The organism is Nocardioides pollutisoli (assembly GCF_040045055.1).
Taxonomy (GTDB): Bacteria; Actinomycetota; Actinomycetes; order Propionibacteriales; family Nocardioidaceae; genus Nocardioides; species Nocardioides tweenelious.
In genome coordinates, this window is record NZ_JBDZDU010000002.1 from 679890 (window position 1) to 734583 (window position 54694).

Here is a 54694-nt window from a genome sequence, read left to right on the forward strand (position 1 = left end):
ACGACGCTGCGCGGGAACTCGCCGAGCAGCCAGCCGATCGAGCGGATCGGGAAGGAGACGATGGTCAGGAGGTAGGCGACGGTGACGACGTCGCCGGGGTCGGTGTGGCCGTGGAGGACCCGCTCGACGCCGACGACCAGCACGACGAGGACGCCCAGGTTGGGCACGGCGGCCAGCGTGGGGTCGAACGCCGCGCGGATCCGGCCCGCGCGGATGTTGATGTCGCGCAGCTCGTGGGCCTTGGCCGAGAACCGGGCGGTCTCCTCGGTCTCGCGGCCGAGGGTCTTGACGACCATGGCGCCATCGAACGACTCGTGGGCGACCTCGCTGAGCTCGGCGCGCAGCTGCTGGGCTCGGGTCATCAGCGGGGACGCGAGGCGCTGGTAGGCGAGGTTGGCGACGATGACGGCCGGGAACACCAGCAGCCCGACGAGCGCCATCACGACGTCGGTCACGAACATCTGGACGATGGCGATCACCATCATCGCGAGCGTGCCCACCGCCATCGGCAGCGGCGCGATCGGACCCCAGGCGGCCTCGACGTCGGAGTTGGCGTTGGAGAGCAGCTGGCCGGTCGGGTGGCGCTGGTGCCACTCCATCGGGAGCGCGAGGTACTGCCGGGTGACGGCGCGGCGCGTGTGCGCCTGCATCCGGAACTGCATCACCCCGGCGCCGAGGCGGCGCGCGACGATGCCGACGGCGCGGAGCAGCGCGACGCCCAGGAAGAGTGCGAACACCGCGACGAGGAGGTGCGCGGGGATCTCGCCGTCGCGGAAGGCAGGGAGCACCACGTGGTCGGTCGCCCAGCCAAGGACCCAGGCGTCGGCGACCGTCAGCGCGCCGAAGAGCAGGCTGCCGACGGTCGAGAGCGTGAAGATCAGCGGCTCACGTCGGATCGCGACCCAGAGGACGGCAAATCCCTCACGCGTCGTGCTGCGCGTGCGCCGCTTGTCGACCACCTGTTGACTGCCTCTTCCGTCTCGTCCTGCTCGCGGGCAACCCGCTGCCCTGCGAGGGTATTCCCACCCACCGACATCCGGACTGTCCGCGTCCCGGTCGCCCTATGCTCGCGCCATGACGACCTCGCTCGCCCGTCGCGAACGCATCGCCCTCTGCGACCTCGCCCTCGTCCTCGGCGAGGATGCCCCGACCCTCTGCAGCGGCTGGGACGCCCGGGACCTCGTCGCGCACCTCCTCCTCCGGGAGCACCGGCCGCTCGCCGGCGCCGGCATCACGATCGGCGCCATGTCGCGCTTCACCGACCGGCAGATGGCTCGCTACCGCCAGCAGGACTTCGGGGTGCTCGTCGAGAAGCTCCGCACGCCGGGGTTCACGCCCTTCGCGATCCCCGCGGTCGAGAGGCTCGCCAACACGATGGAGTACGTCGTCCACCACGAGGACCTGCGCCGGGGTCAGCCCGACTGGCAGCCGCGCGACCTCGACCCGGCCGACGACCAGGAGCTCTGGGCGATGCTGCGCAAGGGCGCGTCGTTCGCCGGCCGCAAGCTGCCCGTGCCGACCGTCATCCGGCGCGCCGGGACCGATGAGGTGGCCACCGCCAAGAAGGGTGAGGGCACCGTGACGATCACGGGGGCACCGGTCGAGCTCGTGCTCTTCCTCTTCGGCCGCTCCTGCGCCTCGGACCTCGTCTTCGACGGGCCGGACGACGCCGTGGCCGCGGTCCGCAACGCCGACCTCGGCATCTGAGGTTCACGCGGCCCCGGCAGGGGTACCGTCAAGGGCACCTACTTCTCGGAGGTTCCCGTGGTCGTCGTCTGGATCGTGATCGGCGTCGTGGTGCTGGCCCTGGCCGCCTGGGCGTTCTTCCCACACCGGCGTGGTGTCGTCGACAGCGAGCTCAAGCTGTCGCAGAAGAAGATGCAGGGCCGCACCGGCATGTACGACAACAACCCGTACTAGGAGATCGAGATGTTCTGGCTGATCGCACTCGCCGTCGTCCTCGTGCTCGGCGCCCTCGCCTGGTGGACGAGTGGTCGCGCCCGCCGAGGCGTCGACTCGTCGAAGATGCACACCTCGATCGCGAAGTCGCAGAGCAACGTCGGCATGCGTTCCGGTCGCCCTGAGGGCGGGCCGGGTGGTCCGAGCATCGGCGGCCCCGGCGGCTTCTAGCGACGGCCACGTCGTCCCGACCGAGGAGGTCGTCATGGTGATCTGGATCGTCGTCGGCGTCGTCGTGCTCGCCCTGGCCGGGTGGGCGTTCTTCCCGCGCCGGCGCGGTGTGATGGACGGCGAGATCGAGCGCTCCCAGAGGACGCTCGAGGGTCGCGCAGGCATCTACGACAGGCCGGGCGACCTCTAGCGCACCGGGTGACCGGCGTCGGCGAGCGACTGCTTGACGTCGGCGATCCGCAGGGTGCCGAAGTGGAAGACGGTCGCGGCGAGCACCGCGTCGGCCCCGGCCTCGACGGCGGGCGGGAAGTGCTCGGTGGCGCCCGCGCCGCCGGAGGCGATCACCGGGATGCTGACCTCACGGCGTACGGCGCGGATCAGCTCGAGGTCGAAGCCGTCCTGGGTGCCGTCGGCGTCCATCGCGTTGAGCAGGATCTCCCCCGCGCCGAGCTCGGCCGCACGGACCGCCCACTCGATCGCGTCCAGACCGGCGGACTTCCGACCGCCGTGCGTCGTCACCTCGAAGCCGGACGCCGTGCCGGCGGCGCGACGCGCGTCGACCGAGAGCACGAGGACCTGGTTGCCGAACCGGTCGGCGATCTCCGCGACCAGCTCGGGACGGTGGATCGCGGCGGTGTTGACCGCGATCTTGTCGGCGCCTGCGCGCAGCAGTCGGTCGACGTCCTCGACCGAGGACACTCCCCCGCCGACGGTCAGCGGGATGAAGACCTGCTCGGCGGTCGCGGACACGATCTCCATGGTCGTCGCGCGACCCTCGTGCGAGGCCGAGATGTCGAGGAAGGTCAGCTCGTCGGCGCCCTCGGCGTCATAGACCTTGGCGAGCTCGACCGGGTCGCCGGCGTCGCGGAGCTCCTGGAAGTTGATGCCCTTGACCACCCGGCCGCCGTCGACGTCCAGGCACGGGATGACGCGTACGGCGAGGCTCACGATCCACCCTTGGTCAGCGCGAGGGCGTCCTCGAGCGTGAACCGACCCTCGTAGAGCGCGGTCCCGGCGATCGCGCCCTCGACCCCGACGGACACCAGACCCATCAGCGCCTCGATGTCGGCGAGCGTCGTGACGCCTCCCGAAGCGATGACGGGCCGGTCGGTGACGGCGCAGACGTCCTTCAGGAGCTGGAGGTTGGGGCCCTGGAGCATGCCGTCCTTGTTGACGTCGGTGACGACGTAGCGGGCACAGCCCTCGGCGTCGAGCCGGGCCAGCGTCTCGTAGAGGTCGCCGCCGTCCTTGGTCCAGCCCCGGGCCGCGAGGGTGGTGCCGCGTACGTCGAGGCCGATCGCGATCCGGTCGCCGTGCTCGGCGATGATCCGTGCGCACCACTCGGGCTGCTCGAGCGCGGCGGTGCCGATGTTGACCCGGCGGCAGCCGGTCGCCAGCGCCGCGTCGAGGGACTCGTCGTCGCGGATACCGCCGCTCATCTCGACCTGGATGTCGAGCGCTCCGACGATCTCGGCCTGCAGCTCACGGTTGTTGCCACGACCGAACGCCGCGTCGAGGTCGACCAGGTGCAACCACTCGGAGCCGGCGTCCTGCCACCGCAGGGCGGCGGCCACCGGGTCGCCGTACACACGCTCCGAGCCGGCGACGCCCTGGGCGAGCTGGACGGCGCGGCCCTCGGTGATGTCGACGGCGGGCAGCAGCTGGAGGTAGGTCATCGGGGCGGTCCTCAGGATCGACGGAAGAGCATGGTGTGCAGGACGGGGGCGGCGAGCAGGCTGACGATGACGGCGCAGAGGCGGATGGCCCAGTCGTCGAAGACGATCCAGACCAGGATGTTGAGGGCGAGCAGCATCGCGATCGTCGCGCCGGTCTGCCGGCGACGGCGCTGGGCGAGGATGCCCGCCTGACCGGGCCGGCGTTTGGGCAGTCGGGACGTGATGACCCGCTTGCGTGCCTCACGCCGCTCCTGGCGCTCGGCCTCGGCCGCACGGGCAGCAGCGACGACCGCGGCCTCGCGTTCCCGCTCCGCCCGGCGTTGGGCGCGCTCCTTGCTCACAACGACTCCACCCAGTTGCGCAGGAGGGCAGCACCGGCGTCACCCGACTTCTCCGGGTGGAACTGGGTCGCGGTCAGCGGGCCGTTCTCGACGGCGGCGACGAACCGGTCGCCACCGTGCTCCGCCCAGGTCACCAGGGGCGCGCGGGTGCGGTCGTTGGTCACGAGGGTCCAGTCGCGGACGGCGTACGAGTGCACGAAGTAGAAGCGCTCGTCCTCGATCCCGGCGAAGAGCGACGTGCCGTCGGGGACGTCGACGGTGTTCCACCCCATGTGAGGGACGACGGGGGCCTGGATGCGCTCGACGACGCCCGGCCACTCGTCGCAGCCGTCGGTCTCGACGCCGTGCTCGACCCCGCGCTCGAAGAGGATCTGCATGCCGACGCAGATGCCGAGCACCGGGCGACCGCCCGCGAGACGGCGCCCGATGATCCGCTCGCCCTTGATCGCACGCAGCCCGGCCATGCACGCGGCGTACGCCCCGACACCCGGCACCAGCAGACCGTCGGCGTTGAGCGCCGTGTCGAAGTCGCCGGTCAGCGTGACCTCGGCACCGGCGCGCTCGACCGCGCGCACGGCGGAGCGGAGGTTCCCCGACCCGTAGTCGAGAACCACCACGTGGGGAACGCTCACAGAGCGCCCTTGGTGCTGGGGATCCCCGTCTCCCGGGGGTCGAGCGCCACCGCGTCGCGGAAGGCGCGGGCGAAGGCCTTGAACTGCGTCTCCACGATGTGGTGCGGCTCGCGGCCGGCCAGCACCCGCACGTGCAGCGCGAAGTGGCCGTGGAAGGCGATCGACTCGAAGACGTGCTGCGTCAGCGAGCCGAGGTACGACGGGGTGGAGCCGCCCAGCTGGACGTACTGCTGCCCCTCGGGCTCACCGGTGTGCACGCAGTAGGGACGGCCGGACACGTCGACGACAGCCTGGACCAGCGCCTCGTCGAGCGGGACGGTGGCGTCGCCGAAGCGGCGGATGCCCTGCTTGTCGCCAAGGGCTTCGCGCAGCGCCTGGCCGAGGGCGATCGCGGTGTCCTCGGTCGTGTGGTGGGCGTCGATCCAGTGGTCGCCCTCGGACTGCACGGTGAGGTCCACGAGGCTGTGGCGCGCGAAGGCCGTGAGCATGTGGTCGTAGAAGCCGATGCCGGTCGAGATGTCGTGGCGGCCGGAGCCGTCGAGGTCGACCTCGACGAGCACCTTCGACTCGCTGGTCTGGCGCTCGATCCGTGCGGTGCGACTCATCCGACTACCTCCGTCAGTGCTTGCTTGAACGCCATCATCTCGTCTGCGGTGCCGATCGACACCCGCAACCAGCCGTCCGGCCCGGTCTCCCGGATCAGCACGCCGCGGTCGAGCAGCCCCTGCCAGACAGCATGACGGTCCCCGAAGGTGCCGAACAACGCGAAATTGGCGTCGCTGTCGGCGACCTGGAGCCCCTGCTCGCGCAGCCAGGCGACCGTGGCGTCGCGCTCGACGCGGAGCTCGTCGACCTTGCCGAGCAGCTCGGGCGCGTGCTCCAGCGCTGCCAGCGCGGTCGCCTGGGTGACGGCCGAGAGGTGGTAGGGCAGGCGCACGACCCGGATCGCGTCGCAGATCGCGGGGTCGGCGGCCAGGTAGCCCAGCCGGAGCCCGGCCGCGGCGAACGCCTTGCTCATGGTGCGCGTGACGACGAGGTTGCGGTGGTCGGGCAGCAGCTCGACCGCGCTCGGGACGCCCTCGCGGCGGAACTCGCCGTACGCCTCGTCGACGACGACGAGGCCGTCACCTGCTGCCGTGCAGAGCATGCCGACGGCCTCGGGCGGGAGCGCCGTGCCGGTCGGGTTGTTGGGGCTCGGCAGCAGCACCACGCTCGGCCGCTCGCGCTCGATCGCCTCGCGCGCGGCGTCGAGGTCGAGGCTGAAGTCGTCGGCCCGGCGGCCCTGCACCCACGTGGTCGAGGTGTCGCGGGCGTACTCCGGATACATGGAGTACGTCGGGGCGAAGCTCATCGCCGTCCGCCCCGGACCGCCGAAGGCCTGCAGCAGCTGCAGCATCACCTCGTTGGACCCGTTGGCCGCCCAGACCTGCTCGACGGCGATGCCGTGCGGGGTGTCCCGGGAGAGGTACGCCGCGAGCGCGGTGCGCAGAGCGACGTGCTCGCGGTCCGGGTAGCGGTTGAGCGTGAGCGCGGCCTCGCGCACGGCGGCCGCGATGTCGTCCGCGCACGCCTCGCTCGGGCCGTAGGGGTTCTCGTTGGTGTTGAGCTGCACGGGCACGTCGAGCTGGGGTGCGCCGTACGGCTCGATGCCACGCAGCTCCTCGCGGAGCGGAGGGAAGCCCATGTCGTCAGTCCTGGAAGCGGACGGAGACCGCCGCGCCGTGGCCGGGCAGGTCCTCGGCCTCGGCGAGCGTCACGACGTGACCGGCGACGGCCTCGAGCGCGTCGCGCGAGTAGTCGACGACGTGCATCGACTTGGTGAACGCGCGCACGGACAGCCCGCTGCTGTGGCAGGCGCAGCCACCGGTGGGCAGCACGTGGTTGGAGCCGGCGCAGTAGTCGCCGAGGCTCACCGGCGCGAACTGCCCGACGAAGACGGCGCCCGCGTTGCGGATCCGGGCGGCGTACGACGCGGCGTCGGCCGTGTGGATCTCGAGGTGCTCGGCGGCGTAGGCGTTGACCACGTCGAGGCCCTGCTCGAGGTCGTCGACCAGCACGACGCCCGACTGCGGGCCGGTCAGGCTGATCCGGATCCGCTCGGAGTGCTTGGTGATCGCCACCTGGGTCTCGAGCTCGACCTCGACCGCGGCGGCCAGCCGCTCGGAGGGCGTGACGAGGACGGCGGCCGCGAGCGGGTCGTGCTCGGCCTGGCTGACCAGGTCGGCGGCGACGTACGCCGCGTCGGCGGTGTCGTCGGCGAGGATCGCGATCTCCGTGGGGCCGGCCTCGGAGTCGATGCCGACCTGTCCCTTGAGCAACCGCTTGGCGGTGACGGTGTAGATGTTGCCGGGGCCGGTGACCAGGTCGACCTTGGCGCACGGGCCGACGCCGTACGCGAACATGGCGATCGCCTGGGCGCCGCCGACGGCGTAGACCTCGTCGATCCCGAGCAGCGCGCAGGCCGCGAGGATCGTGGGGTGCACCGAGCCGCCGAACTCCTTCTGCGGCGGGCTGGACAGCGCGATCGACTCGACGCCGGCGGTCTGGGCGGGCACGACGTTCATCAGCACGCTGGAGACGAGCGGGGCGAGCCCACCGGGCACGTAGAGCCCGACCCGACCGACCGGCACCTTGCGGTGGGTGACCCGCGCGCCGGGACCGAGGTCGGTCACGGCGTCGTGCTCGAGCTCCTGGGCGCAGGTCGCCCGCAGTCGGCGGATCGACTCGTCCAGAGCAGCCCGGATGTCGGGGTCGAGCTCGGCCAGCGCGGTCTGCAGCGCGGCAGCCGGGATGCGGATGTCGTCGACGCTCACGCCGTCGAACCTCTCGCCGTACTCCCGGATCGCGTCGAGTCCGCGGGTGCGGACCTCCTCGCAGATCGCATGCACCGCCGGGACCGCCGCCTCGACGTCGAAGTCGGCGCGCGGCACGGCTTCGCGGTAGTCGATGGAGCCGGCTGCGGCGCCACGGAGGTCGATACGGCGGATCATGGCTCGATTCTACGAGCCGCCACGCCTGGGCTGCCCCCGGGCGACAGGGGGTGGACGGGCTACGTTGGCAGGGTGAGTGACGGGGTGGACGAGACGCTGCCGATGTTCCCGCTCAACACGGTGCTGTTCCCGGGTGTGAGCGTGCCCTTGACCGTCTTCGAGGACCGCTACCGCGCGCTGGTGCACCACCTGCTGCGGATCGAGGACCCGATCGACCGGGTCTTCGGCTCGGTCGGCATCCGCGAGGGCTACGAGGTGGGCGACCACGGCGCCCAGTCGCTCTACCGGGTCGGCTGCCGGGTGCAGCTGACCGAGGTCGAGGCACACCCGGACGGCACGTTCGACGTGGTCGCGGTCGGGATCGAGCGGATCCAGCTCGACCGGCTCGACACGACCGGGACGTTCCCGGTCGGTCACATCACCGCCCGCCCCGACATCGAGTCGCCCGTCCCCGAGTCCGTCCTGGAGCGGGCCCGGATCGCCTTCACGGCCTACCGCGCCGCGCTCGCCGACATCCGGAGCGACCCCTACTCAGGCGCGCTCCCCCGCGACCCGACGTACCTCTCCTGGACGCTGGCCGCCGTCGCCCCGCTGCCCCTGCCCGAGCGCCAGGCGCTGCTCGAGGCGGAGGACGCGAGCGAGCGGCTGATCCTGGTCACCGACCTGCTCCGCTCCGAGCTGCGCGCGATGAACGTGATCCCGTCGCTGCCGGCCACCGAGGTCGCCCGCACGCGCTGGAGCCCCAACTAGCGATGGCCAAGAGGAAGTCCGCCGGCGGTACACCGGCCACCGTGGCGCTGACCGGCGCGGGCATCGACTTCGTGCTGCGTGAGTACACGCACGACCCCCGCGCGGAGTCCTACGGTCTGGAGGCCGCGGAGGCCCTCGGCGTCGACCCGGCCCGGGTCTTCAAGACCCTGATGGCCACCGTCGACGGCGCCCTGACGGTCGGCATCGTGCCGGTCTCCGGGCAGCTCGACCTCAAGGCACTGGCCCGCGCGGTCGGCGGCAGCAAGGCGGCGATGGCCGATGTCAGTGCCGCGGAGCGGGCGACGGGGTACGTCGCCGGAGGGATCTCCCCGATCGGCCAGAAGCGTGCGCACCCCACCGTGCTCGACGAGAGCGCGCTGGAGCACGCCACGATCTTCGTGTCCGGCGGTCGGCGTGGGCTGGACCTCGAGATCGCGCCGGCCGACCTGGTGTCGGTCAGCTCGGCGGTAGTGGCACCGATTGGTCGGCACTGACCTCGTGGCTCGTCCGGCGCACTGAGGTGCCGAGGAAGACCAGTGCGACGCCGATCAGGGCGCCGACGGGGATCGCGATGTAGGGACTCTTGCCGGGCACGGTCAGCTGCTCGGGGATCATCGCCCCGTCAGCAGCAGTCTTGGCGAGGACGGTCGGGTCGGCCGGACCGAGCGCGGTGCCGACGAGGTACATCAGCCAGGCGGCGAGCGCTGAGCCGACCAGGACCGCGGCCAGGGTCAGCAGCGGTGCGCGGTCGAGGAAGAGCGCGACCACGGCCCCGGTGACCAGACCGGCCACGGCGCCGACGACGACGTACCACCCGGTGCTGGAGAACTGCTCCGACAGCGCGATCGCATCGGCGGGCGCCCACTTGTGGTCGAGCACGCCGCCCATCGCGGGCGTCCACAGCCACTGCCACACGACACCGGCGAGCACGCCGACGACGCAGAAGACCGCTTCGATGATCGCGGCCTGCACGACCGCCCCGCGGTCGATCGTCATCCGGTCAGACATCCAGGTCCCAACAGCTGCTTGAGGTCGGCGAAGAGCGCGGGGCTCGGGCTCACGCGGTGCTTGTCCAGGCTCATCACGAGCGTGGACTCGCGGGTCAAGAGTCGCAGTCGCACCTCGGTCATGCCCGGGTGGGTGCGCAGGACGTCCTTGAGCTGGTCGACGACCGGCGGGGTGCAGCGGGTGGACGGCAGGCTGATCACGACCGGCCCGGACGGCCCGTCGGAGAGGTCGGGCAGCGTGACCTCCTGCCCCATGATCTCGGGCTGGTCCTTGCTCCGCGACAGCCGGCCCTTGACCGTGATGATGGCGTCCTCGGAGATCAGGTGACCGGCCAGCTGCCACGAGCTCGGGAAGAGCAGCACGTCGATCGCGCCGTCGAGGTCCTCGAGCGTGACCATCCCCCACGCGTCACCGCGCTTGGTGATCTTGCGCTGGATGCCGGTGACCAGGCCGGTGATCTGGATCGGGCTGCCGTCGGCGCGCTCCTCGTCGAGCATCAGCTGGCCGACGGTGCAGTCGGAGCTGTTGGCGAGCAGGTGCTCGAGGCCGAGCAGCGGGTGGTCGGAGACGTAGAGGCCGAGCATCTCGCGCTCGTGGCCGAGCAGCGTGGTCTTGTCCCACTCGTCGATCTCGGGGATCGCGACCGAGATGCCGAAGCCGGTGCTGCCGTCGTCGTCGAGGCCCCCGAAGAGGGAGTCCTGGCCGATCGCCTCGTTGCGCTTGATGTCGACGTACTGGTCGACCGCGGTCTCGTGGATCGCGACGAGCGCCCGCCGCTTGTGCTTCATGTCGTCGAAGGCGCCGGCCTTGACCAGCGACTCGATGACCCGCTTGTTGCAGACGAGGGCCGGGACCTTCTCCATGAAGTCGTTGAAGCTCTCGTAGCGGCCCTTCTCCTCGCGCCCGCTCACGATGCCGTCGACGACGTTGGCGCCGACGTTGCGGACCGCGGTGAGCCCGAAGCGGATGTCGTTGCCGACCGGGGTGAAGTTGGCGGCCGACTCGTTGACGTCGGGCGGGAGCACCTGGATCTTCATCCGGCGGCACTCGTTGAGGTAGATCGCCGACTTGTCCTTGTCGTCCTTGACCGAGGTCAGCAGGGCCGCCATGTACTCAGCCGGGTAGTTGGCCTTGAGGTAGGCGGTCCAGTAGGAGACCAGGCCGTACGCCGCGGAGTGGGCCTTGTTGAAGGCGTAGTCGGAGAAGGGCAGCAGGATGTCCCAGAGCGTCTTGACCGCCGCCATCGAGTAGCCGCGGTCCTGCATGCCCTGCGAGAAGCCGGCGAACTGCTTGTCCAGCTCCTCCTTCTTCTTCTTGCCCATCGCGCGACGCAGGATGTCGGCCTGGCCCAGGCTGTAGCCCGCGAGCTTCTGGGCGATCGCCATGACCTGCTCCTGGTAGACGATCAGACCGTAGGTCTCACCCAGGATGTCGGCGAGCGGCTCGGCCAGCTCGGGGTGGATCGCCTCGACCGGCTCGCGACCGGTCTTGCGACGGGCGTACTTGTTGTGGGAGTCGGCACCCATCGGGCCGGGCCGGTAGAGCGCACCGACGGCGGAGATGTCCTCGAAGAGGTCGGGCTTCATCGAGCGCAGCAGCGCCCGCATCGGGCCACCGTCGAGCTGGAAGACACCGAGGGTGTCGCCGCGCTGGAGCAGGGCATACGTCGCCGGGTCGGTCAGCTCGAGGTCCTCGAGGACGACGTCCTCGTCGCGGTTCATCTTGATGTTCTTGACCGCGTCGTCGAGCACGGTGAGGTTGCGCAGCCCGAGGAAGTCCATCTTGATGAGGCCGAGGGCCTCACAGGTGGGGTAGTCGAACTGGGTGATCATCGCGCCGTCGGCCGGCCGCTTGAGCATCGGGATGATGTCGAGCAGCGGCTCGCTGGACATGATCACGCCGGCGGCGTGCACGCCCCACTGGCGCTTGAGCCCCTCGATGCCGATCGCGGTGTCGACGACGCGCTTGACGTCGTTGTCGGCGTCGTACAGCGACCGGAACTCGCCGCCCTCACCGAAGCGCTTGTGCTCGGGGTTGAAGATCTCCTGGAGCGGGACGTCCTTGCCCATCACCGCGGCGGGCATCGCCTTGGTGATTCGGTCGCCCATCGCGAAGGGGTAGCCGAGGATCCGCGAGGAGTCCTTGACCGCCTGCTTGGCCTTGATGGTGCCGTAGGTGACGATCATCGAGACCCGGTCGTCGCCGTACTTCTCGGTGACGTAGCGGATCACCTCACCGCGCCGACGCTCGTCGAAGTCGATGTCGAAGTCGGGCATCGAGACGCGGTCGGGGTTGAGGAACCGCTCGAAGATGAGGCCGTGGACCAGGGGGTCGAGGTCGGTGATCCGCATCGCGTAGGCGACCATCGAGCCCGCACCGGAGCCTCGGCCGGGGCCGACGCGGATGCCGTTGTCCTTGGCCCAGTTGATGAAGTCGGCGACGACGAGGAAGTAGCCCGGGAAGCCCATCGAGGTGATGACCCCGACCTCGAACTCGGCCTGCTTGCGCACGTCGTCGGGGATGCCGTTGGGGTAGCGGAACCGCAGCCCCTTCTCAACCTCCTTGACCAGCCAGGAGTCCTCGTTCTCCCCCGGAGGGCAGGGGAAGCGCGGCATGAAGGTGCCGTTGCCCTCGGTGAACGAGACGTCGCAACGCTCCGCGATCAGCAGCGTGTTGTCGCAGGCCTCGGGGAAGTCACGCCAGAGGTCGCGCATCTCGGCGGCCGTCTTGATGTAGTAGCCGTCGCCGTTGAACGCGAACCGCTGCCCGGGTCCGTCACCGGCCGGGATGTCCATCGTCGACCCGGAGTTGATGCACAGCAGGTGCTCCTGGCTCTTCGCGTCCTCCCTGTTGACGTAGTGGGAGTCGTTGGTCGCCAGCAGCGGGATCTGCAGGTCCTTGGCCAGCCGGAGCAGGCCGTCGCGGACCCGCGTCTCGATGTCGAGCCCGTGGTCCATCAGCTCCAGGAAGTAGTTGTCCTTGCCGAGGATGTCCTGGAAGTCGGCGGCGGTCTGGCGGGCCGCCTCGTAGGCGCCGTGGCGCAGGTGGACCTGGACCTCGCCGGACGGGCAGCCGGTGGTGCCGATGATGCCCTTGCCGTGCTGCGAGAGCAGCTCGCGGTCCATGCGCGGGTGCTTGAAGAAGCCGTCGCGCCAGGCGCCGGTCGAGAGCCGGAAGAGGTTGTGCATGCCCTCGGTGGACTCCGAGAGCAGCGTCATGTGGGTGTAGGCACCACGGTTGGAGACGTCGTCGGGGCCGCCGCCGTAGAAGTTGACGCCCTTGCGCTCGAAGCGGGAGATGTTGGGGGCGAAGTAGGCCTCGATGCCGATGATCGGCTTGACCCCGGCGTTCTTCGCCTTCTTGTAGAACTCGTAGGCACCGAACACGTTGCCGTGGTCGGTCATCGCGATGGCGGGCATCCCCAGCTCGGCCGTGCGCTCGGCCAGGGCGCCCAGTCGGGCGGCGCCGTCCAGCATGGAGTACTCCGTGTGGACGTGGAGGTGGACGAAGGAGTCCTGAGAGCCTGAAGCCATCGTCGCGGGCCACTCCTCGGCGGTGTGCGGGCATACAGAATACGGGTCACGATCGCGTCGTGACGGCGCCTGGGGGAAGGACGTCAGACTACGCGACCGCTGGGGTCGATGGTGGCACCCACCACCGACATGTCCTCACCGCGCCGCGTCGAGGCTCTCGGTGATGATCGTGTGGACGATCCGGGCCAGCCGGTCGCGGCCCAGCGCAGGCGCGCGGGCGGCCATCGCCGCGGCGATCGCCTGCTCGCGGACCGGGTCGCGGGTGGTGTCGTGCTTGATGTCCTGGACCGCGGCCGTCAGCGCCGCGCGGCGGGCCAGCAGGTCGCCCAGGTCCTGGTCCACCTCGTCGATCAGCCGCCGGAGGAAGGTCAGCGGCTGCTCCCCCACCCACGCCATGCGTACGTCGGGAGCCTTCTCCTCGTTGGCGGAGCCGTCCGTCCGCTCGAGCTCGATCAGGCCGTGGTGGCGGTAGAACGCGCGGGCCGGAGCGTTCATCTCGAAGACCCACAGGCAGAAGCCGTCAGGTCGCTGCGCCTTGGCGACCTCGAGCAGCGCGGAGCCGATGCCCCGCCCCGCGTGGGACGGTGCGACGTAGAGGTCGTCGAGCCAGGTGGGGGTCAGCCGGGCGTAGCCGACGACCTGGCCCTCGGTCTCGGCCACCCACGCCTCGTCCTCGGCGAGCCGGCCGGTCAGCCAGCCGTGCACCTCGTCGTCGGAGTGGATGCTCGGCGGCATCGCAGCAGCGCCGCGCGAGGCGAGGTGGACGGCGACCACGGCGTCGACGTCGGCGGTGTCGGCCGGTCTAATCAGCATCGCGGATCACCTCGAGCGCGTGCGCGAGGTCCTCCGGGTACTCCGTGCTGTACTCCACGTACGTGCCCGTGTCGGGGTGCTCGAAGCCGAGGCGTACGGCGTGCAGCCACTGGCGCTCGAGCCCCACCCGCTTGGCGAGCGTCGGGTCGGCGCCATAGGTGAGGTCGCCGACGCAGGGGTGCTTCAGGGCGGCCATGTGCACCCGGATCTGGTGGGTCCGGCCGGTCTCGAGGTGGACCTCCAGCAGGCTGGCGAACCGGTGCGCCTCGAGGGTCTCGTAGTGGGTCACGCTGTGGCGGCCGTCGGCCATCACCGCGAACTTCCAGTCCGACTTCGGGTGCCGGCCGATCGGGGCGTCGATGGTGCCCTCGAGCGGGTCCGGGTGGCCCTGGACCATGGCGTGGTAGACCTTGTTGACCGTGCGGTAGCGGAAGGCGTTCTTGAGCACCGAGTAGGCGTGCTCGGACTTGCAGATCACCATGACGCCGGACGTGCCGACGTCGAGACGCTGGACGATGCCCTGGCGCTCGGACGCACCGCTGGTCGAGATCCGGAAGCCCGCACCGGCGAGGTGGCCGACGACGGTCGGCCCGGACCAGCCCGGCGAGGGGTGCACGGCCACGCCCACGGGCTTGTCGATCACGACGATGGCGTCGTCGTCGTGGATGATCTTGATGCCCTCGACGATCTCGGGGACGACGGCCAGCGGGTCGATCTCGACCGGGATCGTGACGTCGAGGACGGCCCCGGGCAGCACCCGGTCGCTCTTGGTCGCGGCGTGCCCGTCGAGCTCGACGTGACCGGCCGCGATCAGGTCGGCGGCCTTGCTCCGGGAGACCCCGAAGAGACGCGCCATCGCGGCGTCCACGCGCTCACCGGCCAGCCCCTCGGGGACCGTGAGGGTCCGGTGGTCGGCTCCGGCGCTCACTCCCGCACCACGCGGGTGCCGTCGATCCGGATGCCCCGGTAGACCTGGATCAGGATCAGCACCGCCGCGGTGTCGATGCACATGTCGGCGACGTTGAAGACCGGCCAGTGCGGCAGCATGAAGAAGTCGATGACGTGTCCGCGCAGCGGGCCGGGCTCACGGACCAGCCGGTCGGTGAGGTTGCCGGCGACCCCGGCGAGCAGGAAGCCGAGGGCGAAGGCCCAGCCCAGGCTGCCGAGCCGGCGGGCCAGGTAGAGCACGATCACGACGGCGACCATCGCCACGATGGTGAAGACCTCGGTGTACGCCGTGCCGGTGCTGAACGCGGCTCCCGGGTTGCGCACCAGGTGGAGGACCAGCCAGTGCCCGACGATCTCGACGTCCGGGTGGTCGGTGAGCCGGTCGACCGCGATGATCTTCGAGACCACGTCGACGGCGTACGCCGTCAGCGCGACGAGTGCGAAGACCACCAGCATCCGGCCCCGAGGGCCTGAGGGTCGCGTCGGCTGGGACGTGTCCTGGTCGCCGGTCAGCGACGCTCCTCGCGCTGCTTGCATGTCATGCACAGTGTGGCACGCGGGAAGGCCATGAGCCGCATCTTGCCGATGGGGTTGCCGCACGACTCGCAGACGCCGTAGGTGCCGTCGTCGATGCGTGCCAGGGCCCGCTCGATCTGCGCCAGCTTGTCGCGTTCGCTGTTGAGGACGGTCAGCTCGTGGTCGCGCTCGAAGCTGGTCGCGCCCAGGTCGGCCTGGTCCTGCCCGGCGCCGTCACCGGAGTCGCGCATCAGGCCGTTGAGGTCGTTGTCGAGGCCCTGGATCATCTCGAGGCTGTGGTCGCGCTGCTCGTGCAGCTCGTCGAGGACCTCCTTGAGCTCGGCCTTGGTCCACGCAGCCTCGCCGGCCTGCACGACGAGCGCGCTGGGGGCCGCCTTGCGCGGCGCCGCGGACTTCTTCGCGGGCGCGGCCTTCTTGGCCGCGGCCGCCGCCGTCGGAGCCGCGGCCTTGACCGGTGCGGCCTTCTTCGCGGGAGCTGTCTTCTTCACAGGTGCGGCCTTCTTGACGGGTGCGGCCTTCTTGACGGGTGCGGCCTTCTTGACGGGTGCGGCCTTCTTGACGGGTGCAGCCTTCTTCACAGGTGCGGCCTTCTTCACAGGTGCGGCCTTCTTCGCGGGCGCGGCCTTCTTCGCGGGCGCGGCCTTCTTCGCGGGCGCGGCCTTCTTCGCGGGCGCGGCCTTCTTCGCGGGCGCGGCCTTCTTCGCGGGCGCGGCCTTCTTCGCGGGCGCAGCCCTCTTCACCGGAGCGGCCTTCTTGGCAGGTGCAGCCTTCTTCACCGGAGCGGCCTTCTTCGCGGGCGCAGCCTTCTTCACCGGAGCGGCCTTCTTGGCAGGTGCAGCCTTCTTCGCGGGCGCAGCCTTCTTCACCGGAGCGGCCTTCTTCACCGGCGCAGCCTTCTTCGCGGGAGCGGCCTTCTTCGCCGGAGCCTTGGCAGCGGCGCCGTTCTTCGTCGCGGTGGAGGTGCTCGCAGCCTTCGCCGTGGACGCCTTGGCGGCCGGCTTGCGGGTGATCACCTTGCGCGCTGCGGTCGCCGCCTGCCCAGCTAGTGATTTCCTCGTACTGCGAGCCATGACGGGCCTCCTCGGCCTTCGGCGACTGTGGAACGTGCCACAGTGGGTGCAGGGAGGGTAGCCGCTGACCCCACCCCCCTCAAATCCGCCGCACCGTGAAACACGAGACCGGCCGGACCCGAGGGGTCCGGCCGGTCTGCGTGACAGTCTGCGTCAGACGTCGTCCTCGCCGAGGATCGAGCGCAGTCGCTTGGGCGCAGGAGCCTCGTCGCCGGAGGACGCCGGGGCCTCGGAAGCACCGCTGAGGGCCTCGAGCTGCTGGGAGAAGTAGCTCTTCAGGCGCGAGCGGTACTCGCGCTCGAACGAGCGGAGGTTCTCCACCTCGTTGCCCAGCTTGTCGCGCTCCTTCTCGAGGTCGCCGAACATCTGGCGGCGGCGCTCGGCGGTCTCGGAGTCGAGCATCTGGGCGCGGGTGCGGGCGTCGGCCTCGAGCCGGTCGGCCTTGGCCTTCGACTCGCTGTCGAGGCGCTCGGCCTTCGTGCGGGCCTCACCGATGATCTTGTCGGCGTCGTTCTTGGCTTCCTCGACCAGCTCGTCCGCGTTGCGCGTGGCGATCTCGAGCAGGCGTGCGGCGGCGTTGGACGCCTGGGGCACGGTCTCGACCCGGATCGTCTCGACAGGAGACGCGGCCACGACCGGCTCGGGGGCCGCAACGGGCTCCGGCTCCGGCTGCTTCTCCTCCACGACCGGCGCGGTGACCGTCGGGGCGGGTGCGCCAGAGCCCTGCGCGGCCGCCAACTTCGCCCTCAGGTCGTCGTTGTCCTTCGTGAGGCGGGCGAGCTCGGACTCCACCTCGTCGAGGAACTGGTCGACCTCACCCATGTCGTAGCCCTCACGGAGCCGGACGGGAGTAAAGCGCTTGTTGCTCACGTCCTCAGGCGTCAGCGGCATGACCTCACCCATTCATAATCGTCAAAGTTACTGTCGGTTCGAACAATAGCGCTTGCTCCGGCGTCGAGGTCATCGGCACCGGTGGCCCCCGGGTCAGGCGAAGAAGATCTCCCGGTTGATCCGCAGCAGGAGGTACGCCGCGATCATCACGATCAAAAAGCTCAGATCCAGCGACACGCTACCGAGCCGCAGCGGCGGGATCACCCGGCGCAGCGCCTTGATCGGCGGGTCGGTGGTCGAGTAGACACCCTCGAGCGCCACCAGCAGCACCCCGTGGGGCGCCCAGGAGCGCGCGAAGATCTGCACCCAGTCGACCACGAAACGGATCCACAACAGGGCGATGAAGAACCACAGCAGGCCCTCGATGAGCCCTCCGGCAACACTCACGTACGACGCGTCCTAGCTCTGGTTGAAGAACCCGCCCTCAGCGATGCGCTGCTTGTCCTCGGCCGCGACCGACACGTTGGGCGGGGAGAGCAGGAAGACCTTGCTGGTGACCCGCTCGATGGTGCCACGAGTCGCAAAGACTAGCCCGGCCGCGAAGTCGACCAGACGCTTGGCGTCGTTGTCGTCCATCTCGGAGAGGTTCATGATCACCGGAACGCCCTCGCGGAAGTTCTCGCCGACGGTGCGCGCCTCGTTGTAGGTGCGCGGGTGCAGGGTCGTGATGCGGGACAGCTCGGCCACCACTCCGGTCGGGCCGGACGCCGGACGACGGCGCTCGGACAGGTCAGCGACCGGCGCGGGGCGCTGGTCCTTGCGCGGCACACGGGCAACGGGAGCCGTCTCCTGGGTGTCGTACTCGTCGTACTCCTCGTCGTACCGACCGGTGTCCTCGAGCAGGCCGAGGTACTCGCCGATCCTGCGCATTCCGCCGCTCATGACTGTTGCCCTCCGGTACTCCGCTTCCCCTGATGGGGAGGCACTTGTGGTGATTCGGACCCTACTTGAACCGTGGCCTCGAACCGAGGACCGCGGAGCCTATGCGCACGTGTGTCGCGCCTGCGTGTACGGCGGCCTCGAGGTCGCCGCTCATCCCTGCCGAGAGCCAGGTGGCCTCGGGGTGGTCGGTGACGAGCTCGCGTCGGATCCCGGCGAGGCGCGCGAACGCCGTCGCGGGGTCCTCCCCGAGCGGCGCGACCGCCATCAGCCCGCGCAGCCGGAGGTGGTCGGCGCCGCCCACCGCGTCCGCCAGGTCGCCGAGCTCCTCGGGAGCTGCGCCCGACCGGCCGTCGGCTCCGGGCGGGTCGAGGCTGACCTGCAGGAGCACGTCGATCTCCTGCGAGCGCTGCGCGGCTCCCCGGTCGAGGCCGGCGACCAGCTTGGCGCGGTCGACCGACTCGACGACGTCGGCGTACGACGCGACCGCGGCGGCCTTGTTGCTCTGCAGGCCGCCGATGAAGTGCCAGGTGAGCCCGAGGTCGGCGCACTCGGCGGCCTTGGCCTCGGCCTCCTGGTGGCGGTTCTCCCCCACGTCGGTGACGCCGAGGTCGGCCAGCAGCCGCACGTCGCTGGCCGGGAAGAACTTGGTGACGACGACGAGCCGCACGTCGTCGACCGGGCGTCCCGCGTCGGCGCAGGCCGCGGCGATGCGGCCCCGGACGGTGGCGAGGTTGGCGGCGAGCTCGTCGGGGCGGCTCATGACGTCCACACCAGCCCGGCGAAGCGCCCTGCGGCGTCCCCGTCGCGTCGGTAGGAGTGCAGGTCGGGGTCCTCGCGGGTGCAGCGACCGACGTCGATGATCTCGACGCCCACGGCCGCGAGCTGCGACCGCACCCCGGCACCGAGGTCGAGCGAGGGCGTGCCCCAGGTGGTCTCGGCGTACGACGCCGGGACGACCGCTGCGACCTCGGCCCGCATCGCCTCGGGGACCTCGTAGCACCCGCCGCACACGTGCGGTCCGATCCAGGCGGTCAGCCGTCCGGCGCCCTGCTCGCGCAGCCGTTCGACGGCCCGGGTCACGACGCCGAGCGCCACGCCCGGGCGGCCGGCGTGGACCGCACCGACCAGCCCCGTGTCGGCGTCGGCGAGCAGGACCGGCACGCAGTCGGCGACCCGCACCATCAGGCCGAGCCCGCGGGCGCTGGTCACGAGCGCGTCTCCCGGCGAGTCGGTGCGACCGGGGTGGTCGACCGTGACCACGTGGTCGCCGTGGACCTGGTCGACGCGCGCGAAGGAGACCCCGCAGACGTCCTCAACCGTGGCCAGCCCGGCCGGCTGCACCGGTCCGACGCCCTGCAGGTCGAGGCTGGAGTCGGTGAAGGCGACGTCCACACGAACGCCGCCTTCCCGGGAGTCACGGAACGAGAACACGACCTGCTTCGACTACTTGAGGAAGTCGGGGATGTCCAGGTCGTCGTCGTCGAACTGGACCTGACGGACGGGCTGCTTGGGAGCCGGGGTCACCGGAGCGCTGCCGCCGAGCGTGCGGGTCGGCGCGCCGGTGGTGACCTTCTCCTTGTCGTCCTCGCCCGAGGCGATCGCCTGGGCGGCCGCCTTGGTCTCGGCCTGGGTCTGGACCGGCTTGGGGTCACGCCGCAGCACGGTGCCCTCGCCGCTGCGCTTGGGCATCCCCCCGTCGAAGCCGGCGGCGATCACGGTCACCCGCACCTCGTCACCCAGCGCGTCGTCGATGGTCGCACCGAAGATGATGTTGGCCTCGGGGTGGACGGCCTGGGCGACCAGGGCCGCAGCCTCGTTGATCTCGAACAGGCCGAGGTCGGAGCCGCCGGCGATCGAGAGGAGCACCCCGTGGGCGCCGTCGATGCTGGCCTCGAGCAGCGGGCTGGAGACCGCCATCTCGGCCGCCTGGACCGAGCGGTCCTCGCCCCGGGCCGAGCCGATGCCCATGAGCGCCGAGCCGGCGTTGGCCATCACGGACTTCACGTCGGCGAAGTCGAGGTTGATCAGGCCGGGGGTCGTGATCAGGTCGGTGATGCCCGAGACGCCCTGGAGGAGCACCTGGTCGGCCTGCTTGAACGCGTCGAGGACCGACACGTTGCGGTCACTGATCGAGAGCAGCCGGTCGTTGGGGATCACGATGAGGGTGTCGACCTCCTCGCGGAGCTGCGCGATGCCCTCCTCGGCGGAGTTGGCGCGGCGACGACCCTCGAACGCGAACGGGCGGGTCACGACACCGATGGTCAGCGCACCGAGCGAGCGCGCGATCCGCGCGACGACCGGGGCGCCACCGGTGCCGGTGCCACCACCCTCGCCCGCGGTCACGAACACCATGTCGGCGCCCTTCATGACCTCTTCGATCTCGTCGGCGTGGTCCTCGGCGGCGCGTGCGCCGACCTCGGGGTTGGCGCCGGCGCCGAGGCCGCGGGTGAGCTCGCGGCCGATGTCGAGCTTGACGTCGGCGTCGCTCATGAGGAGTGCCTGCGCGTCGGTGTTGATCGCGATGAACTCGACACCCTTGAGTCCGACCTCGATCATCCGGTTGACGGCGTTGACACCACCACCACCGATGCCCACGACCTTGATGATGGCCAGGTAGTTCTGTGCTGCTGCCACGGCTCTCGCCCTTCGCTGCTCGTCGTACGGGATGTCTGTCCGGGGAAGCGGCTGGTCCCTCAACTGTGACCCTCAACCTGAGGGTTATAGTTATGTCAACCTCGCCGTGGTCACGACAGTAGGTTCGGCGCGCGCCCAGATCGTGGCGACACGCCGCGTCGTACGACGACCGAGCGATCAGCCGGAGGTCGTGGGCGTGCCGGGCACGCTGACGTCGAACTTCTGCGCCTTGTGCCCGAGCAGCGAGGCGAGCACCTCGGCCTTGAGCTCGGACTGGTCCGCGCTCCCCCACACGACCTCACGACCGTCACGCAGCACGAGCGAGATCTCGTCGACGGTCGCGACGTCGACGTGGTCGACCTTGGCGGCCAGCTCGGTGGGCAGCGCCGCGACCACGAGCGCACCCTCGCGCAGGGCGTCGGTGCCGGTGTCGGCGGTCGTCTCGACGCGCGGCAGACCGGCCGGTGCCTTGTCGTAGTCGACGAAGACCACGCCCTCGGCGTCCATGCCGTGCAGGGTGCCGCCGATGTCGACGACCGCGATGGCCTGACGCTCCTGCACCTCGATCAGCACCTGGTCGGGCCACTGCCGCGACACGTCGGCCGACTGCACGGGGGCCATGGCCTCCACCCGGGTGCGGATCCGGTTGAGGTCGAGGGTCGCCAGCGAGTCGCCGTCGGGCACGGCGGCGGCCGAGCGCACCTCGCTGGCCGTGAGCTGGTGGACCCCGGTGACCTGGACGCCCTGCACCGACAGGTAGGAGGAGAAGTAGACGAGCCAGAGTCCTCCGACCACCAGGGCGAGCACCAGCAGCACGGCGACCACGGGCTTCCAGGTGATCCAGCGCCGGGCCCACTGGCGGCGCGCGAACCGGCGGCGGCTGCGCTCCGCGGTGTCACGTCTAGCCATCGGCGAGCAGCTCCAGCACTCGCGGCCCGATCTCGGTGATCGTGCCGGCGCCGAGCGTGAGCACCAGGTCGCCCGGCCGCGCGCGGGAGACGAGCTCAGCGGCCGCGTCGCCGAAACCGGGGACGTAGGCCACCTGTGGTGCCGGGAGGGGTACGGCGCCCGCGACCAGCGCCCCGGTCACCTCCGGGTCGGGGTCCTCGCGGGCCAGGTAGACGTCGAGCACGACGACCTCGTCGGCGGCGCCGAGCGCCTCGCCCATCGCGGCGCCGAAGATGCGGGTGCGCGAGACCAGGTGGGGCTGGAAGGCGACCACCAACCGGCCGTCGCCGGCGAGCGCGCGCGCGGCCTGGAGGTCGCCCGCGATCTCGGTCGGGTGGTGGGCGTAGCTGTCGTAGACCCGGACTCCCCCGGCCTCGCCCTTGCGCTCCATGCGGCGCTTGGTGCCGGTGTAGGAGACCAGGCCACGGACCAGGTCGTCCTGGGCGAACCCCAGCTCACGGCCGGCGGCGAGCGCCGCGAGCGCATCGGCGAGGTAGTGCTCCCCCGGCGACCAGAGGGTGACGTCGGCAAGCCGGCCGGGCTCTCGGGCCGACACCGTGACGACCCGGCGACCGGCGGCCCGGTGGCGTTCGGCCAGCGCCGCGGCGCCGGGGTCGTCGACGACGCAGACCAGGAAGCCGTCGGGGTCGAGGGTGTCGGCGAACTCGTCGAACGCGGCGGCGTACGCCTCGGGCGTGCCCCACTGGTCGAGGTGGTCGGCCTCGATGTTGGTGACGATCGCGGCGTACGGCGTGTAGTGGAGGAAGGCGCCGTCGCTCTCGTCGGCCTCCGCGACGAAGAGGTCTCCCCCACCCTCGGCAGCGTTGACACCGGTGGCGCTCAGGTCGCCACCGATGGCGTACGTCGGGTCGGCGCCTGCCGTCTGCAGGGCGATCGTGAGCAGCGAGGTGGTCGTCGTCTTGCCGTGGGTGCCGGCGACGGCGACCACCCGGCGGCCGGCCATCACCGCGGCCAGCGCGGCCGAGCGCGGGAGCACGCGGAGGCCCTGGCGCACGGCCTCGACGTACTCCGGGTTGTCGTCGCGGACGGCGGTCGACACCACGAGCGTGTCGACGTCGTGGACGTGGCTCGCGTCGTGGCCGAGGTGGACCCGGGCGCCGAGTGCGCGCAGGGCGGCGAGGGTCGGCGAGTCGGTGCCGTCGCTGCCGCTGACCTCGATGCCGCGCGCCACCATGATCCGGGCGATGCCGGACAGGCCGGCACCGCCGATGCCGACGAAGTGGACACGACCGAGCTGGTCGGCCGGCAGCACCTCGTCCGGGACCGGGATCCTCACGGCCGGGCCGCCTGGAGGACCATCCGCGCGAGCTTCTCGTCGGCGTCGAGCGGGATCAGGCCTGCGGCCGCGGCACCCATCGTGCGCAGGCGGTCGGCGTCCGTGAGCAGGGTCGGGACGTTGGCGCGGACCCAGTCGGGGGTTAGGTCCGCATCGGCCACCATGACGCCACCGCCCGCGTCGACGACCGGCTGGGCGTTGAGCGCCTGCTCGCCGTTGCCGATCGGCAGCGGCACGTAGATCGCCGGCAGGCCCAGGCCCGAGACCTCGAAGACGGTGTTGGACCCGGCCCGGCAGAGCACGGCGTCGGCGGCGGAGTAGGCGAGGTCCATCCGGTCGACGAAGTCGACGACAACGTACGGCGTGCCCGTGTCGGCCGGCTCGGCGCCACCGTGCTTGCCCTGGACGTGCAGGACCTGGACGCCCGCGGCGGCGAGGTCGGCAGCCGCCCCGGAGACGCCGCGGTTGAGGCTGCGCGCGCCCTGCGAGCCACCGGTCACCAGGAGCACCGGTCCGTCGGACTCGAGCCCGAAGTGCGCGCGCGCCTCGGCGCGCAGCGCAGCCCGGTCGAGGGTGGAGATCATCCGCCGGACCGGCAGGCCGACGTACTGCCCGTGGCGCAGCCGGGTGCCGGGGAAGCTGGTCGCGACGTGCTCGGTGAAGCGGGCACCGAGCTTGTTGGCGACGCCGGGGATCGTGTTGCCCTCGTGGACGACCAGCGGGAGCTTGCGCGACCGGGCGGCGAGGTAGGCCGGCACCGAGACGTAGCCGCCGTAGCCGACGACGACGTCGGGCCGGACCCGGTCGACGATCTCGAGCGCCGCCGCCCTCGCGGCGCGCAGCCGGCCCGGGACCCGGAGCAGGTCGGCGCCGGGACGACGCGGCAGCGGCACCCGCGGCACGACCTCGAGCGGGTAACCGGCGGCGGGCACGACGTGGGACTCGAGTCCCTCGCGGGTGCCGAGACAGGTGATCTCGACGTCGGGCTCCAGCCGGCGGAGGGCGTCGGCGGTGGCGAGCAGGGGCGAGGTGTGGCCGGCTGTGCCGCCGCCGGCGAGGAGTACGCGCATCGCGGTCAACCCTAGTTGGGGACGCGGCCCGCCGAGAGACCGGCCGACCGGTCCTTCTTGCGCTGGGCCAGGGCGCGCGCAGCCTCGGGCTCGCGGCGCGCGAAACCGACCAGCAGGCCGAGCGCGACGAGGGACGGCACCAGCGCGGAGCCGCCGTACGAGACGAGCGGCAGCGGGATGCCGATGACCGGCAGCAGCGCGAGCACCATGCCGACGTTGATGATCATCTGGCCGAGCAGCCAGACCACGATGCCGAAGGTGGCGTAGCGCACGAACGGGTCGGTGGTGTGGCTGGCGACCCGGATCGCGGCGTAGGCGATGGTGAGGAAGAGCCCGATCACCAGCAGTGTCCCGATCAGGCCGAGCTCCTCGCCGAGCACGGCGAAGATGAAGTCGGTGTGCGCCTCGGGGAGGTCGCCCCACTTCTGCCGGCTGGCGCCGATGCCCTCGCCGAACCAGCCACCGGACGACAGGGCGTAGAGGCCGTGGGCGGGCTGCCACCCGGCGTTGTGGAAGTCCTTGAAGGGATCGGCGAAGTTGGTGAGCCGCTGGCGGCGCTCGGGGCTGGTCGAGGCCAGCCAGATCGCGACCACGCCGATCACCGTCAGCGAGATCGCGAAGAGACGCGCGGGAGCGCCGACGACCCACAGCAGCGCGAGCAGGATCGCGAAGAGCACCAGCGCCGTGCCGAGGTCGTGACCCAGGATGACGAGCCCGATCAGCAGCAGGATGCCCGGCACGACCGGCATCACGACCTCGTGGAAGCTGCCGAGCCGCTTGTCCTTGCGGGCGTAGACGTGGGCCGCCCACAGCACGATCGCGAGCTTGGCGATCTCGGCGGGCTGGATGACGAACGGGCCGACACCGAGCCAGTTGGTGTTGCCGTTGACCGTGACGCCGAGACCGGTCTGCGTCAGCGCCAGCAGCACCATCGAGACCAGGAGTGCGAGCCAGGAGAACCGTCGGAGCAGGCTGTGCGGCAGTCGCGACGCCACCCAGGCGCACGGGATGCCGATCACGACCCACAGCAGCTGGCGCTCGACGACGGCGTAGGAGTTGCCGTCGTTCTGCTGGTAGGAGTAGACGCTCGAGGCGCTCAGCACCATGATCAGGCCGATGGTGAGCAGCAGCGCCGAGGCACCCAGCAGCAGGTAGTAGGCCGTGAGCGGCCGGTCGAGTGCCGCGCGGACCGCGGCGTACCACCCGAAGACGCTGCTGCGGCGCCGCTCGGGAACGTCGTCCAGAGGGTTCGCGGTGGTCATCGCGGTCCCCTCCCGGTCGGCGGCCCTGATCCTCGGCTAGAGCCTGTGTCGTACGGCGGCGGCGAAGGCGTCACCGCGCTCGGCGTAGTTGGTGAACATGTCCATGGAGGCGCATCCCGGAGCCAGCAGGACCGTGTCGCCGGGTCGGGCCAACTCGGCCGCGGCCACCACGACGCGCTCCATGGCATGTCCACCGTCTACGGCACCAGTCTCGTCGCCGTCGACGACGATGACCGGCACATCCGGCGCGTGTCGCGAAAGCGCGCCGGCGATCACGTCGCGGTCGCGGCCGAGCAGCACGACGCCGCGCAGGCGGTCGCGAACCGCGAGCACCAGTTCGTCGAAACGGGCGCCCTTGGCGAGGCCACCGGCGACCCAGACGACCGGGTCGTAGGCCTGCAGCGAGGACTGCGCGGCGTGCGGGTTGGTCGCCTTGGAGTCGTCGACCCAAGTGACACCGTCCTTCTCGCCCACGACCGCGATCCGGTGGCCGTCCGGCTTGAACGAGCGCAGCCCGTCGCGCACCGCGGCCTGGGACACGCCGTGGGCACGAGCGAGGGCGGCCGCCGCCAGCGCGTTGGCCACGAAGTGCGGTGCCGGAGATGCGAGGTCGCCGATGGTGCAGAGCTCGGCGGCGCTGGAGTCGCGCTGCTCGATGAAGGCCCGGTCGGCCAGGATGTCCTCGACCAGGCCGACCATGCCGACGCCCGGCATACCGAGCGTGAAGCCGACCGCGCGAGCACCCTCGACCACGTCGGCCTCGCGCACCAGCCGCTCGGTCTCGGGGTCGGCGACGTTGTAGACGCACGCGCGTTGCACGCGCTCGTAGATCCGGCCCTTGTCGGCGGCGTAGTCGGCCATCGAGGAGTACCAGTCGAGGTGGTCCTCGGCGACGTTCAGGACCGCAGCGGCCTGGGCGCTCATCGAGTCGGTGTAGTGCAGCTGGAAGCTGGAGAGCTCGACCGCGAGGACGTCGTACGGCGTGGGGTCCATGACCGCCTCGACGATCGGCAGGCCGACGTTGCCGACCGCGATGCTGCGCAGCCCGGCGGCACGCAGGATCGCGTCGAGCATCTGCACGGTCGTGGTCTTGCCGTTGGTGCCGGTCACGCACAGCCAGGGCGTGTCGTGGTCGGGGTCGCGCAGCCGCCAGGCGAGCTCGACCTCGCCCCAGATCGGGATCCCGCGAGCGCGGGCCTGCGCCAGCAACGGCGCGGTCGGCTGCCACCCGGGCGAGGTGACCAGCACGTCGACGTCGTCGGGGAGCGTCGCGGTGGCGCCGGCACCGAGGCGTACGTCGGCGCCGAGGACCTCGAGCAGCTCGGCCTTCTCGGGGCGGTCACCGGCCTCGGACTCGTCGAGCGCGACCACGCTCGCACCGAGGTGATTGAGGTTGTCGGCGGCCGCGAAGCCGGACACACCGAACCCCGCGACGACGGCGCGGACGCCGTCCCACGAGTCATGGCGTCCGAGAGTGGTGGGGTCCATCAGAGTCGAGCCACCCACTCGGCGTAGAAGATGCCGAGTCCGCCGGCGACGCAGAGGCCGGTGATGATCCAGAAGCGGATCACGACCGTGACCTGCTCCCACCCGAGCATCTCGAAGTGGTGGTGGAGCGGCGCCATCCGGAAGATGCGCTTGCCCTTGGTGAGCTTGAAGTAGCCGACCTGCAGCATCACCGACAGGGTCTCGACGAGGAACAGGCCACCGAGCACGACCAGCAGGAGCTCGGTGCGCGTGAGGATCGCGAACCCGGCGAGCGCGGCGCCGAGCGACAGCGACCCGGTGTCGCCCATGAAGATGGCGGCCGGCGGCGCGTTCCACCACAGGAAGCCGAAGCACGCGCCGGTGATGGCCGCAGCGATGATCGCCAGGTCCAGCGGGTCGCGGACGTTGTAGCAGAGGGGCGTCGGGTTGTCCTGGCAGAACTGGTTGTTCTGCCAGATGTTGACGAGCATGTAGGCGCCGAAGACCATCACGCAGGCACCGGTCGCGAGACCGTCGAGACCGTCGGTGAGGTTCACCGCGTTGCTGGTGGCCGTGATGATCAGCCAGATCAGGATCACCGCGAGGATGGCGGGCAGCGCGAGCCAGTCGATCTCCCGCAGGAACGAGATCTTCTCCGACGCGGGCGTGCGACCGTTGCCGTCCTCGAGCCAGGGCGAGAGCGCCAGGCCACCGAAGATCAGGGCGATGACGGTCTGGCCGATCATCTTCGCCTTGCTGCGCAGGCCGAGGCTGCGCTGCTTGGCGATCTTGATGTAGTCGTCGAGGAAGCCGACCAGGCCCATGCCGACGAAGAGGAAGAGCAGCAGCAGGGCGGACGCCGACGGCGCGTGCTGGGTGATCAGCAGCGCCCCGAAGTAGCCGACCACCGTCGCCAGGATGATCACGACGCCACCCATGGTGGGCGTGCCCCGCTTCGTGTGGTGGCTGGTCGGCCCGTCGTCACGGATCTCCTGGCCGTAGCCCCACTGGGTGAGGTACTTGATCGCCACGCGGGTGCCGAGCAAGGAGATGAGGAGGGCCAGGCCGCCTCCGAACAAGATGGCTCTCATGGCGCGGTTCCGTCTCCCTCCACGTCAGCCAGTAGTTCGTCTGCGATCGTCCAGAGTGCGACGCCGTTCGACGCCTTCACCAGGACGACATCTCCCGACCGGACATTCTCGCGTACCCAGGCCCGTGCCTCGTCACGCCCCGCCGTGAGGATCGACTCACGGCCATATCCGTCCGCGATGCCCGCTGCCTCCTCACCCACGACGACGACCACGTCGACGCCCAGGCGTGCGGCTGCCAGGCCGACCTCCCGGTGGCCGCGTCCGGCGTCGTCGCCGAGCTCACGCATCTCCCCGAGGACGGCGACGGTACGCCGACCGCGGGCCCGGCCGATCTGCCAGAGGGTCTCGAGCGCGGCCGTCATCGAGGCCGGGTTGGCGTTGTAGGCGTCGTTGATGACCAGCAGGCCGTCGGCGCGCTCGTGCAGCTCCATGCGCATCGGCGAGGCCGTGGTCGCGGCTTCGAGCGCGGGGCCGATCGTCGAGAAGGGCACCTCGGCTGCGAGCGCCATCGCGGCGGCCGCGGCGGCGTTCATGACCTGGTGCACGCCGCTGTGGGGCAGGCGGACCCGGGTGCGGTGGCCGTCGACCGCCAGGTCGAACGACGGCCGGCCCAGGTCGTCGGTGTCGACCTCCGAGACCCGGACGGCGGCGTCGGCGCCGCCGAAGGTCAGGACGTTCGCCGCGGTGCGGGCAGCCATGGCGATCACCAGCTCGTCGCTCGCGTTGAGCACGGCCGTGCCGTCCGCGGGCAACGCCTCGACGATCTCGCCCTTCGCGACCGCGATCGCCTCGCGGCTGCCGAACTCGCCGACGTGGGCGGTCCCCACGTTGAGGACGGCGGCGACACGTGGCGGCGCGATCTCGCACAGGTAGGCGATGTGGCCGATGCCGCGCGCGCCCATCTCCACCACGAGGAAGCGGGTCGTCTCGTCGGCGCGCAGCACGGTGAGCGGGACACCGATCTCGTTGTTGTTGTTGCCGGCGGTCGCGATCGTCGGGCCGGCGGTCGCGAGCACCTGGGCCAGGTAGTCCTTGGTGCCGGTCTTGCCCTGGGAGCCGGTCATCGCGAGCACGGTGGCGTCGAGCCGGTCGACGACGTGACGGGCCAGTCGACCGAGCGCGACGACCGGGTCGTCGACCAGCACGGACGGCACACCGGTCGGGCGGCTGCCGAGCACCGCGTGGGCGCCGTCGACGTAGTCGTGCCCGTCGACGCGCTCCCCGACGACCGCGACGAACAGACCACCCGGCACCTGCGTGCGGCTGTCGACGTAGGCAGGTCCGTCGACGACGAGGTCCGGGTCACCGTCGACGGTGCCGCCGACCACGCCCGCGATCTCGGCGAGCGTCATCGCGATCATCGCTCAGCCGTCCTCGAGGCGAGCTCCTCGCGCACGACCTCGCGGTCGTCGAAGGGGTGCACCACGCCGTGGATCTCCTGTCCGGTCTCGTGTCCCTTGCCCGCGACCAGCACGATGTCGCCCGGCCGCGCGCGGCGGACGGCCTCGCGGATCGCCGTACGGCGGTCCCCGATCTCGACCACCTCGGCCCGGGGTGCGGTCACTCCGTCGAGCATCGCAGCCCGGATCGCGGCCGGGTCCTCGGTGCGGGGGTTGTCGTCGGTGACGATGAACACGTCGGCCGCGCCGGCCGCGATCTCGGCCATGATCGGCCGCTTGCCGGGGTCGCGGTCGCCGCCGGCGCCGAGCACCACGATGACCTGCCCGTCGGTGAGCGGGCGCAGGGTGCGGATCGCCGCCGCCACCGCATCCGGCTTGTGGGCATAGTCGACGACCACGACGAAGTCCTGGCCCGCGTCGACGCGCTCGAGCCGGCCCGGGACTCCCCCGCCGTCGGCGATGCCGGCCGCCACGAGGGCCGGGTCGAGTCCCGCCTCGCCCGCGGCGGCCACCGCGGCGAGCGTGTTGGACACGTTGAAGTCACCGGGCAGCGGGCACCCGGCGGAGATCCGCTCCCCGGCCGGCGTCGTGATGACGAACGCCGAGCCCACAGCGCTCAGCTGCACGTCGGAGACCCGCCAGTCGGCGTCGGGCCGCTCGGTGGAGAACGTGCGCATCGGGATGGTCGCGCGCTCCAGCAGCAGCCGGCCGTGCTCGTCGTCGAGGTTGGTCAGGCCGAGACGGGCCCGCTCCGGGGTGAAGAGCGATGCCTTCGCGTCGAAGTAGTCGTCGACGTCGCGGTGGAAGTCGAGGTGGTCGCGGCCGAGGTTGAGGAAGACCGCCACGTCGAAGACGACGCCGTCGACCCGGCCCATCACCAGTGCGTGGCTGGACACCTCCATCGCGCAGACCGCGACGTCGCGCTCGCGCATCACCGCGAAGAGCCCGTGGAGGTCGGGCGCCTCGGGGGTCGTGAGGCTGGTCTTCACGTCGGCACCGGCGACCCGGGTCCCGACGGTCCCGATCACCGCGGCGCGCACCCCCGCCCGCTCGAGCCCGCTCTCGGCGAGCCGGGTGGTGGTCGTCTTGCCCTGGGTGCCGGTCACGCCGATCATCCGCATCGACGCCGCGGGGTCGCCGTACACACGCGCGGCCAGGCGGCCGAGGAGCTCGCGAGGCCGCTCCACGACCAGGAGAGGTACGTCGACCCCGGTCTGCTCGGCGCCCGCCGGATCGGTGAGCACGGCGATCGCGCCGGACGACACGGCCGAGTCGGCGAAGTCGATGCCGTGCGCGCGGGTCCCGGGCAGCGCGGCGTACAGGTCACCGGGCCGGATCCGCTGCGAGCTCAGCGAGACGCCGGTGACCTCGACACCCGCGGCGTCGCCGCGCAGGTCGGCACCCAGCCATTCAGCGAGGGTCGCGAGCGGCGTCCGCGGAGGGTGCATCGGCCGGGTGGAATCGCTCACCACCTGAACCTATCGCTGGCCGACGGTCACCACTCGACCGGCAGACGCGAGGGTGCGGTGCCGGTCGGGGGGATGCCGTAGCGGCTCAGCGCGTAGCTCATGATCTTGGCGAACACCGGGCCGGCGGTGGAACCGCCACCGCCGCCGTTGCGGGGGTTCTTGATCACCACGTAGACCGTGAAGCGGGGGTCGTCGGCCGGCGCGAACCCGGCGAACGAGACGTCGAACGTGCCGTCGTAGCAGCCGCACGCGGCGCCGACGGCCTGGGCCGTGCCGGTCTTGCCGGCCACGCGGTAGCCCGGGATCGCCGCTGCCGGCGCGACGCCGGCCTCGGGGTCGACGACGCGCTCCATCATGTGGGCCATCTTGGTCGCGGCGTCCTCGCTGACGACGCGGGTGCGGGTCGTGTGGTCGGTGCCGACCTGCTGGCCGTCGTCGGTGGTGGCCGAGCCCTCGATCAGGCTCGGGGAGACGCGGACGCCGCCGTTCGCGATGGTGTTGACGGCCGTGGCCATCTGCACGCCGTTGACCGAGACCGACTGTCCGAAGGCGATGCGGTCCTGCATCTGGTGGGTCCAGCTGGCGCGCGCGGGCAGCAGCCCTTGGGTCTCACCGCGGACCCCGATGTCGGTGGTCTTGCCGAGGCCGAACTGCGACAGGTAGTCGTGCAGCTGGCCCTGCTTGAAGTGGTCGGCGGCCAGGACGGTGCCGATGTTGGACGACTTCGCGATCACGCCGGCGAGGGTCAGGTGGATCGTGCCGTGCGCGAACCAGTCGTGGATCGGACGGTCCTCGCGGTCGAGCTCGGGAGGCACGACGATCTCGGTCTTCGGCGTGACCAGCCCGAGGTCCATCAGCGAGCTGATCGTGAGCACCTTCTCGACCGAGCCGGGCTCGTAGACGTCCTGCAGGGCGCGGGAGCCGAGGTCGGCCTTCGGCGAGGCGGTCGGGTCGTTGGCGTCGTACGTCGGGTCGTCGGCGATCGCGAGCAGCTCGCCGGTCCGCGAGTCCATGACGACGGCGAAGCCGGAGTCGGCGCGGGAGTCCTCGACCGCCTGGCGCAGCGCCCGCTGGGCGTACCACTGCAGGTCGAGGTCGATGGTGGTCTTCAGGTCCTGGCCGTCGACCGGCTTGGTGACGGTGTTCTCGCCGAGGGGGATCCGGTTGCCGCCGCCGACCTCGTAGCGGGACGAGCCGTCCTTGCCGGAGAGCTGGCCGTTGAAGGTGCGCTCGAGCCCGGCCAGCGGCTCGTCGGTGCCGAGGAAGCCGACCAGGTTGGCGCCGACGTCGCCGGCCGGGTAGTCGCGCACCGGGTCGCGCCGGGTGTCGAGGCCCTCGAAGCCCAGGCGGCCGGCAGCGGCCACGACCTCCGTCGCCTTGGTCGCAGGGACGCGGCGGGCGATGTACTCGAACCGGCTGTCCTGGGCGCGCAGCTTGGCCAGCGTCGAGACGTAGTCGACGTGCAACCGCTTGTAGAGGAACTTCGCCAGCTCGGGAGCCTTCTCGGCGGTCATGGCCGGGTCGGCCACCACCATGAGGCCGTCGACCGAGTCGGCCAGCGGCTTGCCGTTGCGGTCGAGGATGTCGCCGCGCTCGGCCGGCAGCTCGACGTTGACCATGCCCTCGGCGGCCGCCATCGCGGCGTACGAGTTCGGGTCCAGGCCCTGGAGCTGGACGAGCCGCGCGCCGAAGAGCGACAACGCCATCGCGATCACCAGGAATCCCACACGCAGCCGCAGCTGCGGCGATCCGCGCCGGGTGCCGCGGGGCGGCTGGGTCGGGCGCACGCTTCTCCTCGAGATCTGGATGGTGCCGTGGTGACGGAAGTGTCGGGTGTGACGGGTGGTTACTGGTTCTTCTTACCGTCTCCGTGGCCCCGACCCTGGTTGCCGGAGGCCGTGTCGTCGGTGTTGTTCTGGTTGTTCTGGTTGTTCTTGCCGGAGCCCTGCCCGGACTTGTGGTGGTCCGACTTCGTGGGCGGCGGGTCGACGAGGACGACGTGCGGCGCCGGGTTGAGGGCCGCCGGCTTGGCCGGTGGCAGCGCGTTGATCCGGAACGGCGCAGCGACCGCCGGCGTCGGCACGCCCGTGACCTTGCCGCTGCCGAGGGTGATGAAGGCCGGGGCGCCCGCCTGCACCATGCCGAGCCGCTGGGCCGCCCCGGCGATGCGCTGCGGGTCGCGGAGCCGGTCGAGGTCCATCTCGAGGCTCTGCTGGCGGGCGGCGAGGGTGTTGGCCTGCTCCTCGAGCGCGGTCGACGCGAACGACGCCTGCTGCATCGAGGTGTTGAAGAGCAGCAGCCCGACGACGCCGCCGAGCAGCACCATCGACACCAGGGCGATGAACGGCATCCGCGAGGTGCGCGTCCGTCGCCGCGGTACGACGCTCAGGCGCGCCTTCTGGAACGCGTCCTCCGCGAGCCGCGGGATCCGGGACCTGACCTGGATGGCCGGAGAGCTCATCGACGTACTCGCTTCGCTCCGCGCGCCGACGAGGCACTCTCAGCACTGCTTTGAATGACTCGCTCGCTTCGCTCGCTCATGCTGCGACTCCCTTGTCGGTGACACGCTCGACCGCACGCAGCCGGACCGAGGCTGCGCGTGGGTTCTCTGAGATCTCGGCGGGGGTGGCCTTCTCGGACCCCCGGGTGACCAGGCGGAAGGCGGGCTCGTGGCCCGCCGGGACGAACGGCATGTCCGGCGGCACCGTGCTGGCGGTGACCGCGGTGAACGCCTGCTTCACCAGCCGGTCCTCCAGCGAGTGGTAGGACTCGACGACCACGCGGCCGCCGACCGCGATCGCGGCGATCGCAGCCGGGATCGCCCGGCGCAGGACGGCCAGCTCGTCGTTGACCTCCATGCGCAGCGCCTGGAAGGTCCGCTTGGCGGGGTGGCCGCCGGTACGCCGTGCGGGTGCGGGGATCTCGGCGTACAGCAGCTCGACCAGGCGCCCGGAGCGCGTGAACGGCTCCCGCTCGCGCTCGCGGACCACGGCGCCCGCGATCTTGCGCGCGAACTTCTCCTCGCCGTAGTCGCGCAGCACCCGGGTCAGGTCGGCCGCGGAGTAGGTGTTGAGGACGTCGGCCGCGGTCATGCCGGTGCTGCCCATCCGCATGTCGAGAGGCGCGTCCTCCGCGTAGGCGAAGCCGCGCTCGCGGACGTCGAGCTGCATCGAGGAGACGCCGAGGTCGAAGAGGACGGCGTCGACCCGGTCGAGGCCGAGGTCGGCGAGCACGTCCGGCAGCTCGTCGTACACCGCCTGGACGCCGGTGAAGCGGTCGCCGAAGGGCTCGAGCCGGGCGCCCGCCAGCTCGAGGGCGGCGGGGTCGCGGTCGATGCCGATCACCCGGGCGGTCGCGATCCGGCTCAGCACGGCCTCGCTGTGGCCGCCGAGCCCGAGGGTCGCGTCGACCAGGACGGCGCCGTCGCGTTCGAGTGCAGGCGCGAGAAGGGCGACGACCCGGTCGAGGAGGACCGGGACGTGTCGGGGGCTGTTCATCTCAGGCCTGACGAGCCAGGACGCCGAGGAAGAGCAGGAAGCCGGCGGTGCCGACTGAGAGGGCTGCGGAGAACGCCATCAGCGTCGCGGCGTCCCTGGCCTGGTGGCGGACCCGCTGGACAGCGGGCTCGACCCCCTCGGTCAGCGGTGACACCGGTACGACGCTCATGCTCTCGACCCTCGACGCTCGGTACTGCCTGGAACTTCCCGGAAATGTGCCGATCCGCCTGACCAGGTCCCTGCCCGCTCCCCACGTCCGGGGGAACGGACGCCTGGGGGAAGGAAGCCATCCTGGAACCGGGGAAGGTGCCCCAGATGGCAGCGGGAGCGGGCTCGAGACCTCGTCCTGCGGATCGCTGTGCTGTTGTGCTCGGTGCTGCTGGTGGAGCTAGTTCTGCTGTGCCGGTTGTTCGTCGAGCTCGGCGAACTTCGCCTGCGCCCCGGTGGAGTACTCACGCCACCGGGCCGGCTCCCAGATCTCGATCCGGTCCATGACGCCGATCACGACCACGTCGCGCTCCAGCGCGGCGTACTCGCGCAGCGGCGCGGCGATGCTGATCCGGCCCTGCTTGTCGGGCGTGCCCTCGTCGGCGCCGGCGAACAGGATGCGGGCGTAGTCACGCGCTCCGCGCACCGTCATCGGCGTCGCCTGGGCCCGTTGGGCCTCCTCCATGAAGACGTCCGTGGGCCACACCACGAGGCAGTTCTCCTGTCCCTGTGTGACCACGAGCCCCTCCGCGAGTCGGTCCCTGAACTTGGCCGGAAGGAAGAGCCGTCCCTTGTCGTCGAGCTTCGGGGTGTAGGTGCCCATGAAGACCATCTGGCACCACCTCCCGTGACGCTTCCTCCACTGCGCCCCACATTACTCCACTTTGCCCCACCGTCAACCACATCACGGATGTTCTTCCGGGCGATTTGCGCTGACGGCCGCCGTACGGCGCAGTGACGGTCCTCGAGCGAGGGCGAGCGCGAGGACTCCTCCCCCACGCGTCTGCGCAGGTCAGAGGCCGGATCCGCGTTCGACGGAGGAGCAGGTGGAGCGCTGGTGGGGCGATCCGCGGCCCTGGTGGGGCGTGGTGGAGCGGATCGTGGGGAGGCGGGGTGCGCGCGCCACTGAACCGGCACCGCAACCAAACCGTGATGAAGGGAGTCGGATGCGCAGGTGGACGGGCCACGTAGGTTTCCGTCACGACTACGGTGGTGACACATGCCACGGGACGGGGAAGGGACGGACGTGGGAACTGAAGCTGGTGGGGCGGATCTCGAGACCCTGGCGAGGGTGGTCAGCCGGGTGCGGACCAACATCGAGAAGGTCATCGAGGGCAAGCCGGACGTCGTCTCCTCGGCCCTGGTCGTGCTGCTCGCCGAGGGTCACCTCCTGATCGAGGACGTGCCCGGGGTCGGCAAGACCATGCTCAGCAAGGCGCTCGCCCGGAGCATCGACTGCTCGGTGCGCCGGATCCAGTTCACCCCGGACCTGCTGCCCTCCGACGTCACCGGGGTCTCGGTGTTCAACCAGAACACCCGGGAGTTCGAGTTCCGACCCGGCGGGGTCTTCGCGAACATCGTGGTCGGCGACGAGATCAACCGCGCCTCCCCCAAGACGCAGTCGGCGCTCCTGGAGTGCATGGAGGAGCGCCAGGTCACGGTCGACAACGCGACCTACTACCTCGAGACGCCGTTCATGGTGATCGCCACCCAGAACCCGATCGAGATGGAGGGCACCTACGCCCTGCCCGAGGCGCAGCGCGACCGGTTCATGGCCCGCGTGTCCGTCGGCTACCCGGTCGAGGCCGCCGAGATGGCGATGCTCAGCTCGCACACCGGCGCCAACCCGCTCGACGACCTCGAGTCCGTGACCGACGCCGCCGAGATCCGCAAGCTCAGCGCGATCGTCAACCAGGTGCACGTGTCGCCGTCGGTGCAGCGCTACGCCGTGTCCATCACCTCCGCCACCCGTCGTTCCGACGAGCTGATGCTCGGTGCCTCCCCCCGGGCCACGCTGCACCTGGTCCGGGCCTCCAAGGCCGTGGCCGCCATCGACGGTCGCGACTACGTGCTGCCCGACGACCTCCTCCGGCTGACCCGGCCGGTCCTCGCCCACCGGTTGCTGCCGAGCGTCGAGGCCGCGATGAGCGGCCGGTCCACGGCCGCGATCCTCGACGCGATCGTCTCGTCGGTGGCCGTTCCGGCGCCCGACGCCCGCTGATCGTGGCGAGGCGCTGAGCTCGTGAGGGAAGCACTGGCCGGCCTGACCGTCCGCGGACGGGCGTTCATCGCTGCCGGCATCACGGCCATCGTGTGCTCGGTGCTGCTCGACCAGTCGACGCTCACGCGGGTCGGCGTGCTCCTGCTGACCCTGACGGTGGTCACCGTCGTGGTCATCGCACGCAACCGCTACCGGATCACCCTGGTCCGCACCGTCACCCCGCAGCTCGTCGCGGCCGGCCAGCCCGCCCGGGTCGCGCTGACCCTGGCCAACGACGGGATGGCCCCCAACGGCGTGCTGCTGCTCGAGGACCAGGTGCCCTACGTGCTCGGCACCCGCCCCCGGTTCGTGGTCGAGGGCATCGGCCAGGGCTGGCGCCACTCGGTGTCCTACCAGGTACGCTCCGACGTCCGGGGTCGCTTCGAGATCGGGCCGATGTCGGTGCGGATCAGCGACCCGTTCGGCCTGGTGGAGCTCGGCCGCACCTTCCGTACGACGGTCCCGCTGACCGTCACCCCGCGGACCGTGCCGCTCCCCCAGATCCCGCTCGGCGGCGCCTGGACCGGGTCCGGTGACAACCGTCCCCGGGCCTTCGCGACCGGCAGTGCCGAGGACGTCACGGTGCGTGAGTACCGCCAGGGCGACGACCTCCGTCGCGTCCACTGGCGCAGCTCGGCCAAGCTCGGCGAGCTGATGGTGCGCCGCGAGGAGCAGCCCTGGCAGTCGCGGGCGACGCTGGTCCTCGACAACCGGGTGATCGCCCACCGCGGCCAGGGCATCGCCTCGTCCCTCGAGGCCGCGGTCTCCGCCGCCGCGTCGATCGCAGTCCACCTGACCCACCGCGGGTTCGCCGTACGCCTGGTGACCGCCACCGGCGAGGAGGTCGGCAGCGCCTGGCACGTCCGCGGCGCGAACCTCAACACCGGCCCCCTGCTCGAGTCGCTGGCCGTCGTGCAGGCCGTGCACCAGCCCCGGTTCGACACCGGGTGGCTGGGCGAGGGTGTCCACGGCGGGCTGACCGTCGCCGTCTTCGGCGGCGTGGACCCGAGTGACCTCCCGATCCTGCGCAGGATGCAGCACCACGCCGGCTCGGCGCTGGCCATCGCCGTCGACGTCGACGCGTGGGTCGGCGCACCCCCGGGACCGGCCGCGACCCGTGTGCTCGCCCAGCAGGGGTGGCGTTCAGCCGCCCTGCACCCCCGCGACCGGCTCGACGCCGTGTGGCAGGAGCTCGCCCACACCAGCAGCCAGACGTCTCGAGGCGCCGAAAGGGAGGTCGCGCTGTGAACCGCTCCCGCGGAAGCCTCGCCGCAGCCAGCCTGCTCGCAGCGACCGCTGCCGGCACGACCTGGTTCGCCATGTGGGCCTGGCACGGTCTGTCGGCGACGCCCGGCGGCTACCTCAACACCCTCTTCCTGCTCGCCCTGGTCATCAGCGGCATCGGCCTCGTCACGCGCTGGTGGCGCTGGCCGGGTCCGGCCGTCTTCGGGACCCAGGTGGTCGTGTCGGGAATGCTCACGAGCCTGGTGCTGTGCGGCTCTCCGCTGCCGATCGGCGGCGCGTGGACGGAGCTCCGCACGACCATCAGCCAGGCCGTCGACAGCGCCAACGCGTACGCCGCACCGGTGCCCGCCGCGGCGCCGCCGATCGACGTCCTGCTCATCGGCGCCGGGCTGGCCTGCCTGCTGCTCGTGGACCTCTTCGCCTGCACCGCGCACCGGGTCTCGCTGGCCGGCCTGCCGCTGCTGGCGATCTTCAGCATCCCGGTCAGCATGATCGGCGACCCGGTCACGTGGTGGATCTTCGCCCTCACCACGGCCGGCTTCCTGACCATGCTGTTCCTCCAGGAGAGCGACCACGTCAGCCGTTGGGGCCGCCCGCTCGGTGAGGACCGCGAGACCGGTGACCCGATCGCCTTCGGGGCGGGGACCAACACCGTGCGCAGCACCGCCGGGATGATCGGCGGTGCCGCCACGGCGCTCGCCGTGCTGATCCCGGTGATGATCCCCGCGACCGGTCTGCACGTCTTCGACTTCGGGCCCGGCTCCGGCGGAGGCGACGACATCCACATCAACAACCCGGTCACCGACCTGGTGCGCGACCTCAAGCGCGGCGACGACATCCCGCTGATCACGGTGACGACCACCGACCCGGACCCGTCCTACCTGCGGATCCTGACGCTGACCCGCTTCACCGACGCGGAGTGGAGCCCCGGCGACCGCAACGTCCCCACCGACAACCTGGCCAACGGGCTGATGCCGCCACCCCAGGGCGTCTCGGTGACGGTCGACCGGCACGAGTACCCCTACGACGTCGCCGTCTCCTCCGCCTTCGACTCACGCTGGCTGCCGACCCAGCCGCCGGTCAGCCGGATCGACGCCGAGGGCGACTGGCGCTACGACGACCGGACCCAGGACTTCCTGGCCGGCGACGACGACCTGTCGACCGCCGGGATGCACTACACGATGACCGCCGTCGACCTGGACCTCACCGCGGCCATCCTCGCCGACTCGGGCACCACGACCGGCAAGGTCGACGACATCTTCTCCGACGTGCCCGACGACATGCCGTCGATGGTGCGTGACCTCGCCGTCGAGGTGACCCAGGGGGCGACGACGTCGTACGAGAAGGCGGTCGCGCTGCAGAACTGGTTCCGCGAGGACGGCGGCTTCACGTACTCGCTCGACCGCGCACCGGGCAGCGGCACCGACGCCCTGGTCGACTTCCTGTCCGACGGCCCCGGCGGCCGCACCGGCTACTGCGAGCAGTTCGCGTCCGCCATGGCGATCATGGCGCGGATGCTGGGCATCCCGGCGCGCGTGGGGGTCGGGTTCCTCTCCCCCACCCCGGCGGGTCAGAACACCTGGGTCTACAGCTCGCATGACATGCACGCCTGGCCCGAGCTCTACTTCGACGGCGCCGGGTGGGTGCGCTTCGAGCCGACGCCGGCCGGCCGGGCCGTCGACGTCCCTGCCTACACCGTCCCGGGCTCGACCGACAACGGCGGACCGACCAAGGTGCCGACGGCGGCGTCGAGCGAGGCGAGCGCCTCCCGCAACGCGCGCCCGCAGGACATCCAGAGCGACGTGACTCCCGGTGCCAGCAGCTCCGGCTCCGGCGGGTCGTTCCCGTGGCTCCCGGCGCTCGGCGGACTGACGCTGCTGCTGGCAGGCGCCGCAAGTCTCCTGCTCCCCCGCGCCATCCGTGGTCGGCGGCGCCAACGGCGGCTGTCGTCCGGTGGCGTCGAGCCGGTCTGGGCGGAGCTGCGGGACACCGCCGTCGACCTCGGCGTGCCCTGGCCACGGGACCGCTCACCACGCGACACCCGCGACGTGCTCGTCGACCACCTCGGCGCGCCCCTCGACGCGAGCACCCCGGACCGCCCCGCCCACGGCCCGGAGATCGCACCGGACGCCGTGTCCGCCCTCGACCGGCTGGTGCTGACCCTCGAGCTCGATCGCTACTCGCGTGCGGGTGCGCGCCTCGACCCGGTCCGGCTGCGCGCCGACGGCGAGGCCTGCGTGGCCGCGCTGGTCGGTGGCGCCAGTCGCAACGCCCGGCGCCGTGCGACCTGGTGGCCGCGGACGGTGCTGACGTTCACGCTGCGACGGACGCGGCCCCAGGCCAGCCCGCTCGAGGCGAGGTACGGCGGGGTCGTCGACCACGTGTCGTGAGTGACCGGCGCGACGAGTCTCTCGACTCACCGGGTCTCGACACGACGGTCGCGACCGCGCGAGCTCGGTCGCGCGTCTTGCTCGACCACCGTCGAGCGATCCGCTGACGCGTCTCGCTCAGAAGCCGCCGCTGTCGCGACGGTGCCGCCAGCGCTCTTCCATCCGCTCCATGAAGGAGGAGCGGCTGGGGGTGCGGCGGGTGCGGCGGTTGCGACGACCGCCGTCGATGACGGTGAAGCCGTGGCTGGGGTGGGCAGCGGCGCGCGGGTCGGACGCCGCGGGGCCGTGCTGGCCGCGCATCGCGGTGAGCGCGACGGTGGCCGAGAGGAGCATGACCACGAAACCGGCGACGCCGACGACGGTGATCTGGGCGACCGCACCGGTCATCAGGATCACGATGCCGAGCACGAAGCAGACACCGGCGACGATCGCGCGGCGACGGGCGGAGCGACGAAAGGCCGTGCCGCGAAGCGTCGACGCGAGCTTCGGATCCTCTTCGACGAGGGCGCGCTCCATCTGCTCGAGCAGTCGGAGCTCCTCTTCCGAGAGTGGCACCGTTCCTCCCCATCCATCTCGTACGCCGGACAACTGATCCGTCCCGGCGTCAGCAAGTCTAGGCAGCGGGTGGTCATCGTGGTAGCCGGGATGGGGAAATTCGTGACCAAACCGTTCTCAGTGGGCCAGGAGGTGCAGCTGAGCGGCCAGCGGGAAGTACTCCGGACGCTGCGAGACGGCCCGCTCGAGGTCGACCAGTGCCGCGGTCGCACCGGGCTCGAGGTCGAGCAGCGAACCGGGGACCAGGTCGGCGAAGACCCGGACCGCGTGGATGGCGCTGACCTCGAACCCGGAGCGGGTGACCAGGTCGGTGGCCTCGGCCGCCGTGAAGCGATGGCTGGTGCGCGCGTCGCGCGGTGCACCGGACCCGTCGGTCGGGGTCGCGTCGAGCATGGTGAGCGCCTGGCCGAAGTGGCCGGCCATCGCGCGAGCGACGACCGCTGCGTGGCGCTGCGAGACGAGCAGGCTCAGCACGCCGCCGGGGCGGAGCACCTCACGGATCGTCGCGAGCGCCTGGGCCGGGTCGTCGACGACCTCGAGCACGCCGTGGCAGAGCACCACGTCGACGCTGTCCGGAGCGACGACGTCGAGCAGGGAGGACAGGTCGCCCTGCTGACCGCTGACGTCGACGCCGAGCTCGCGCGCCCGGCGCGCGAGGGCGGCCAGCGCGTCGGGGCTCGGGTCGACGACCGTGACGCGCGCACCGAGCTCGGCGACCCGGACGGCGAAGCCGCCGGTGCCCCCACCGATGTCGAGCACGTCGTGAGCGCCCTCGATCGACGGACGCAGGGCGTCCCAGACCACCGACGTACGGGCGGCGCTGCGTCGTTCGCTCGGTCGTTCGCTCGGTCGTTCGGGCATGCCCCAACCCTAGGGGGTCAGCTCGCCCGGACCGCCGCCACCTGGCTCGGGGCGGGTGCGTGCGGGACCAGGCCGAGCGAGCGCTCGACGACCGCGAGGAACCGGTCGGCGTCCCGGACCAGGTCGTCGGCCTCGCGCTCCCCCACGGCCCGGGTCGAGCCCGCCTCCGCGGCGGCACGCTTCGAGGCCCCGGCCGCGAAGAAGCGCGCCCACTCCTCGAGCTCGGGGGCGACCTCGGCGAGCAGCAGCCAGGCGTTCTTCTGCGGTCGCCGTCCGCGAGCCGGGGCGGGCATGGCCCGCGCCGACAGCAGTGCGGCGGCGGCCCGGAGCGCGGCGACGTGGGCACAGGCGTAGCGCGCCGGCACCTCGGTCGCGGCGATCGCCTCGCTGAGCGACTCGGCCGACCGGGCGAGGTAGCAGTGGGTGGTCGCGGGCAGGGCGTACGGGTTCATCGAGGACCTCTCCGTCGACCCCTGGGCGGGCGACCCCACGTGGAACGGAGAGCGCTCGGCGGGGACGGGGGTCGAGGTCGTCCCCGCCAAGCATGTTCGAACACCTGTTCGAACATGGCTCCACCGTACACCCGCCCGCGGACGGTCCGTCAAGACCGGATCAGGCCCGGATCAGGCCTGGCCGACCTTCGCCGGCTGCTTCGTGAGGTACGCCGTGGTGTCGCGGTGCCACACGCAGGCAAGGACGCCGATGTCGAGCACCAGCGCGACCACGGTGAGCGCCAGGAAGAGCGGCGGCGGACCGGACCGGAGCGTGGTGAAGAAGGCGACGCCGAGCACGACCATCAGCGCGGTCAGCACCGGGCGTGCCCACGGGAACCGCTTCAGGAGGAAGATGAGCAGCACGACCGCCAACGACGCCACGACGATGAACATCGTGACCGCGACCGGGACGAAGGCGGGCGGCTCGACCGAGCCGGCGTCGACCCGGCCGGACGCCCAGTCGTCGACGAGCTCGTCCTTCAAGAAGATGGTCAGCGTCGCGGTCAGCCCGGTGAGGGCGATGAGTCCGCCCAGCAACCAGATCAGGGCTCGCACCGATCCGGGTCGCTCCTCGCTCATCGTGTCCTCCTCAGTCCTGCAGCCGGACCCGACGCGGGCGGCTGCCCTAGGGTCTCGATCCATGAACACCGAACATCCGTCGATCACCCGTTTCCGGGAGGACCACGCCCACCGTGGTGGAACCGGTGAGGTGGTCATCCTGCCCGACTCCGTGCACACCGCGGCACTGGCTGCCGAGGCGTTGGGGTGTGAGGTCGGGGCGATCGCGAACAGTCTGCTCTTCGACGCCGACGGTGCGCCGGTGCTCATTCTGACCTCGGGCGCCCACCGCGTCGACACGGCCAAGGTCGCCACGCTGGTCGGTGTGAGCAACCTCAAGCGGGCCAAGCCCGAGTTCGTCCGCGAGCACACCGGCCAGGTCATCGGCGGCGTCTCCCCCATCGGCCACCCGTCGCCGGTGCCGACGTACCTCGACTCCTGGCTGCGCCGCTACGACGTCGTGTGGGCCGCCGCCGGACATCCGGCCGCCGTCTTCTCCACGACGTACGACGAGCTCGCCGCGATGACCGAGGCTCCCGAGATCGACGTCGAATGACGCGAGTCGTCGTGGTCGGCGGTGGCTTCGGGGGGCTCGCCTCCGCGGTCCGGCTGGCCAAGCTCGGCCACGAGGTCACGCTCGTCGAGCGGTCGGCCGAGCTGGGCGGCGCGCTGTCGACGGTCTCCGAGGACGGGTTCACGTGGGACGCGGGACCGACGTACACGTTGCTGCCGGCGGTCGTCCGCGACCTCTTCCGCAAGTCCGGGCGGCCGCTCGAGCGCGAGCTCGACCTGGTGCCGCTGGACATCGTGCGCGAGCACCGCTTCGAGGACGGCTCGTCGGTGCGGGTCCCCGTCGGCCGCGCGCCGCAGCTGGAGGCCTTCGAGGCCCTCGGCCCCGGGCTCGGGCAGCGCTGGGTCGACCACGTCGCGTCGTACGCCGACGACTGGGAGGTGCTCCGCCGCGGCTACCTCGAGAACCCCTGGACCCCCGACGACCTCCCTCGCGACCTGGCGGCCCGGCTCGACAGCCGGGAGACCATGTTCAAGCGGCTGAGGAAGACGTTCAAGGACGAGCGCCTGCGGCTGGTCGCCGGCCACCCGTTCGAGGCCGAGGGTCACGACCTGCGCAACGTCCCGGCCTGGGCCGGGACGACGGCGTACGTCGAGCAGCGGTTCGGCGCCTGGACGGTCGAGGGCGGCCTGGCCCGGCTCGGCGCAGCCCTGGAGGAGCGCCTCACGACGCGGAAGGTCGCGGTCCTCACGGGCACCGAGGCCAGCGACCTCGTGGTCCGCGACGGCCGGGTCTCGGCCGTGGCCACCACCTCCGGGACCATCGACGCCGACGTCGTCGTGTGTGCGATCGACCCGCGGCGGCTGCCCGCCCTGGCGTCGTACGTCGCGCGCACGATGCCCGCTCTCCCACCGGTCGTCGTCCACATCGGTCTCGACGGCGACGTGCCGGACCTCCCTCACGAGCTGGTGCTCCACGGCGACGCGACCCTCGTCGTGCGCCGCAACGGCAACGCCCTGACCGTGCTCGGCCGCGGCCGGCTGTCGGAGGACATCCTGCGAGCGCTCGCCCGTCACAAGATCGACGTGCGCGCCCAGGTCGTGGCGCGGGTCGACCGGAGCCCGCGCGACCAGGTCGAGCTCTGGGGCGGCTCGCCGATGGGCGTGCTCTGGCAGGGCCGCGCGACCGTGCGCCAGCGGCTGGGACCGCGCACCCCGGTCGAGGGCGTCTACGCCGCCGGCGCGCACGCGACACCCGGTGGTGGTCTGCCGTACGTCGGGCTGTCGGCCGCGCTGGTGGCCGCGGAGGTCGGTCCCGCCTAGACCGTCATGTTGAGGGCGGCGAAGATCTCGCGCGTCGCCTTGGACCGGTTGAGCGTGTAGAAGTGCAGCCCCGGTGCGCCGCCGGCGAGGAGCTCCTCGCACAGCTCGGCCGCGATCGCGATGCCCTCGGCGCGCATGGCGGCGGCGTCGCCGTCGTGCGCGGAGATCCGCTCGACGACCTCGGCGGGCACGTCGGTGCCGATCAGCTCACCCTGGCGACGGATGTTGGCGAGGTTCAGGATCGGCATGATGCCGGGCAGGATCGGCAGGTCGACGCCGCGGGAGCGGACCCGTTCGACCAGCCCGAAGTAGTCCTCGGCGCGGAAGAACATCTGCGTGACCGCGAACTCCGCCCCGGCGCGTGCCTTCGCCACCAGCACGTCGGCGTCGTGGTCGAGGGAGTCCGCGGACGGGTGCCCCTCGGGGAACGCCGCCACCCCGATGCTGAACTCCCCGCGGGCGCTCGCCATCTCGACGAGCTCCTGCGCGTAGGTGAGGCCGCCGGTCGTCGGCGTCCACTCGGCCCGGGGCCCCTCGGCGGGGTCGCCTCGCAGCGCCATGATGTTGTGGACCCCGGCAGCGGCGTACGCGTCGAGGATGCCGTCGAGCTCGTCGCGGGTGTGCCCGACGCAGGTCAGGTGGGCCATCGGGGTCATCGACGTCTCGGCCGCGATCCGACCCGTGACGCGCACGGTCGTGTCGCGGGTGCTGCCGCCGGCGCCGTACGTCACGGAGACGAACGTCGGCCGGTAGGGCTCGAGCTCGCTGATCGCCTGCCACAGCTGCGCCTCGCCCGCCTCGTCCTTCGGCGGCATGAACTCGAACGAGAACGAGCGCTCACCCTCACGGACCAGGTCGCCGATCCTCCGCGTCTGCTCGTTCGCCATACGCAACAGTCTAGGTAAGGGACCGGCCACGGCCGGCCCCCGTCCACTGACTAGTCTCGGGGCGTGACCGACTGGGACAGCGCAGCCTTCCGCGACGGCGTCCAGTCGGCCCTCGATGCCTTCATCGACGAGCAGGCCGCGGTGCTCGCTCCCCTCGGCCCGGACGCCGCGCGGCTGATCGCGGAGGCGCGTACGTCGGTCGCGGGTGGCAAGCGGTTCCGCGCCGCCTTCTGCTACTGGGGTCACCGCGCCGTGCGCCCCGACCTCGGCGACCCCGGCCAGCACGACGCCCTCGTCCGCGCGTGCGCCTCGCTCGAGCTGCTGCACGCCAGCGCCCTGGTCCACGACGACCTGATGGACGCCTCCGACACCCGCCGCGGCCGGCCCGCGACGCACCGCAGCCTCGAGGCCGAGCACCGCGACGCGGGCTGGCGCGGCAACCCGGAGCAGTACGGCGCCGCCGCCGCGATCCTGCTCGGTGACCTGCTGCTCAGCTGGGCCGACGAGCTGCTGCGTCGCTGCGGACTGCCCTTCGCCGAGGTCGCGCCCGCCCTGGAGGTCTTCGACCGCTGCCGCTCCGAGGTGATCGCGGGCCAGTTCCTCGACGTGTCGGTGCAGGCGCGGGGCCGCGCCGACGTCGATGCGGCGATGACCGTGCTGCGCTACAAGTCGGCGAAGTACTCCATCGAGCGGCCGCTGCACATCGGTGCCGCGCTGGCGGGCGCTCCCGCGTCGACGATGCAGGCGCTCTCCGACTTCGGACTCCCGCTGGGCGAGGCCTTCCAGCTGCGCGACGACCTGCTCGGCGTCTTCGGCGACCCGGACACCACCGGCAAGCCGGCGGGCGACGACCTGATCGAGGGCAAGCGGACCGTGCTCGTCGCCCTGGCCCTCGACTCCGCCTCCCCCGGCGACGCCGCCCTGCTCGACCGGTCCCTCGGCCGGCCGCTCTCGGTCGACCAGGTCGCCGAGCTGCGGCAGATCATCGACGCCTCCGGCGCCCACGCCCAGGTCGAGGCGGTCATCGAGGCCCTCGCCACCCGCGCGGTCGATGCCCTCGACCGGGCGTCCCTGGACGACCACGCTCGCGGCGTACTCCGTCAGCTGGCGTCGGCGGCCACGCAGCGCGTCGTCTGAGCGGTCGGCTGTCGGCCGGCGGTGGGTGATCCACCGTTTCGCGGCACCGGAAGGGTGGATGGCGCACCGCTGGCCCGGATCGGCGGGTGGAACCTGTTGCGATTGGTCACGAACTGCATGTTCCCGGCCGGATTCGGTGCGGTTTGTGACCATTCGACCGATCCAAGATCCGGCTCGCCCCAGAACGTGGACCGACCAGACCCTCGGCGGCATCCGGATAGGCGCGCTCTTCTGTCCCGGACGGCGACTGTCAAGGGCGCGAAGCGCCGCAGGGAACCACAAGACCTGCGCCGTACGGGTCAGACGATCAAGCGCCCGGAGGACGCCGTACGACCGACAGTCGCCCTACAGAGCCATCGCCTGAGCACGCCGCTTGACCTCGGAGCCCCGGTTCTCGCGGAGCGCGTCGATCGGGCGGCCCGGGTAGTCGTCGTCGGTGAAGAGCCAGGCGATGCACTCCCGGTCGTCGAAGCGGCCGTCGTGCAGGGTGGTCAGGAGGCCGGGCAGACCCTTGACGACCAGACCGTCCTGGATGAAGTCGGCGGGGACCTTCTGTCCCTCGCCCGGCACGGGTACGGCGGCGGCGAGCTCGTGGTCGCGGATCATCGTGCGCACCTTCGCGACCGTGACGCCGAGCTGCTCGGCGGCCGCGGCCCAGTCGAGCCAGTCGGCGACCAGGGCGGAGAGGTCGGCGTCGGCGAGGTTCTGAGGCTCCATGGGAGCAGTCTCCCATCCGTGGTCCGCGCCACGCCGGGCGGCGCCCAGCGGCCCCGCGGGACCCTGCGTCCGTACGATTGGGTCTCCGGATACTTCCCCATCCGGTCGCAGGAGGGTCGCTGTGCAGCCAGATCGGCAGTCAGATCGGCACGCCCGCTCGGGCGCCGACGCGGCCAGCGACCCCATGACCGGCCGGGTGCTCGACAACCGCTACCGCATCGGGTCCCGGATCGCGCGCGGTGGCATGGCCAGTGTCTACGAGGCCACCGACCTCCGCCTCGACCGCACGGTCGCCGTCAAGATCATGCACCCGGGCCTGGGTGACGACGACGAGTTCGCGGCGCGCTTCGTGCGCGAGGCCCGCTCGGCGGCCCGCCTCAGCCACCCCAACGTGGTCGCGGTCTACGACCAGGGCGACGACGACGGCACGGTCTTCCTGGCCATGGAGCTGGTCGACGGCCACACCCTGCGCGACGTGATCCGCAAGGAGAGCCCGATGTCGCCGGCGCGCGCGCTGGCCCTCTTCGAGCCGATGCTCTCCGCGCTCGCGGCCGCCCACCGCGCCGGCCTGATCCACCGCGACGTCAAGCCCGAGAACGTCCTGATCGCCGACGACGGGCGGGTCAAGGTCGCCGACTTCGGGCTGGCCAAGGCGATCAGCACCGACACCCAGCACACCGCGACGGGCGGCGTCCTGATCGGCACCGTCTCCTACCTCGCCCCCGAGCTCGTCGTCGACGGGCGGGCCGATGCACGCGCCGACGTGTACGCCGCCGGTGTCGTCCTCTTCGAGCTGCTGACCGGCGAGAAGCCCCACGAGGGCGAGTCCCCGATCCAGGTCGCCTACAAGCACGTGCACGAGGACGTCCCGCCGCCGTCGAGCCTCGTGCCCGGCATCCCGGCGTACGTCGATGCCCTCGTCGCCCGTGCCACGGCTCGCGACCGCGAGCTGCGGCCGGCCGACGCCGTGGTGCTGCTCCACCAGGTGCACCGGGTCAGCCACGCGCTGACCGAGGGCGTCCTCGACGACCCGGACCTCACCGCCGACCTGACGCCGCTGCGGATGCAGCTCGACCGGGCCGAGGCGCCGTCCCCCGACGACACCGCGTCCGACCCGTTCGACAGCCGGGAGTTCGCCGCCCTGATGGCGCCCGGCCCCGGCCACACGACGCGGATCCCGACCACGCCGCGGCCTCCGGCCACCCCGCCGCCGGGTCCGCCCCGCGGGCAGGAGCCACGACGCCCGCGGCGTTCCCGGCGCGGCCTGGTCCTCCTGCTCGTCGCCCTGCTGCTCGCCACCGCCGCCGGCGTCGGCGCCTGGTGGTTCGGCTACGGCCGCTACACCACGACCCCCGGCGTCATCGGCCTGTCGAGGTCCGCCGCCGAGCAGAAGCTCGACGCCGCCGGCCTCGACGTCGCGTGGGGCGACAAGGCCTACTCGGAGACCGTTCCTGCCGGCCGCGTCGTCGACACCGACCCGGACGCCGGCTCCCGCGTGCTCAGCGGCGGGACGGTCACCGTCGTCGTGTCGCTCGGCAAGGAGCGCTACGACGTGCCCGACCTCGAGGGCAAGACCGTCGACGAGGCGCAGGACGCGCTCGCGGCCACCAACCTCGCCTACGGCACCACCATCGAGAAGTGGTCCGACACCGTGCCCGAGGGCATCGTGATGAGCTCGACCCCCAAGGTCGGCACGACCCTGCGGCCCGATGCCGTCGTCGACCTGACCGTGAGCCAGGGACCCAAGCCGGTCAAGCTCCGCGACTGGGTCGGCAAGGACGCCGACGACGCGAAGGCCTGGGCCGAGCAGCACGGGCTGACCGCGAAGGTCGCGTCCTCGGAGTACTCCGACACCGTCGACGAGGGCGACGTCATCTCGCAGGACCCGCCCGGCGGCACCACCCTCCACCGCGGCGACGACTTCTCGATCGTGGTCTCGAAGGGACCCGAGCTGGTCGAGGTCCCGTCGGTCCGGGCGCAGGGCGTCGACTCCGCGACCGAGACGCTCGAGGCGCTCGGGTTCCACGTGACCACCGAGCACGCGCCCGGCTACCTCGGCCTGGGCTTCGTCTTCTCGCAGAGCCCGGGCAGCGGCGAGATGGCGCCCAAGGGCAGCACGATCGTCCTCGACCTGATCTGAGCCGGCACCACCGGTAGGTTGTGCCGGTGCTCGAGCTCCGCAACCCGATCGGTACCCACGTCCAGGTGGGCAAGGGGCTCGTCGACGGGGCCGTCGCGAACGCCGACCTCGCCGGCTGCGAGACCTTCCAGATCTTCGTCGGCAACCCGCGCGGCTGGGCGTTGAGCGCCGGCAAGCCGGCCGAGGACGCGCGCTTCCGCGACCTGATGGCCGAGCGCGGGACCCGGGTCTTCATCCATGCGCCGTACCTCGTCAACCTGGGCTCGCCCACGGCCGCGACGTACGAGAGGTCCGTCGCCACGGTGGCCCACAACCTCAAGCGGGCTGCGGAGATCGGCGCCGAGGGCGTGGTCGTGCACACCGGCTCGTACGTCGGTGGCGCCGACGACACGCAGGCGATGCGGCAGGTCCGCGAAGGACTGCTGCCGGTCCTCGACACGATCGCGGGCGACGACGCACCCTGGCTGCTGCTCGAGCCGACGGCCGGCCAGGGCCGCTCGCTCTGTGCCGGCGTCGAGGACCTCGCGCCCTACCTGGCAGCCCTCGACGACCATCCCAAGGCGGGCATCTGCCTGGACACCTGCCACGTGTTCGCCGCAGGGGCACCCCTCGACGAGCCGGGCGGTGCGACGGCGACGGTCGACCGGATCGTCGAGATCGGCGGACCCGGCCGGCTCCGGCTGGTCCACGCCAACGACTCGATGGACGTGCGGGGCGCCTTCAAGGACCGCCACGAGAAGATCGGCGACGGCCACATCGGCATCTCCGCGTTCGAGGAGCTGTTCGCCCACCCGGCGACCGACGGCGTCCCCTTCATCCTCGAGACGCCCGGCTCCCGCGGCGCCGACGACCCGGACATCCCGCTGCTGAAGGAGCTCCGGGGATGAGCACGCGCCGCACGTCGCTGCTCGCGACCGCGGTGCTCATCGGCATCACGGCCTGCTGGGGCTCGACGTTCTTCCTCATCCACGACCTGCTCGACCGGGTGCCGGCCGTCGACTTCCTGGCCGTGCGCTTCTCGATCGCCGGCATCCTCCTGCTGCTGGTCGCACCGAGGGCCGTGCTCCGCCTCTCGCCCTCCGCCCGCCGTCAGGCGGTCGTGCTGGGTGGCCTGTACGGCGTCGCGCAGATCCTCCAGACGCTCGGTCTCGCGCACACCCCGGCCAGCGTCTCCGGATTCATCACCGGCATGTACGTCGTCGCGACTCCCCTGTTCGCAGCGGTCCTGCTCCACAACAAGATCACCGGCACCACCTGGCTCGCCGTGCTGCTGGCCGCGGCAGGGCTGGCCGTGCTCACGCTCGACGGGTTCTCGGTCGGGTACGGCGAGGCGCTGACGTTCGTGGCCGCGATGCTCTACGCGCTCCACATCGTCGGGCTCGGCGCGTGGTCCAACGCCAGCGACGCGCTCGGCCTGTCGATCCTGCAGGTCGTGGTCGTCGCGGTGATCTGCCTGGTCGCCAGCGCCCCGCACGGGATCGTGCTGCCGGACAACCGGGACGACTGGATGGCGGTCGTCTACATGGCTGTCTTCCCGGCGGCGCTCGCGCTGCTCGGCCAGACCTGGGCCCAGGCCCACCTGTCCGCGACGAGGACCGCGATCGTGATGAGCATGGAGCCGGTCTTCGCGGCCGTCTTCGCCGTCATGTTCGGCGGCGAGTCGCCGACCCTGCGGATGGTCGTCGGCGGCCTGATGGTGCTCGCCGCCATGCTGCTCGTCGAGGCCGGGCCGCGCCGCAAGGTCGAGGGCGAGGTCCCGCACATCGCTGTGTGACAGCTGGGCGGGACCTGTGTAGGACCTGTCCTGTCCTTTGGTCCTAGTACCACTCAATTTGGTCGAGAAGGAACCACGGAGGCCCTAACCTTCTGGTTGTCCGCACGCAGCGGTGCGGACAGTCGCCGGGCCGGCGCCACTCACTCACTCAGAGCGGCGCCGCCCGCGGCTAAGGTCCGGAGGCGCCCTCTCAGTGGCGCTGGCTCATCATCGTGCTGAGTGCCCAGATGACCATCACGTCGAAGGCGATGAGCAGCAGCGACCACCACGGGTAGTAGGGGATGAACGCGAAGTTCGCGAGCGCCGAGATCACCGCGATGCAGATACCCGCGACCATCGCCCAGTACTGCCCCAGCAACAGGCACACACCCACCAGCACGGCGACCCCGCCGATGATGATGTGCGCCCAGCCCCAGGCGGTCAGGTCGACGTCGAAGAGGTAGTTCGGCGTCCGCACGAACACGCTGTCCTTGCCGACAGCTGACAGGCCCTCGAGGACCTGGAAGACGCCGAGCGTCGCCAAGATGGTGCCCGCGAAGATCGCGATGCCCTCGGCCCAGACACGTTCCCCGGGCGGGACTCGATCGGCCATGGTGTGCTCCTTCGGTCGGTCCGATGCGGTGATCGCACTCTGCTCCTCGCGCGGAAGCGGCAGCATCACCCGGACCGGGCGAATCAGGTCGCCCGTGCCCATTGGTCCTAGTACCCGTCAAATACCGGTGCGCAGGCGCCTGCTGCCTCTACCGTGGCGATCGTCCGGGAGGGTGTCCGGTCGTCCTCTTCCGCAGCGCAGCGGCGGATGATGTCGCGGGCACCCTCTCGGGCCTCCCCGCCGGACCCTTTAGTCTGGCGCCCAGGATCCGCGTGGCAGGTCCTGGAGGAGAGCCATGAAGTACTGCGTCAACTGCGGCCACGAGCTGGGGGTCGGCCGCTACTGCACCAACTGCGGTCACCCCGTCGACGCCGACGTGCCTGCGCGACCCACGCGATCCGAGGCTCCCCCGACCGAGCCACCCGCCGGCGCTCCGCCACCGCCGGCCCGGTTCCCGCTCTTCGCCGACGAGGGTCCCGACCCGATGCCGACCTCAGCGATCGGGCTCGAGCCGCTGGAGCCGGCCACCCACCACCGCCGGCCCCGTCCGGCGTACGGCGTCTGGATCGGCGTTGCCCTCGTGCTCGTGCTGATCGCCTGTCTCGGTGGCTATCTCCTGCTCTCCGGTGACGACGACAGCCCCGACCAGGCGAGCGGTCCAGCGAGCAGCTCGAGCAAGCCGAAGCCCAAGCCGTCCACGTCGGCCGAGCCCTCGGACACCTCGACGCCGAGCGAGCCGGGTGACGTCACGTCGACGGCGACCGTCGACGTGCCCGACACGGCGCCGCCCGGTCAGGACACCCAGGGCAAGCCGGTGACGTACGACGCCACCAACATGCTCGACGGTGACCCGGAGACCACCTGGCGGATGGCCGGCGACGGCTCCGGCCAGGAGCTCACCATCACGCTGCCGCAGGAGACGACGCTGAGCTCAGTCGGCCTGCTCAACGGCTACGCCAAGACCGCCGTCGGCCCGAAGGGCGGCGCGGTCGACTGGTACCACGGCAACCGGCGCATCGACAGCGTGGAGTGGGTCTTCGACGACGGCAGCAGCGTCAGCCAGGACCTGGGTGACACCACGGACGTGCAGTCGGTCGACGTGGACGTCACCACCACGACCGTCACGCTCCGGCTGGTCGCCGTGTCCGAGCCGGGCACCGGACCGGCCTCGCGGGACTACACCGCGATCAGCGATCTCTCCCTGATCAGCGCGGGCTAGGGGCGCGGTCCGCCTCAGGGATCCCCACCGGGTCGGTCATCCGCACGAGCATCCGCCGCTGCCGGTCCAGGCTCGGTGGGTCCGTGATCGAGTCGTTGCCGTCCATGCCGATCAGCCAGACGAGCCCGCGTGAGCTGTCCTCCCGACGGTTGTCTCGGACCAGCGCGATGGCGTAGTGCCGGGTGCCGCCGGCCTCGCGCTGCGCCCAGTCGACGACCTGCAGGAGGTCGGCCTCCGTGACGTCGTAGGTCCAGGTCGTGCCACCGGTCCACTCCTCACCATCGCGGGCGCTGCCACCGTGGAGGTAGACCCGGTACGTCGGATCCGGGTCCTCCCAGGAGCTGTCTCGTTCGTCGACCGCCACCACTCGCATGAGGGAAGTGTGGACCGCTCGGGCAGGATCGGACCATGCTCGACCGCCTCTCGCCGGCCCGGCGCCGCTTCGCCCTCGCAACCGTGGCGCTGCTGGTCGTCGCGGCGGTGGCGACCGTGGTCGCGATCGTCGTGTCGCGCCCGGACCCGGTCGACCCGGTGTCGCAGGACGAGCTCGGGCCGGTCGTGCTGGTGCCGGGGTACGGCGGATCCACCGCGGCTCTCGACGTGCTCGCGGACGCCCTGCGGGCCGAGGGGCGGAAGGTCGTCGCGTTCGACCCTCCCGGTGACGGCACCGGGGACCTGCGCGACCAGGCGGCCGCCCTCGGGCGGACGGTGACCGACACCGGCGCGACGTCGGTGGACGTGGTCGGCTACTCCGCTGGCGGGATCGTGGCCCGGATCTGGGTCGCCGACCTCGGGGGCGACGCGGTCGCCCGTCGGGTCGTGACGCTCTCGTCGCCCAACCACGGCACGGATCTCGCCACCGTCGCCGGCAGTCTGGGCTCGACGGCGTGCCCGGCCGCGTGCCAGGAGCTGGCGACCGACAGCGACCTCCTGCGCACGCTCGACAGCGGCGACGAGACACCCGACGGACCGCGCTGGGTGGCGATCTGGACCCGGGACGACAAGACCGTCGTACCGCCCGACTCGGGCGTGCTCGACGGCGCGACCAGCTTCGCCGTGCAGGAGGTCTGCCCGGACCTCGTCGTCGGTCACGCCGACATGCCACGCACACCGGCCGTGATCGCCATGGTGACCGCCGAGCTCGGCAGGGCGGACCCTGCCGTCCCGGGCGGTGAGGTCTGCTAGTTGTCGTGTCCCGCGAGGGGGGTGAAACCCCGACCGTCCGAGTACGCCGACGAAGGAGTGCGCGGACGGCTTGTTCGGCTACTCACTCGCATCGGCGCGGCGAAGAGTGTGGTGGATCTGGTGCACCTGGTGAATCCGATCAACCACACTTCACTGCGATGTCGGCGTCGCCTGAGCCGATGCCTCGCTCTCGTCTTGACCGGGGCACCTGGCTCCTGCTCGACGTGCTTCGCCGACGTGGCGTGATCTAGCGAGGATGGGGTCCTGGGACACCACCGCTAGTCGGTAATGTCCTTCGTCATGAAGTTGGCCCAGGCAGCGCCGAGGAACACCACGACGTACACCCCTTGCAGCAGCACGCCGCGCACCACGTCCCGCCAGAGGATCGGGTCGCGGAAGAGGTCGACGAAGGCGAGCCAGTAGCGGGTCGGCAGATAGGGCTGGAGCGCGTTCGCCGCGTCGAGGGTGAGCAGGAGCGTCGAGGCGACCAGGATCGCGAGCGTGCCGAGCGCCGCCGCCAGGG

General features: G+C 71.5%; 59 protein-coding genes (2 of these 59 only partly in view). 17 read left to right on the forward strand and 42 right to left on the reverse strand.

Annotated elements, in window-relative coordinates; translation table 11 throughout:
* On the reverse strand, positions 1 to 959 hold the 5' portion of the coding sequence (locus ABLE68_RS21320) for an ABC transporter ATP-binding protein (protein ID WP_348874108.1). The gene continues 826 nt to the left of window position 1, outside the view; the window shows 959 of its 1785 coding nt (coding positions 1-959); the start codon lies at positions 957 to 959; the stop codon falls past the left edge of the window.
* Between the two features lie 115 nt (positions 960 to 1074).
* Here ABLE68_RS21320 and ABLE68_RS21325 point away from each other — a divergent pair, with 115 nt between their 5' ends.
* The 4 genes from ABLE68_RS21325 to ABLE68_RS21340 are packed head-to-tail and all read left to right on the forward strand — an operon-like array spanning position 1075 to position 2320.
* Positions 1075 to 1707: a TIGR03085 family metal-binding protein gene (locus ABLE68_RS21325; protein ID WP_348874109.1), complete on the forward strand. Its 633-nt coding sequence runs from the start codon at positions 1075 to 1077 to the stop codon at positions 1705 to 1707.
* Between the two features lie 57 nt (positions 1708 to 1764).
* Positions 1765 to 1920 (forward strand): hypothetical protein, encoded by a 156-nt coding sequence (locus ABLE68_RS21330; protein WP_348874110.1) that lies wholly within the window; start codon positions 1765 to 1767, stop codon positions 1918 to 1920.
* A 9-nt stretch (positions 1921 to 1929) separates the two neighbouring features.
* Positions 1930 to 2130 carry a hypothetical protein gene (locus tag ABLE68_RS21335; protein WP_348874111.1) on the forward strand — a complete coding sequence of 67 codons (201 nt, stop codon included), beginning with the start codon at positions 1930 to 1932 and terminating at the stop codon, positions 2128 to 2130.
* Positions 2131 to 2164: 34 nt separating this feature from the next.
* A complete protein-coding gene (locus tag ABLE68_RS21340) occupies positions 2165 to 2320 on the forward strand; it encodes a hypothetical protein (RefSeq protein ID WP_348874112.1) in 156 nt (51 codons plus the stop codon).
* Here ABLE68_RS21340 and hisF read toward each other — a convergent pair.
* From hisF to hisD, 7 genes are read right to left on the reverse strand one after another with little or no spacing between them, the layout of a single operon-like run.
* Positions 2317 to 3078: an imidazole glycerol phosphate synthase subunit HisF gene (gene hisF / locus ABLE68_RS21345; protein ID WP_348874114.1), complete on the reverse strand. Its 762-nt coding sequence runs from the start codon at positions 3076 to 3078 to the stop codon at positions 2317 to 2319. The genes ABLE68_RS21340 and hisF overlap by 4 nt on opposite strands.
* The gene (gene priA / locus ABLE68_RS21350; protein WP_348874115.1) at positions 3075 to 3806 is read right to left on the reverse strand and encodes a bifunctional 1-(5-phosphoribosyl)-5-((5-phosphoribosylamino)methylideneamino)imidazole-4-carboxamide isomerase/phosphoribosylanthranilate isomerase PriA; all 732 of its coding nucleotides are present in this window, start codon (positions 3804 to 3806) and stop codon (positions 3075 to 3077) included. Before priA ends, hisF begins: the two co-directional genes overlap by 4 nt.
* An 11-nt stretch (positions 3807 to 3817) precedes the next feature.
* Positions 3818 to 4147 carry a hypothetical protein gene (locus ABLE68_RS21355; RefSeq protein ID WP_348874116.1) on the reverse strand — a complete coding sequence of 110 codons (330 nt, stop codon included), beginning with the start codon at positions 4145 to 4147 and terminating at the stop codon, positions 3818 to 3820.
* Positions 4144 to 4779 carry an imidazole glycerol phosphate synthase subunit HisH gene (gene hisH, locus ABLE68_RS21360; protein WP_348874118.1) on the reverse strand — a complete coding sequence of 212 codons (636 nt, stop codon included), beginning with the start codon at positions 4777 to 4779 and terminating at the stop codon, positions 4144 to 4146. The genes ABLE68_RS21355 and hisH overlap by 4 nt, the downstream gene beginning before the upstream one ends.
* Positions 4776 to 5384: an imidazoleglycerol-phosphate dehydratase HisB gene (gene hisB / locus ABLE68_RS21365; protein ID WP_348874120.1), complete on the reverse strand. Its 609-nt coding sequence runs from the start codon at positions 5382 to 5384 to the stop codon at positions 4776 to 4778. Before hisB ends, hisH begins: the two co-directional genes overlap by 4 nt.
* Positions 5381 to 6463: a histidinol-phosphate transaminase gene (locus ABLE68_RS21370; protein ID WP_348874122.1), complete on the reverse strand. Its 1083-nt coding sequence runs from the start codon at positions 6461 to 6463 to the stop codon at positions 5381 to 5383. The genes hisB and ABLE68_RS21370 overlap by 4 nt, the downstream gene beginning before the upstream one ends.
* 4 nt (positions 6464 to 6467) lie before the next feature.
* Entirely contained in the window at positions 6468 to 7769 is a 1302-nt protein-coding gene (gene hisD / locus ABLE68_RS21375) for a histidinol dehydrogenase (protein ID WP_348874124.1), read from the reverse strand.
* A gap of 72 nt (positions 7770 to 7841) precedes the next feature.
* Here hisD and ABLE68_RS21380 point away from each other — a divergent pair, with 72 nt between their 5' ends.
* Positions 7842 to 8519: an LON peptidase substrate-binding domain-containing protein gene (locus ABLE68_RS21380; protein WP_348874126.1), complete on the forward strand. Its 678-nt coding sequence runs from the start codon at positions 7842 to 7844 to the stop codon at positions 8517 to 8519.
* 2 nt (positions 8520 to 8521) lie between these two features.
* Positions 8522 to 9013 carry a Cys-tRNA(Pro) deacylase gene (ybaK, locus tag ABLE68_RS21385; RefSeq protein WP_348874127.1) on the forward strand — a complete coding sequence of 164 codons (492 nt, stop codon included), beginning with the start codon at positions 8522 to 8524 and terminating at the stop codon, positions 9011 to 9013.
* Here the strand turns inward: ybaK and ABLE68_RS21390 are convergent.
* The 25 genes from ABLE68_RS21390 to mraZ form a co-directional block, all read right to left on the reverse strand.
* Positions 8976 to 9515: a hypothetical protein gene (locus tag ABLE68_RS21390; protein ID WP_348874129.1), complete on the reverse strand. Its 540-nt coding sequence runs from the start codon at positions 9513 to 9515 to the stop codon at positions 8976 to 8978. The two genes, ybaK and ABLE68_RS21390, sit on opposite strands and share 38 nt — an antisense overlap.
* Entirely contained in the window at positions 9512 to 13060 is a 3549-nt protein-coding gene (gene dnaE, locus ABLE68_RS21395; RefSeq protein WP_348874130.1) for a DNA polymerase III subunit alpha, read from the reverse strand. Before dnaE ends, ABLE68_RS21390 begins: the two co-directional genes overlap by 4 nt.
* Before the next feature lie 135 nt (positions 13061 to 13195).
* A complete protein-coding gene (locus ABLE68_RS21400) occupies positions 13196 to 13873 on the reverse strand; it encodes a GNAT family N-acetyltransferase (RefSeq protein ID WP_348874131.1) in 678 nt (225 codons plus the stop codon).
* A complete protein-coding gene (locus tag ABLE68_RS21405) occupies positions 13863 to 14801 on the reverse strand; it encodes an RluA family pseudouridine synthase (protein ID WP_348874133.1) in 939 nt (312 codons plus the stop codon). The genes ABLE68_RS21400 and ABLE68_RS21405 overlap by 11 nt, the downstream gene beginning before the upstream one ends.
* The gene (locus tag ABLE68_RS21410) at positions 14798 to 15358 is read right to left on the reverse strand and encodes a signal peptidase II (protein WP_348874135.1); all 561 of its coding nucleotides are present in this window, start codon (positions 15356 to 15358) and stop codon (positions 14798 to 14800) included. The genes ABLE68_RS21405 and ABLE68_RS21410 overlap by 4 nt, the downstream gene beginning before the upstream one ends.
* Complete coding sequence (locus ABLE68_RS21415; RefSeq protein ID WP_348874137.1) at positions 15331 to 16428, reverse strand: TraR/DksA family transcriptional regulator; 1098 nt, start codon at positions 16426 to 16428, stop codon at positions 15331 to 15333. Before ABLE68_RS21415 ends, ABLE68_RS21410 begins: the two co-directional genes overlap by 28 nt.
* A gap of 153 nt (positions 16429 to 16581) precedes the next feature.
* Positions 16582 to 17319, reverse strand: a complete 738-nt coding sequence (locus tag ABLE68_RS21420; RefSeq protein ID WP_348874138.1) for a DivIVA domain-containing protein — start codon at positions 17317 to 17319, stop codon at positions 16582 to 16584.
* Positions 17320 to 17412: 93 nt separating this feature from the next.
* Positions 17413 to 17706, reverse strand: coding sequence for a YggT family protein (locus ABLE68_RS21425; RefSeq protein ID WP_348874139.1), 294 nt, complete (start codon positions 17704 to 17706; stop codon positions 17413 to 17415).
* Positions 17707 to 17718: 12 nt separating this feature from the next.
* Positions 17719 to 18201: a cell division protein SepF gene (locus ABLE68_RS21430; protein WP_348874141.1), complete on the reverse strand. Its 483-nt coding sequence runs from the start codon at positions 18199 to 18201 to the stop codon at positions 17719 to 17721.
* 61 nt (positions 18202 to 18262) lie between these two features.
* Positions 18263 to 18961 (reverse strand): YggS family pyridoxal phosphate-dependent enzyme, encoded by a 699-nt coding sequence (locus ABLE68_RS21435; RefSeq protein WP_348874142.1) that lies wholly within the window; start codon positions 18959 to 18961, stop codon positions 18263 to 18265.
* Positions 18958 to 19593 carry a peptidoglycan editing factor PgeF gene (gene pgeF / locus ABLE68_RS21440; protein ID WP_348874143.1) on the reverse strand — a complete coding sequence of 212 codons (636 nt, stop codon included), beginning with the start codon at positions 19591 to 19593 and terminating at the stop codon, positions 18958 to 18960. The genes ABLE68_RS21435 and pgeF overlap by 4 nt, the downstream gene beginning before the upstream one ends.
* Before the next feature lie 51 nt (positions 19594 to 19644).
* Positions 19645 to 20835, reverse strand: a complete 1191-nt coding sequence (gene ftsZ / locus ABLE68_RS21445; protein WP_348874144.1) for a cell division protein FtsZ — start codon at positions 20833 to 20835, stop codon at positions 19645 to 19647.
* A gap of 177 nt (positions 20836 to 21012) precedes the next feature.
* The gene (locus tag ABLE68_RS21450) at positions 21013 to 21744 is read right to left on the reverse strand and encodes a cell division protein FtsQ/DivIB (protein ID WP_348874145.1); all 732 of its coding nucleotides are present in this window, start codon (positions 21742 to 21744) and stop codon (positions 21013 to 21015) included.
* Entirely contained in the window at positions 21737 to 23080 is a 1344-nt protein-coding gene (murC, locus tag ABLE68_RS21455) for a UDP-N-acetylmuramate--L-alanine ligase (protein ID WP_348874146.1), read from the reverse strand. Before murC ends, ABLE68_RS21450 begins: the two co-directional genes overlap by 8 nt.
* Complete coding sequence (murG, locus tag ABLE68_RS21460; RefSeq protein WP_348874148.1) at positions 23077 to 24150, reverse strand: undecaprenyldiphospho-muramoylpentapeptide beta-N-acetylglucosaminyltransferase; 1074 nt, start codon at positions 24148 to 24150, stop codon at positions 23077 to 23079. Before murG ends, murC begins: the two co-directional genes overlap by 4 nt.
* A gap of 11 nt (positions 24151 to 24161) precedes the next feature.
* Complete coding sequence (gene ftsW, locus ABLE68_RS21465; protein ID WP_348874150.1) at positions 24162 to 25412, reverse strand: putative lipid II flippase FtsW; 1251 nt, start codon at positions 25410 to 25412, stop codon at positions 24162 to 24164.
* Between the two features lie 36 nt (positions 25413 to 25448).
* Complete coding sequence (gene murD, locus ABLE68_RS21470; RefSeq protein WP_348874152.1) at positions 25449 to 26900, reverse strand: UDP-N-acetylmuramoyl-L-alanine--D-glutamate ligase; 1452 nt, start codon at positions 26898 to 26900, stop codon at positions 25449 to 25451.
* Complete coding sequence (gene mraY / locus ABLE68_RS21475; RefSeq protein WP_348874153.1) at positions 26900 to 27970, reverse strand: phospho-N-acetylmuramoyl-pentapeptide-transferase; 1071 nt, start codon at positions 27968 to 27970, stop codon at positions 26900 to 26902. Before mraY ends, murD begins: the two co-directional genes overlap by 1 nt.
* On the reverse strand, positions 27967 to 29331 hold the full coding sequence (locus tag ABLE68_RS21480; protein ID WP_348874155.1) for a UDP-N-acetylmuramoyl-tripeptide--D-alanyl-D-alanine ligase: 1365 nt from the start codon (positions 29329 to 29331) through the stop codon (positions 27967 to 27969). The genes mraY and ABLE68_RS21480 overlap by 4 nt, the downstream gene beginning before the upstream one ends.
* Positions 29328 to 30839, reverse strand: coding sequence for a UDP-N-acetylmuramoyl-L-alanyl-D-glutamate--2,6-diaminopimelate ligase (locus ABLE68_RS21485; protein ID WP_484549429.1), 1512 nt, complete (start codon positions 30837 to 30839; stop codon positions 29328 to 29330). The genes ABLE68_RS21480 and ABLE68_RS21485 overlap by 4 nt, the downstream gene beginning before the upstream one ends.
* 26 nt (positions 30840 to 30865) lie before the next feature.
* A complete protein-coding gene (locus ABLE68_RS21490) occupies positions 30866 to 32626 on the reverse strand; it encodes a peptidoglycan D,D-transpeptidase FtsI family protein (protein ID WP_348874158.1) in 1761 nt (586 codons plus the stop codon).
* A 59-nt stretch (positions 32627 to 32685) separates the two neighbouring features.
* Positions 32686 to 33300 carry a cell division protein FtsL gene (gene ftsL, locus ABLE68_RS21495; protein WP_348874160.1) on the reverse strand — a complete coding sequence of 205 codons (615 nt, stop codon included), beginning with the start codon at positions 33298 to 33300 and terminating at the stop codon, positions 32686 to 32688.
* Between the two features lie 76 nt (positions 33301 to 33376).
* Entirely contained in the window at positions 33377 to 34336 is a 960-nt protein-coding gene (rsmH, locus tag ABLE68_RS21500; protein WP_348874161.1) for a 16S rRNA (cytosine(1402)-N(4))-methyltransferase RsmH, read from the reverse strand.
* Position 34337: 1 nt separating this feature from the next.
* A complete protein-coding gene (locus ABLE68_RS21505) occupies positions 34338 to 34505 on the reverse strand; it encodes a hypothetical protein (protein WP_348874162.1) in 168 nt (55 codons plus the stop codon).
* A gap of 219 nt (positions 34506 to 34724) precedes the next feature.
* Entirely contained in the window at positions 34725 to 35156 is a 432-nt protein-coding gene (gene mraZ / locus ABLE68_RS21510) for a division/cell wall cluster transcriptional repressor MraZ (RefSeq protein ID WP_348874164.1), read from the reverse strand.
* A 387-nt stretch (positions 35157 to 35543) separates the two neighbouring features.
* On the opposite strand from mraZ, the gene ABLE68_RS21515 reads away from it, so the two are divergent.
* The 3 genes from ABLE68_RS21515 to ABLE68_RS21525 are packed head-to-tail and all read left to right on the forward strand — an operon-like array spanning position 35544 to position 40219.
* Positions 35544 to 36545: an AAA family ATPase gene (locus tag ABLE68_RS21515; RefSeq protein ID WP_425475657.1), complete on the forward strand. Its 1002-nt coding sequence runs from the start codon at positions 35544 to 35546 to the stop codon at positions 36543 to 36545.
* 21 nt (positions 36546 to 36566) lie between these two features.
* Entirely contained in the window at positions 36567 to 37832 is a 1266-nt protein-coding gene (locus tag ABLE68_RS21520) for a DUF58 domain-containing protein (protein WP_348874167.1), read from the forward strand.
* The gene (locus tag ABLE68_RS21525) at positions 37829 to 40219 is read left to right on the forward strand and encodes a transglutaminase TgpA family protein (RefSeq protein WP_348874169.1); all 2391 of its coding nucleotides are present in this window, start codon (positions 37829 to 37831) and stop codon (positions 40217 to 40219) included. The genes ABLE68_RS21520 and ABLE68_RS21525 overlap by 4 nt, the downstream gene beginning before the upstream one ends.
* Positions 40220 to 40336: 117 nt before the next feature.
* On the opposite strand, the gene ABLE68_RS21530 is transcribed toward ABLE68_RS21525, so the two are convergent.
* From ABLE68_RS21530 to ABLE68_RS21545, 4 genes are all read right to left on the reverse strand, one after another.
* Positions 40337 to 40774 (reverse strand): DUF3040 domain-containing protein, encoded by a 438-nt coding sequence (locus ABLE68_RS21530; RefSeq protein ID WP_348874171.1) that lies wholly within the window; start codon positions 40772 to 40774, stop codon positions 40337 to 40339.
* Positions 40775 to 40891: 117 nt separating this feature from the next.
* Positions 40892 to 41635 (reverse strand): methyltransferase domain-containing protein, encoded by a 744-nt coding sequence (locus ABLE68_RS21535; RefSeq protein ID WP_348874173.1) that lies wholly within the window; start codon positions 41633 to 41635, stop codon positions 40892 to 40894.
* Positions 41636 to 41652: 17 nt separating this feature from the next.
* Positions 41653 to 42087: an SAV_6107 family HEPN domain-containing protein gene (locus tag ABLE68_RS21540; protein ID WP_348874174.1), complete on the reverse strand. Its 435-nt coding sequence runs from the start codon at positions 42085 to 42087 to the stop codon at positions 41653 to 41655.
* A gap of 171 nt (positions 42088 to 42258) precedes the next feature.
* On the reverse strand, positions 42259 to 42708 hold the full coding sequence (locus tag ABLE68_RS21545) for a hypothetical protein (protein WP_348874175.1): 450 nt from the start codon (positions 42706 to 42708) through the stop codon (positions 42259 to 42261).
* Positions 42709 to 42769: 61 nt separating this feature from the next.
* Between ABLE68_RS21545 and ABLE68_RS21550 the strand changes: the two genes are divergently transcribed.
* A complete protein-coding gene (locus tag ABLE68_RS21550) occupies positions 42770 to 43243 on the forward strand; it encodes a YbaK/EbsC family protein (protein WP_348874176.1) in 474 nt (157 codons plus the stop codon).
* Positions 43240 to 44520, forward strand: a complete 1281-nt coding sequence (locus ABLE68_RS21555) for a phytoene desaturase family protein (protein WP_348874178.1) — start codon at positions 43240 to 43242, stop codon at positions 44518 to 44520. Before ABLE68_RS21550 ends, ABLE68_RS21555 begins: the two co-directional genes overlap by 4 nt.
* Here ABLE68_RS21555 and metF read toward each other — a convergent pair.
* The gene (gene metF, locus ABLE68_RS21560) at positions 44517 to 45407 is read right to left on the reverse strand and encodes a methylenetetrahydrofolate reductase [NAD(P)H] (RefSeq protein WP_348874180.1); all 891 of its coding nucleotides are present in this window, start codon (positions 45405 to 45407) and stop codon (positions 44517 to 44519) included. The two genes, ABLE68_RS21555 and metF, sit on opposite strands and share 4 nt — an antisense overlap.
* Positions 45408 to 45470: 63 nt before the next feature.
* Here metF and ABLE68_RS21565 point away from each other — a divergent pair, with 63 nt between their 5' ends.
* Positions 45471 to 46544: a polyprenyl synthetase family protein gene (locus tag ABLE68_RS21565; RefSeq protein ID WP_348874181.1), complete on the forward strand. Its 1074-nt coding sequence runs from the start codon at positions 45471 to 45473 to the stop codon at positions 46542 to 46544.
* Between the two features lie 345 nt (positions 46545 to 46889).
* Here ABLE68_RS21565 and ABLE68_RS21570 read toward each other — a convergent pair whose 3' ends face one another.
* Positions 46890 to 47261: an Rv2175c family DNA-binding protein gene (locus ABLE68_RS21570; RefSeq protein WP_348874183.1), complete on the reverse strand. Its 372-nt coding sequence runs from the start codon at positions 47259 to 47261 to the stop codon at positions 46890 to 46892.
* Between the two features lie 121 nt (positions 47262 to 47382).
* Between ABLE68_RS21570 and pknB the strand changes: the two genes are divergently transcribed.
* Genes pknB through ABLE68_RS21585 form a run of 3 tightly spaced genes read left to right on the forward strand, consistent with a single transcriptional unit; the run spans position 47383 to position 51175 of the window.
* Positions 47383 to 49401, forward strand: coding sequence for a Stk1 family PASTA domain-containing Ser/Thr kinase (gene pknB / locus ABLE68_RS21575; RefSeq protein WP_348874184.1), 2019 nt, complete (start codon positions 47383 to 47385; stop codon positions 49399 to 49401).
* A gap of 26 nt (positions 49402 to 49427) precedes the next feature.
* Positions 49428 to 50288: a deoxyribonuclease IV gene (locus ABLE68_RS21580; protein WP_348874186.1), complete on the forward strand. Its 861-nt coding sequence runs from the start codon at positions 49428 to 49430 to the stop codon at positions 50286 to 50288.
* A complete protein-coding gene (locus ABLE68_RS21585; RefSeq protein ID WP_348874188.1) occupies positions 50285 to 51175 on the forward strand; it encodes a DMT family transporter in 891 nt (296 codons plus the stop codon). The genes ABLE68_RS21580 and ABLE68_RS21585 overlap by 4 nt, the downstream gene beginning before the upstream one ends.
* Positions 51176 to 51365: 190 nt before the next feature.
* Here the strand turns inward: ABLE68_RS21585 and ABLE68_RS21590 are convergent, their stop codons facing one another.
* Complete coding sequence (locus ABLE68_RS21590) at positions 51366 to 51767, reverse strand: DUF7144 family membrane protein (RefSeq protein ID WP_348874189.1); 402 nt, start codon at positions 51765 to 51767, stop codon at positions 51366 to 51368.
* 295 nt (positions 51768 to 52062) lie between these two features.
* Between ABLE68_RS21590 and ABLE68_RS21595 the strand changes: the two genes are divergently transcribed.
* Entirely contained in the window at positions 52063 to 52986 is a 924-nt protein-coding gene (locus tag ABLE68_RS21595) for an NADase-type glycan-binding domain-containing protein (RefSeq protein WP_348874191.1), read from the forward strand.
* On the opposite strand, the gene ABLE68_RS21600 is transcribed toward ABLE68_RS21595, so the two are convergent.
* A complete protein-coding gene (locus ABLE68_RS21600; protein ID WP_348874192.1) occupies positions 52973 to 53359 on the reverse strand; it encodes a hypothetical protein in 387 nt (128 codons plus the stop codon). The two genes, ABLE68_RS21595 and ABLE68_RS21600, sit on opposite strands and share 14 nt — an antisense overlap.
* Before the next feature lie 35 nt (positions 53360 to 53394).
* Between ABLE68_RS21600 and ABLE68_RS21605 the strand changes: the two genes are divergently transcribed.
* A complete protein-coding gene (locus ABLE68_RS21605) occupies positions 53395 to 54171 on the forward strand; it encodes a lipase family alpha/beta hydrolase (protein WP_348874193.1) in 777 nt (258 codons plus the stop codon).
* A 278-nt stretch (positions 54172 to 54449) separates the two neighbouring features.
* Here the strand turns inward: ABLE68_RS21605 and ABLE68_RS21610 are convergent, their stop codons facing one another.
* Positions 54450 to 54694 carry the 3' end of an ABC transporter permease gene (locus tag ABLE68_RS21610; RefSeq protein WP_348874195.1) on the reverse strand. Its footprint extends 574 nt past the window's final position, so the window shows 245 of its 819 coding nt (coding positions 575-819); the start codon falls outside the window, past its right edge; it ends in the stop codon at positions 54450 to 54452.

Excerpts from the sequence above, each read along its gene's own strand:
- ABLE68_RS21325 (WP_348874109.1), top strand. The coding sequence starts at position 1,075 with ATGACGACCTCGCTCGCCCGTCGCGAACGCATCGCCCTCTGCGACCTC.
- ABLE68_RS21335 (WP_348874111.1), top strand. The coding sequence starts at position 1,930 with ATGTTCTGGCTGATCGCACTCGCCGTCGTCCTCGTGCTCGGCGCCCTC.
- ABLE68_RS21340 (WP_348874112.1), top strand. The coding sequence starts at position 2,165 with ATGGTGATCTGGATCGTCGTCGGCGTCGTCGTGCTCGCCCTGGCCGGG.
- priA (WP_348874115.1), bottom strand. The coding sequence starts at position 3,806 with ATGACCTACCTCCAGCTGCTGCCCGCCGTCGACATCACCGAGGGCCGC.
- hisB (WP_348874120.1), bottom strand. The coding sequence starts at position 5,384 with ATGAGTCGCACCGCACGGATCGAGCGCCAGACCAGCGAGTCGAAGGTG.
- ABLE68_RS21370 (WP_348874122.1), bottom strand. The coding sequence starts at position 6,463 with ATGGGCTTCCCTCCGCTCCGCGAGGAGCTGCGTGGCATCGAGCCGTAC.
- hisD (WP_348874124.1), bottom strand. The coding sequence starts at position 7,769 with ATGATCCGCCGTATCGACCTCCGTGGCGCCGCAGCCGGCTCCATCGAC.
- ybaK (WP_348874127.1), top strand. The coding sequence starts at position 8,522 with ATGGCCAAGAGGAAGTCCGCCGGCGGTACACCGGCCACCGTGGCGCTG.
- ABLE68_RS21390 (WP_348874129.1), bottom strand. The coding sequence starts at position 9,515 with ATGACGATCGACCGCGGGGCGGTCGTGCAGGCCGCGATCATCGAAGCG.
- dnaE (WP_348874130.1), bottom strand. The coding sequence starts at position 13,060 with ATGGCTTCAGGCTCTCAGGACTCCTTCGTCCACCTCCACGTCCACACG.
- ABLE68_RS21400 (WP_348874131.1), bottom strand. The coding sequence starts at position 13,873 with ATGCTGATTAGACCGGCCGACACCGCCGACGTCGACGCCGTGGTCGCC.
- ABLE68_RS21410 (WP_348874135.1), bottom strand. The coding sequence starts at position 15,358 with ATGCAAGCAGCGCGAGGAGCGTCGCTGACCGGCGACCAGGACACGTCC.
- ABLE68_RS21415 (WP_348874137.1), bottom strand. The coding sequence starts at position 16,428 with ATGGCTCGCAGTACGAGGAAATCACTAGCTGGGCAGGCGGCGACCGCA.
- ABLE68_RS21420 (WP_348874138.1), bottom strand. The coding sequence starts at position 17,319 with ATGCCGCTGACGCCTGAGGACGTGAGCAACAAGCGCTTTACTCCCGTC.
- ABLE68_RS21430 (WP_348874141.1), bottom strand. The coding sequence starts at position 18,201 with ATGAGCGGCGGAATGCGCAGGATCGGCGAGTACCTCGGCCTGCTCGAG.
- ABLE68_RS21435 (WP_348874142.1), bottom strand. The coding sequence starts at position 18,961 with ATGAGCCGCCCCGACGAGCTCGCCGCCAACCTCGCCACCGTCCGGGGC.
- ABLE68_RS21450 (WP_348874145.1), bottom strand. The coding sequence starts at position 21,744 with ATGGCTAGACGTGACACCGCGGAGCGCAGCCGCCGCCGGTTCGCGCGC.
- murG (WP_348874148.1), bottom strand. The coding sequence starts at position 24,150 with ATGCGCGTACTCCTCGCCGGCGGCGGCACAGCCGGCCACACCTCGCCC.
- ftsW (WP_348874150.1), bottom strand. The coding sequence starts at position 25,412 with ATGACCACCGCGAACCCTCTGGACGACGTTCCCGAGCGGCGCCGCAGC.
- murD (WP_348874152.1), bottom strand. The coding sequence starts at position 26,900 with ATGGACCCCACCACTCTCGGACGCCATGACTCGTGGGACGGCGTCCGC.
- mraY (WP_348874153.1), bottom strand. The coding sequence starts at position 27,970 with ATGAGAGCCATCTTGTTCGGAGGCGGCCTGGCCCTCCTCATCTCCTTG.
- ABLE68_RS21480 (WP_348874155.1), bottom strand. The coding sequence starts at position 29,331 with ATGATCGCGATGACGCTCGCCGAGATCGCGGGCGTGGTCGGCGGCACC.
- ftsL (WP_348874160.1), bottom strand. The coding sequence starts at position 33,300 with ATGAGCTCTCCGGCCATCCAGGTCAGGTCCCGGATCCCGCGGCTCGCG.
- rsmH (WP_348874161.1), bottom strand. The coding sequence starts at position 34,336 with ATGAACAGCCCCCGACACGTCCCGGTCCTCCTCGACCGGGTCGTCGCC.
- ABLE68_RS21505 (WP_348874162.1), bottom strand. The coding sequence starts at position 34,505 with ATGAGCGTCGTACCGGTGTCACCGCTGACCGAGGGGGTCGAGCCCGCT.
- mraZ (WP_348874164.1), bottom strand. The coding sequence starts at position 35,156 with ATGGTCTTCATGGGCACCTACACCCCGAAGCTCGACGACAAGGGACGG.
- ABLE68_RS21515 (WP_425475657.1), top strand. The coding sequence starts at position 35,544 with ATGCCACGGGACGGGGAAGGGACGGACGTGGGAACTGAAGCTGGTGGG.
- ABLE68_RS21535 (WP_348874173.1), bottom strand. The coding sequence starts at position 41,635 with ATGCCCGAACGACCGAGCGAACGACCGAGCGAACGACGCAGCGCCGCC.
- ABLE68_RS21540 (WP_348874174.1), bottom strand. The coding sequence starts at position 42,087 with ATGAACCCGTACGCCCTGCCCGCGACCACCCACTGCTACCTCGCCCGG.
- ABLE68_RS21545 (WP_348874175.1), bottom strand. The coding sequence starts at position 42,708 with ATGAGCGAGGAGCGACCCGGATCGGTGCGAGCCCTGATCTGGTTGCTG.
- ABLE68_RS21550 (WP_348874176.1), top strand. The coding sequence starts at position 42,770 with ATGAACACCGAACATCCGTCGATCACCCGTTTCCGGGAGGACCACGCC.
- ABLE68_RS21555 (WP_348874178.1), top strand. The coding sequence starts at position 43,240 with ATGACGCGAGTCGTCGTGGTCGGCGGTGGCTTCGGGGGGCTCGCCTCC.
- metF (WP_348874180.1), bottom strand. The coding sequence starts at position 45,407 with ATGGCGAACGAGCAGACGCGGAGGATCGGCGACCTGGTCCGTGAGGGT.
- ABLE68_RS21570 (WP_348874183.1), bottom strand. The coding sequence starts at position 47,261 with ATGGAGCCTCAGAACCTCGCCGACGCCGACCTCTCCGCCCTGGTCGCC.
- ABLE68_RS21585 (WP_348874188.1), top strand. The coding sequence starts at position 50,285 with ATGAGCACGCGCCGCACGTCGCTGCTCGCGACCGCGGTGCTCATCGGC.
- ABLE68_RS21590 (WP_348874189.1), bottom strand. The coding sequence starts at position 51,767 with ATGGCCGATCGAGTCCCGCCCGGGGAACGTGTCTGGGCCGAGGGCATC.
- ABLE68_RS21595 (WP_348874191.1), top strand. The coding sequence starts at position 52,063 with ATGAAGTACTGCGTCAACTGCGGCCACGAGCTGGGGGTCGGCCGCTAC.
- ABLE68_RS21600 (WP_348874192.1), bottom strand. The coding sequence starts at position 53,359 with ATGCGAGTGGTGGCGGTCGACGAACGAGACAGCTCCTGGGAGGACCCG.
- ABLE68_RS21605 (WP_348874193.1), top strand. The coding sequence starts at position 53,395 with ATGCTCGACCGCCTCTCGCCGGCCCGGCGCCGCTTCGCCCTCGCAACC.